Annotated in this window: 57 protein-coding genes and 2 pseudogenes (1 of these 59 only partly in view); 26 read left to right on the top strand and 33 right to left on the bottom strand. The window is 64.5% G+C overall.

Annotated elements, in window-relative coordinates; translation table 11 throughout:
• Window positions 1–145: 145 nt before the first annotated feature.
• Genes PI86_RS10915 through PI86_RS10940 form a run of 6 tightly spaced genes read right to left on the bottom strand, consistent with a single transcriptional unit; the run spans window position 146 to window position 5,928 of the window.
• Window positions 146–970, bottom strand: coding sequence for a phosphodiesterase (locus PI86_RS10915; protein WP_039321927.1), 825 nt, complete (start codon window positions 968–970; stop codon window positions 146–148).
• Window positions 971–1,008: 38 nt separating this feature from the next.
• The gene (locus PI86_RS10920; protein WP_014897527.1) at window positions 1,009–2,040 is read right to left on the bottom strand and encodes an ABC transporter ATP-binding protein; all 1,032 of its coding nucleotides are present in this window, start codon (window positions 2,038–2,040) and stop codon (window positions 1,009–1,011) included.
• A gap of 25 nt (window positions 2,041–2,065) precedes the next feature.
• Window positions 2,066–2,962, bottom strand: coding sequence for an ABC transporter permease (locus PI86_RS10925; RefSeq protein WP_014897526.1), 897 nt, complete (start codon window positions 2,960–2,962; stop codon window positions 2,066–2,068).
• Between the two features lie 10 nt (window positions 2,963–2,972).
• A complete protein-coding gene (locus tag PI86_RS10930) occupies window positions 2,973–3,797 on the bottom strand; it encodes an ABC transporter permease (RefSeq protein WP_039321930.1) in 825 nt (274 codons plus the stop codon).
• A gap of 17 nt (window positions 3,798–3,814) precedes the next feature.
• Window positions 3,815–4,843: an ABC transporter substrate-binding protein gene (locus PI86_RS10935; RefSeq protein WP_039321933.1), complete on the bottom strand. Its 1,029-nt coding sequence runs from the start codon at window positions 4,841–4,843 to the stop codon at window positions 3,815–3,817.
• A gap of 59 nt (window positions 4,844–4,902) precedes the next feature.
• Window positions 4,903–5,928 (bottom strand): LacI family DNA-binding transcriptional regulator, encoded by a 1,026-nt coding sequence (locus PI86_RS10940; protein WP_039321936.1) that lies wholly within the window; start codon window positions 5,926–5,928, stop codon window positions 4,903–4,905.
• Window positions 5,929–6,778: 850 nt separating this feature from the next.
• On the opposite strand from PI86_RS10940, the gene PI86_RS10945 reads away from it, so the two are divergent.
• From PI86_RS10945 to PI86_RS10960, 6 genes are all read left to right on the top strand, one after another.
• Window positions 6,779–8,002: a tyrosine-type recombinase/integrase gene (locus PI86_RS10945; protein ID WP_039321940.1), complete on the top strand. Its 1,224-nt coding sequence runs from the start codon at window positions 6,779–6,781 to the stop codon at window positions 8,000–8,002.
• 12 nt (window positions 8,003–8,014) lie between these two features.
• Complete coding sequence (locus PI86_RS10950) at window positions 8,015–8,536, top strand: excisionase (protein ID WP_039321943.1); 522 nt, start codon at window positions 8,015–8,017, stop codon at window positions 8,534–8,536.
• A complete protein-coding gene (locus tag PI86_RS10955) occupies window positions 8,526–8,789 on the top strand; it encodes a helix-turn-helix transcriptional regulator (RefSeq protein ID WP_235362735.1) in 264 nt (87 codons plus the stop codon). The genes PI86_RS10950 and PI86_RS10955 overlap by 11 nt, the downstream gene beginning before the upstream one ends.
• A 35-nt stretch (window positions 8,790–8,824) precedes the next feature.
• Window positions 8,825–9,130 (top strand): DUF4224 domain-containing protein, encoded by a 306-nt coding sequence (locus PI86_RS16425; protein ID WP_082012212.1) that lies wholly within the window; start codon window positions 8,825–8,827, stop codon window positions 9,128–9,130.
• Between the two features lie 2 nt (window positions 9,131–9,132).
• On the top strand, window positions 9,133–9,345 hold the full coding sequence (locus tag PI86_RS17955) for an AlpA family phage regulatory protein (protein WP_442854575.1): 213 nt from the start codon (window positions 9,133–9,135) through the stop codon (window positions 9,343–9,345).
• Between the two features lie 134 nt (window positions 9,346–9,479).
• Window positions 9,480–9,719 (top strand): hypothetical protein, encoded by a 240-nt coding sequence (locus tag PI86_RS10960; RefSeq protein WP_039321946.1) that lies wholly within the window; start codon window positions 9,480–9,482, stop codon window positions 9,717–9,719.
• A 414-nt stretch (window positions 9,720–10,133) separates the two neighbouring features.
• Here PI86_RS10960 and PI86_RS17085 read toward each other — a convergent pair whose 3' ends face one another.
• The 19 genes from PI86_RS17085 to PI86_RS11045 all read right to left on the bottom strand — a co-directional run bounded on the left by PI86_RS17085 (window position 10,134) and on the right by PI86_RS11045 (window position 24,083).
• Entirely contained in the window at window positions 10,134–10,670 is a 537-nt protein-coding gene (locus tag PI86_RS17085; protein WP_152608092.1) for a hypothetical protein, read from the bottom strand.
• Between the two features lie 67 nt (window positions 10,671–10,737).
• On the bottom strand, window positions 10,738–11,391 hold the full coding sequence (locus PI86_RS15690; RefSeq protein WP_052319428.1) for a hypothetical protein: 654 nt from the start codon (window positions 11,389–11,391) through the stop codon (window positions 10,738–10,740).
• Window positions 11,392–11,552: 161 nt separating this feature from the next.
• Entirely contained in the window at window positions 11,553–12,716 is a 1,164-nt protein-coding gene (locus tag PI86_RS10975) for a phage baseplate assembly protein (protein ID WP_152608093.1), read from the bottom strand.
• Between the two features lie 109 nt (window positions 12,717–12,825).
• Window positions 12,826–14,886, bottom strand: coding sequence for a hypothetical protein (locus tag PI86_RS10980; protein WP_039321953.1), 2,061 nt, complete (start codon window positions 14,884–14,886; stop codon window positions 12,826–12,828).
• A gap of 128 nt (window positions 14,887–15,014) precedes the next feature.
• Window positions 15,015–15,218: a hypothetical protein gene (locus PI86_RS10985; protein WP_039321956.1), complete on the bottom strand. Its 204-nt coding sequence runs from the start codon at window positions 15,216–15,218 to the stop codon at window positions 15,015–15,017.
• Window positions 15,211–16,299: a hypothetical protein gene (locus tag PI86_RS10990; protein WP_039321959.1), complete on the bottom strand. Its 1,089-nt coding sequence runs from the start codon at window positions 16,297–16,299 to the stop codon at window positions 15,211–15,213. Before PI86_RS10990 ends, PI86_RS10985 begins: the two co-directional genes overlap by 8 nt.
• 26 nt (window positions 16,300–16,325) lie before the next feature.
• Window positions 16,326–16,598: a hypothetical protein gene (locus tag PI86_RS10995; RefSeq protein WP_152608094.1), complete on the bottom strand. Its 273-nt coding sequence runs from the start codon at window positions 16,596–16,598 to the stop codon at window positions 16,326–16,328.
• Window positions 16,599–16,619: 21 nt separating this feature from the next.
• Window positions 16,620–16,841 carry a helix-turn-helix transcriptional regulator gene (locus tag PI86_RS16435; RefSeq protein WP_235362736.1) on the bottom strand — a complete coding sequence of 74 codons (222 nt, stop codon included), beginning with the start codon at window positions 16,839–16,841 and terminating at the stop codon, window positions 16,620–16,622.
• Window positions 16,842–16,963: 122 nt separating this feature from the next.
• Window positions 16,964–17,527, bottom strand: a complete 564-nt coding sequence (locus PI86_RS17090) for a hypothetical protein (protein WP_152608095.1) — start codon at window positions 17,525–17,527, stop codon at window positions 16,964–16,966.
• A gap of 138 nt (window positions 17,528–17,665) precedes the next feature.
• On the bottom strand, window positions 17,666–18,043 hold the full coding sequence (locus tag PI86_RS11005) for a single-stranded DNA-binding protein (protein ID WP_039321968.1): 378 nt from the start codon (window positions 18,041–18,043) through the stop codon (window positions 17,666–17,668).
• A 223-nt stretch (window positions 18,044–18,266) separates the two neighbouring features.
• On the bottom strand, window positions 18,267–18,662 hold the full coding sequence (locus PI86_RS11010) for a hypothetical protein (RefSeq protein ID WP_052319429.1): 396 nt from the start codon (window positions 18,660–18,662) through the stop codon (window positions 18,267–18,269).
• Window positions 18,663–18,969: 307 nt separating this feature from the next.
• Complete coding sequence (locus tag PI86_RS11015; protein WP_052319430.1) at window positions 18,970–21,693, bottom strand: DUF927 domain-containing protein; 2,724 nt, start codon at window positions 21,691–21,693, stop codon at window positions 18,970–18,972.
• 69 nt (window positions 21,694–21,762) lie between these two features.
• Window positions 21,763–22,086, bottom strand: coding sequence for a hypothetical protein (locus PI86_RS11020; RefSeq protein ID WP_039321971.1), 324 nt, complete (start codon window positions 22,084–22,086; stop codon window positions 21,763–21,765).
• Window positions 22,079–22,312, bottom strand: a complete 234-nt coding sequence (locus PI86_RS17095; RefSeq protein WP_152608096.1) for a hypothetical protein — start codon at window positions 22,310–22,312, stop codon at window positions 22,079–22,081. The genes PI86_RS11020 and PI86_RS17095 overlap by 8 nt, the downstream gene beginning before the upstream one ends.
• On the bottom strand, window positions 22,305–22,505 hold the full coding sequence (locus PI86_RS11025) for a hypothetical protein (RefSeq protein WP_039321974.1): 201 nt from the start codon (window positions 22,503–22,505) through the stop codon (window positions 22,305–22,307). Before PI86_RS11025 ends, PI86_RS17095 begins: the two co-directional genes overlap by 8 nt.
• Window positions 22,498–22,992, bottom strand: coding sequence for a hypothetical protein (locus tag PI86_RS17960; RefSeq protein WP_442854573.1), 495 nt, complete (start codon window positions 22,990–22,992; stop codon window positions 22,498–22,500). Before PI86_RS17960 ends, PI86_RS11025 begins: the two co-directional genes overlap by 8 nt.
• Window positions 22,992–23,162 (bottom strand): hypothetical protein, encoded by a 171-nt coding sequence (locus tag PI86_RS17470; RefSeq protein WP_162835537.1) that lies wholly within the window; start codon window positions 23,160–23,162, stop codon window positions 22,992–22,994. The genes PI86_RS17960 and PI86_RS17470 overlap by 1 nt, the downstream gene beginning before the upstream one ends.
• Window positions 23,159–23,374: a helix-turn-helix transcriptional regulator gene (locus tag PI86_RS11040; protein ID WP_039321978.1), complete on the bottom strand. Its 216-nt coding sequence runs from the start codon at window positions 23,372–23,374 to the stop codon at window positions 23,159–23,161. Before PI86_RS11040 ends, PI86_RS17470 begins: the two co-directional genes overlap by 4 nt.
• 151 nt (window positions 23,375–23,525) lie before the next feature.
• Entirely contained in the window at window positions 23,526–24,083 is a 558-nt protein-coding gene (locus tag PI86_RS11045; RefSeq protein WP_039321981.1) for a hypothetical protein, read from the bottom strand.
• 674 nt (window positions 24,084–24,757) lie between these two features.
• Between PI86_RS11045 and PI86_RS11050 the strand changes: the two genes are divergently transcribed.
• A complete protein-coding gene (locus PI86_RS11050; RefSeq protein WP_082012214.1) occupies window positions 24,758–25,867 on the top strand; it encodes an acyltransferase family protein in 1,110 nt (369 codons plus the stop codon).
• Window positions 25,868–25,921: 54 nt separating this feature from the next.
• Here the strand turns inward: PI86_RS11050 and PI86_RS17100 are convergent, their stop codons facing one another.
• The 3 genes from PI86_RS17100 to PI86_RS11065 are packed head-to-tail and all read right to left on the bottom strand — an operon-like array spanning window position 25,922 to window position 29,037.
• Window positions 25,922–26,857, bottom strand: a complete 936-nt coding sequence (locus PI86_RS17100) for a hypothetical protein (RefSeq protein ID WP_152608097.1) — start codon at window positions 26,855–26,857, stop codon at window positions 25,922–25,924.
• Window positions 26,778–27,935 (bottom strand): alkane 1-monooxygenase, encoded by a 1,158-nt coding sequence (locus PI86_RS11060; protein WP_039321987.1) that lies wholly within the window; start codon window positions 27,933–27,935, stop codon window positions 26,778–26,780. Before PI86_RS11060 ends, PI86_RS17100 begins: the two co-directional genes overlap by 80 nt.
• A gap of 34 nt (window positions 27,936–27,969) precedes the next feature.
• A complete protein-coding gene (locus PI86_RS11065; protein ID WP_442854574.1) occupies window positions 27,970–29,037 on the bottom strand; it encodes a 2Fe-2S iron-sulfur cluster-binding protein in 1,068 nt (355 codons plus the stop codon).
• A gap of 96 nt (window positions 29,038–29,133) precedes the next feature.
• On the opposite strand from PI86_RS11065, the gene PI86_RS11070 reads away from it, so the two are divergent.
• Together PI86_RS11070 and PI86_RS17385 are read left to right on the top strand one after the other, a co-directional pair.
• Window positions 29,134–30,147, top strand: coding sequence for an AraC family transcriptional regulator (locus tag PI86_RS11070; RefSeq protein ID WP_039321992.1), 1,014 nt, complete (start codon window positions 29,134–29,136; stop codon window positions 30,145–30,147).
• Window positions 30,148–30,218: 71 nt separating this feature from the next.
• Window positions 30,219–30,659 (top strand): hypothetical protein, encoded by a 441-nt coding sequence (locus PI86_RS17385; RefSeq protein WP_152608098.1) that lies wholly within the window; start codon window positions 30,219–30,221, stop codon window positions 30,657–30,659.
• Window positions 30,660–30,707: 48 nt separating this feature from the next.
• Here PI86_RS17385 and PI86_RS11080 read toward each other — a convergent pair whose 3' ends face one another.
• Window positions 30,708–31,247, bottom strand: a complete 540-nt coding sequence (locus PI86_RS11080) for a nuclear transport factor 2 family protein (protein WP_235362738.1) — start codon at window positions 31,245–31,247, stop codon at window positions 30,708–30,710.
• Window positions 31,248–31,531: 284 nt separating this feature from the next.
• Between PI86_RS11080 and PI86_RS11085 the strand changes: the two genes are divergently transcribed.
• From PI86_RS11085 to PI86_RS11100, 4 genes are all read left to right on the top strand, one after another.
• Complete coding sequence (locus PI86_RS11085; RefSeq protein WP_235362739.1) at window positions 31,532–34,267, top strand: LuxR C-terminal-related transcriptional regulator; 2,736 nt, start codon at window positions 31,532–31,534, stop codon at window positions 34,265–34,267.
• Between the two features lie 460 nt (window positions 34,268–34,727).
• Window positions 34,728–35,666 carry a LysR family transcriptional regulator gene (locus PI86_RS11090; protein ID WP_014897509.1) on the top strand — a complete coding sequence of 313 codons (939 nt, stop codon included), beginning with the start codon at window positions 34,728–34,730 and terminating at the stop codon, window positions 35,664–35,666.
• Between the two features lie 115 nt (window positions 35,667–35,781).
• Window positions 35,782–36,153: a BON domain-containing protein gene (locus PI86_RS11095; protein WP_039322005.1), complete on the top strand. Its 372-nt coding sequence runs from the start codon at window positions 35,782–35,784 to the stop codon at window positions 36,151–36,153.
• Window positions 36,154–36,754: 601 nt separating this feature from the next.
• Complete coding sequence (locus PI86_RS11100) at window positions 36,755–37,735, top strand: NADPH:quinone oxidoreductase family protein (RefSeq protein WP_039322008.1); 981 nt, start codon at window positions 36,755–36,757, stop codon at window positions 37,733–37,735.
• Between the two features lie 89 nt (window positions 37,736–37,824).
• On the opposite strand, the pseudogene PI86_RS11105 reads toward PI86_RS11100, so the two are convergent.
• Window positions 37,825–38,418: pseudogene (locus PI86_RS11105) on the bottom strand (porin); the annotation flags it as partial.
• On the opposite strand from PI86_RS11105, the pseudogene PI86_RS16450 reads away from it, so the two are divergent.
• The 6 genes and pseudogenes from PI86_RS16450 to lpdA form a co-directional block, all read left to right on the top strand.
• A pseudogene (locus PI86_RS16450) lies at window positions 38,411–38,812 on the top strand (substrate-binding domain-containing protein); the annotation flags it as partial. The pseudogenes PI86_RS11105 and PI86_RS16450 sit on opposite strands and share 8 nt — an antisense overlap.
• A gap of 256 nt (window positions 38,813–39,068) precedes the next feature.
• Complete coding sequence (locus PI86_RS11110) at window positions 39,069–39,695, top strand: flavin reductase family protein (protein ID WP_039322011.1); 627 nt, start codon at window positions 39,069–39,071, stop codon at window positions 39,693–39,695.
• A 393-nt stretch (window positions 39,696–40,088) separates the two neighbouring features.
• Entirely contained in the window at window positions 40,089–41,321 is a 1,233-nt protein-coding gene (locus PI86_RS11115) for a 3-methyl-2-oxobutanoate dehydrogenase (2-methylpropanoyl-transferring) subunit alpha (protein ID WP_014897485.1), read from the top strand.
• A gap of 2 nt (window positions 41,322–41,323) precedes the next feature.
• Complete coding sequence (locus PI86_RS11120) at window positions 41,324–42,367, top strand: alpha-ketoacid dehydrogenase subunit beta (protein ID WP_014897484.1); 1,044 nt, start codon at window positions 41,324–41,326, stop codon at window positions 42,365–42,367.
• Between the two features lies 1 nt (window position 42,368).
• Window positions 42,369–43,706, top strand: coding sequence for a dihydrolipoamide acetyltransferase family protein (locus tag PI86_RS11125; protein ID WP_039322013.1), 1,338 nt, complete (start codon window positions 42,369–42,371; stop codon window positions 43,704–43,706).
• Between the two features lie 5 nt (window positions 43,707–43,711).
• The gene (lpdA, locus tag PI86_RS11130) at window positions 43,712–45,103 is read left to right on the top strand and encodes a dihydrolipoyl dehydrogenase (RefSeq protein WP_039322018.1); all 1,392 of its coding nucleotides are present in this window, start codon (window positions 43,712–43,714) and stop codon (window positions 45,101–45,103) included.
• 275 nt (window positions 45,104–45,378) lie between these two features.
• On the opposite strand, the gene PI86_RS11135 is transcribed toward lpdA, so the two are convergent.
• A complete protein-coding gene (locus PI86_RS11135; protein WP_039322020.1) occupies window positions 45,379–46,353 on the bottom strand; it encodes an alpha/beta hydrolase in 975 nt (324 codons plus the stop codon).
• Window positions 46,354–46,488: 135 nt separating this feature from the next.
• Between PI86_RS11135 and PI86_RS11140 the strand changes: the two genes are divergently transcribed.
• Both PI86_RS11140 and PI86_RS11145 read left to right on the top strand, forming a co-directional pair.
• On the top strand, window positions 46,489–47,505 hold the full coding sequence (locus tag PI86_RS11140; RefSeq protein WP_039322023.1) for an AraC family transcriptional regulator: 1,017 nt from the start codon (window positions 46,489–46,491) through the stop codon (window positions 47,503–47,505).
• 180 nt (window positions 47,506–47,685) lie between these two features.
• A complete protein-coding gene (locus PI86_RS11145; RefSeq protein WP_039322026.1) occupies window positions 47,686–48,315 on the top strand; it encodes an NAD(P)H-binding protein in 630 nt (209 codons plus the stop codon).
• A 69-nt stretch (window positions 48,316–48,384) separates the two neighbouring features.
• Here PI86_RS11145 and PI86_RS11150 read toward each other — a convergent pair whose 3' ends face one another.
• On the bottom strand, window positions 48,385–49,302 hold the full coding sequence (locus PI86_RS11150) for a LysR family transcriptional regulator (protein ID WP_039322029.1): 918 nt from the start codon (window positions 49,300–49,302) through the stop codon (window positions 48,385–48,387).
• A gap of 129 nt (window positions 49,303–49,431) precedes the next feature.
• On the opposite strand from PI86_RS11150, the gene speB reads away from it, so the two are divergent.
• The 4 genes from speB to PI86_RS11170 all read left to right on the top strand — a co-directional run bounded on the left by speB (window position 49,432) and on the right by PI86_RS11170 (window position 54,166).
• Entirely contained in the window at window positions 49,432–50,382 is a 951-nt protein-coding gene (gene speB / locus PI86_RS11155; protein ID WP_039322030.1) for an agmatinase, read from the top strand.
• A 141-nt stretch (window positions 50,383–50,523) separates the two neighbouring features.
• Complete coding sequence (locus PI86_RS11160) at window positions 50,524–51,201, top strand: SOS response-associated peptidase family protein (protein WP_039322113.1); 678 nt, start codon at window positions 50,524–50,526, stop codon at window positions 51,199–51,201.
• A gap of 303 nt (window positions 51,202–51,504) precedes the next feature.
• Window positions 51,505–52,935 carry a purine-cytosine permease family protein gene (locus PI86_RS11165; RefSeq protein WP_014897474.1) on the top strand — a complete coding sequence of 477 codons (1,431 nt, stop codon included), beginning with the start codon at window positions 51,505–51,507 and terminating at the stop codon, window positions 52,933–52,935.
• Window positions 52,936–53,095: 160 nt separating this feature from the next.
• Entirely contained in the window at window positions 53,096–54,166 is a 1,071-nt protein-coding gene (locus tag PI86_RS11170) for a porin (RefSeq protein WP_039322033.1), read from the top strand.
• A 61-nt stretch (window positions 54,167–54,227) separates the two neighbouring features.
• Here PI86_RS11170 and PI86_RS11175 read toward each other — a convergent pair whose 3' ends face one another.
• Window positions 54,228–55,184: a LysR family transcriptional regulator gene (locus tag PI86_RS11175; protein WP_039322035.1), complete on the bottom strand. Its 957-nt coding sequence runs from the start codon at window positions 55,182–55,184 to the stop codon at window positions 54,228–54,230.
• 193 nt (window positions 55,185–55,377) lie between these two features.
• Between PI86_RS11175 and PI86_RS11180 the strand changes: the two genes are divergently transcribed.
• Window positions 55,378–55,668, top strand: partial view of an MFS transporter gene (locus tag PI86_RS11180; RefSeq protein ID WP_039322039.1) — the 5' end (the start) only. 1,020 nt of this gene lie beyond the right edge of the window; 291 of the gene's 1,311 nt are visible here — the first part of the coding sequence; the start codon lies at window positions 55,378–55,380; the stop codon falls past the right edge of the window.

The following is a 55,668-nucleotide window of genomic DNA, read 5'->3' on the forward strand; positions in this document are numbered from 1 at the left end:
AGGCAATCAGGCAATCAGGCAATCAGGCGGCCGGCCGCCGCACTCGTGGCATGACGGGCCGCGAGCGACCGCTATCGGCCGCGATCAGCGCGCAACGCGCGCCGACTGGCCTCGGTCGCCCGTCATGCGCACACGATTCACGCCGTCAGTCGACCAGTTCCCCGCTCGGTTCGTAGAACGGATAAGGCCCGTCGCCTTCGTCCACGTACACGTGATGGGAGGTCATCCCCGCTTCCGGTGTATGGAAGTGCACCGCGAACGCGGGCGGCTCGAGCCGGAACGCGGACGGAGCGTCCGCGCGCAGGTCGAACGCGACCTGGTGCGCGGGTGCCGGCACGGCGGATGCGAGCGTGCCGCCGAAGCGCGTGAACATCGTGCGGTGCACGTGGCCGCACAGCACGCGTTCGACGTTCGGATGGCCGCGCAGCAGCGCGTCGAGTTTCGCGGCGGCGGCGGGCGCGAGGCGCAAGGCATCCATGTGCCCGATGCCTGACGCAAACGGCGGGTGGTGCAGCGCGACGATCACGGGCCGATCGCGCGCGGCGTCGAGCTGCGTGGCGAGCCACGCCAGCCGCGCGTCGCACAGGTCGCCGTGGCTCGCGCCTGGCACCTGCGAGTCGAGCGCGAGCACGCGCACCGCGCCGACATCGAACGCGTACTGCACGAATTCGCCGTCCTGCCATTCGGGGCGATCGGCGAACGCGCGGCGCAGCCCCGCGCGGTCGTCGTGATTGCCGACCATCAGGTAATACGGAATCTCGAGCGGCGCGAGCAGGTCGCGCAGATGGCGGTATTCGTCGTCGTGGCCGAAGTCGGTCAGGTCGCCCGTGACGAGCACCGCGTCAGGCCGCGGCACGAGCGCGTTCAGCTTCGCGATGCAGCGCGCGAGCGCGGCGGCCGTGTCGACGCGCCGGTACGCGAGCTGGCCCGGACGCTTGATGTGGAGATCGCTGATTTGAGCAAGCAGCATCGTCGTTCCTCGGAATGTCTGGTTATCGTGGGGCGGCATCACGCGGCGAGCGCGATCAGGCCTTCCGCCGCGATCGCGATGCCGACGGCCGTGCCGCGCGCGAGTTCGATGCGGCCCGGTACGTCGATCACGAGCGGGTCGGGCGCCGCATGCTCGATCGTGAGCCGCGTGCGCTCGCCGAGGAACGCGCACGCGCCGATCGCGCCGCGCAGCGGCGCATGCGCGGGATCGGCGAGCTGCGCGTCCTCCGGGCGGAAGAACCACTCGTCGGCGGCGTGCGGCGTCACGATCGACCCGCCCGTCGTCACGAGCGCGCCGTTGCGCCATTGTCCCGCAAGCCGGTTCAGCGTGCCGATGAACTGCGCGACCGTGCGGTTCGCCGGCCGGTAGTAGATGTCGCGCGGCGTGCCGATCTGCTCGATGCGGCCTGCCCCCATCACGACGATCCGGTCGCCGAGCTCCATCGCTTCGGCCTGGTCGTGCGTCACGTACACGGTCGTCACGCCGAGATCGCGCAGCAGCGCATTCATCTCGCGGCGCAGCACGTCGCGCAGCTTCGCGTCGAGCGCGGTCAGCGGCTCGTCGAGCAGCAGCACGCGCGGGCGCACCGCGAGCGCACGCGCCAGCGCGACGCGCTGCCGCTGGCCGCCCGACAACTGATCGACCGGTTTGTCCGCATGCGCGTCGAGACGCATCATCGCGAGCAGCTCGTCGACGCGTTCGCGCAGCGCGCGCGGCTCGGTCTTGCGGATCTTCAGCCCGTAGCCGACGTTGCCGCGCACCGTCAGGTTCGGGAACAGCGCGTAGTTCTGGAACACCATGCCGACCTGCCTGCGCTCGATCGGCAGCGCGGTCACGTCGTCGCCGCCGAACGCGATCGTGCCGCCGGCGTCCGGCGTGTCGAGGCCGGCGATCAGCCGCAGCGTGGTCGTCTTGCCGCAGCCCGACGGCCCGAGCAGCACGAGCGTCTCGCCCGCGCCGATCGACAGGTCGAGCGGTTCGAGCACGCGCGTGCCGCGGAACGTTTTCGCGCAGCGGGTCAGGGTGATGGGGGTGGAATCGAGTTTCATGGGAACGGTGAAGTCTGCGCGGGGTTCAGCGCGGGCGGCGCTTCAGTGGGCGCGTGCCGGACGGATCGACGCCGAGCCACTGCATCGCGACGAGGAGCGGCAGCGTCATCAGCAGGAACACGATCGTATAGGCGCTGCCGACTTCGAGACGCAGCGACGCGTAGGTGTCGGCGAGCCCGACGGGCAGCGTCTTCGTGTCGGGTGTATGCAGCATCCAGGTGAGATTGAATTCGCCGATCGACAGCGTGAGCACCGCGAGTGCGCCCGCGACGATGCCGGGGCGCAGGTTCGGCAGCACGATCGTCACGAAGCGCGTGACGAACGACGCGCCGAGGCTCGCGGCGCCTTCTTCGAGCGTGCGCAAGCCGGCACCCGCCGCAACGGCCGCGACCGCCCGCACCATGAACGGCAGCGTGAACACGACGTGGCCGACGACGATGAACCACAGGCTCATCCGGAACGCGGTGAAGCCGCCGTAGACGACCAGCAGCGCGAGCGCCGACGCGAGGCCCGGCAGCGCGACCGGCAGCACGAGCGCTTCCTCGATCACACGGGCCGTGCGGCTCTGGCTGCGCGCGAGCGCATAGCCGGCCGGCACGCCGACGACGAGCACGATCGCGAGCGTCGCGAACGCAACGCCGAGCGACAGCGCGACCGAGCCTTGATACTGCTGCCACACCTGTTCGAGCCAGCGCAGCGTGAGGCCGCTCGACAGCCCGCGGAAATAGTTGACGGTGAGGCCCGCGAGCACCGACATCACGACGGGCACGATCAGGAACGCGCACAGCAGCAGCGTGACGCCCCATTGCAGCGCGGCGATCGCGCGCGCGCCCGACACACGCGGCGCCCGTCGGGCGGCGCCGTTCGCATGCGACGGAGCGGGCGCCGGCGACGGCGCGGACGAACCGGAAAGCGATTGCATGAAGGAATCCTCAGGCCGCGGCGGCGGCGGTGTGGCCGGTGAACCGGCGCGCGAGCGCGAGCACGGCCCACGTGACGATGCCGAGCACGATCGACAGGCCGGCCGCCGTCGCGATGTTCGCGTTCAGCGTGAACTCGGTGTAGATCGTCATCGGCAGCACGTTCAGGTCGGTGGCGAGCGTGAACGCGGTGCCGAACGCGCCCATCGCGGTCGCGAAGCAGATCGCGCCGGCCGCGATCAGGCCCGGCGCGAGCGCCGGCAGCACGATGTCGATGAAGATGCGCCACGGCGATGCGCCGAGCGAGCGCGCGGCTTCCTCGAGCGACGCGTCGAGCTTCGACGCGGCCGCGATCACGGTCACGATCACGCGCGGAATCGAGAAGTACAGGTAGCCGACGAACAGCCCGGCAACCGAATACGCGAACACCCACTTGTCGCCGGTCAGCTTCGCGGACAGCATCCCGATCAACCCCTGGCGCCCGGCGAGCATGATCACCATGAAGCCGACCACGACACCCGGGAACGCGAGCGGAAAGGTGAGCAGCGCGAGCAGCACGCGCTTGCCCGCGAACGCGCGGCGTGCGAGCAGCAGGCCCGAGATCGTCGACAGCACCAGCGTCGCGAGCGTGACGCCCGCGGATAACGCCACCGTTTCGCCAAGGCTCTTCATGTAGCGCGCATTGCCGAGCAGCGCCGCGTACTGCGTGAAGAGCGCACCGTCGGCGGACACCTGCACGAGCGAAACCATCGGCAGCAGCCAGAACGCGGCGAACACCGCGAGCGCGGGCGCGACGAGTGCGACGCGCCAGCGCAGCGGGAAAGTCAGGTCGAGCATGGGTTGGGTCCGGCCGCTTACTGCATCACCTGCAGGTATTGCAGGCCGAACGCTTGCTGGCCGGCCGCCATCTTGCCGAAGTCGACCGACTTCGCTCGTGCGTATTCGCTCGCCGGCAGGAACTTCGCGGCGACGTCGGCGCCGAGCGTCTGCGCGCGCACCGGGCGCAGGTACGCGTTGGCCCACAGCTTCTGGCCTTCGTCGGACAGCACGAAGTCGAGCACCTTCCTGCCGTTCGCGTCGTGCGGCGCGCCCTTCACGAGGCTCATCACGTACGGCACCGCGATCGTGCCTTCGTGCGGAATCACGAACTCGACGTTCGCGTGATCCTTGTACTTCGCGCGATACGCGTCGAAGTCGTAGTCGAGCAGGATCGGAATCTCGCCGGACAGCACACGCGCATACGCGGTCTGTTTCGGCACGATCGGCGCATTCGCCTTCAGCTTGCGGAACCAGTCGAGCGCCGGCTTGAAGTTGTCGAGGCTGCCGCCGAGCGCCTGGTTGACGGCGACCGCGCCCGCATAGCCGACGAACGCGCTCGACGGATCGAGGTAGCCGACCATGCCCTTGTATTCAGGCTTCAGCAGATCGGCCCACGAGCGCGGCACCGGCTTGCCGTCGAGCGCGTCCTTGTTCACGAAGAAGCCGAGCGTGCCCGAGTGGATCGCGAACCAGTAGCCTTGCGGATCCTTCAGGTTCGCGGGAATGTCGTTCCAGTGCGCGGGCTTGTACGGCGCAATCACGCCCTTGTCCTTCGCCTGGAAGGCCGACGACACGCCGAGATAGACGACGTCGGCGACCGGGCTCTTCTGCTCGGCGATCAGCTGCGCGATCGCCTGGCCCGAGTTCTTGTTGTCGAACGGCACGCGGATGCCGGTCTTCTGCTTGATCGCGGCGATCTGTGCGGCCCAGTCGGCCCATTCAGGCGGGCAGTTGTAGCAGATCGCGGTGTCGTCGGCATGGGCTGCGGGTGCGAGCGCGACGAGCGCGGCGCAGGCGAGCGGTGCGGCGAGCGTGCGCAGCAGCGAGGTCAGGCGAAGGGACACGGTGGGTCTCCGGGCGGGGTGAGGGTAGGGCGCCGCGCGCGGTGGCGTGGCGCGCGCGTTCAGGCGTGGCGCAATTGCAGGTCGGCGGCCGGCGGTGCGACCGTCGCGCCGTCGCGCACCGTGTGCGGCAGGATCAGCGAAGCGCGCTCGATCGTCGCGCCGCCAATGCATTCGACGAGGCGCCGCCAGGCATGGCGGCCGATGTCCTGGTTCGGCGTCGCGACGCTCGCGAGCGGCGGCGCGAGCAGCTCGCCGATCGCGATCCCGTCGAAGCCGAGCACCGACAGGTCGTCGGGAATCGAGAAGCCGGCGCGGCGCAGGCCGCGCATCACGACCATCGCGAGCAAGTCGTTGCTGCAGAAGAGGGCGGTCGGGCGCGTGGCTTGCGCGGTGAGATGCGCGAGCACCGCGTCGGGCAGCTCGGCCGCGTTGAAGTCGACCTCGACCGGCGGCAGCGTCGCGACGCCGCATTCCTCGAGTGCCTGCGCGTAGCCGAGATGACGCTGGCGCGCGCGATCCGACGCGGCGAGCGAGCCGGCCAGCATCAGCACGCGGCGATGGCCGCGCTGGGTCAGCAGACGCACGCCGTCATAGGCGGCGCGGCGGTTGTCGACCGACACCGACGGGCGGCGTTGCGTGTCGTTGTGCATCAGCACATAGTGCTGGCCGTCGCGGTCGAGCATGTCGAGCAGCGGATGCGTGTCCGCATCGGCGACGGTCAGGATCAGCCCTTCGACGCGCTGCTCGCGCAGCGTCTCGATCGCGTGACGCTCGCGCGCCGCGTCGTATTCGGTCGTCATCAGGATCAGCTTGAAGCCGGCCGCGGTCGCGAGTTCGTCGATGCCCTGCAGGCAGTCGGCGAACACCGGGTTCGACAGCGTCGGCACGACGACGCCGACGAGCCGGGTGCGCTCGCCGCGCAACTGCCGGCCGAGCGGGCTCGGGCGGAACTGCAGCGTGTCGATGGCGGTGCGGATCGTCGCCAGCGTGGCGGGGCTCACGGTATGCGGCGCGTTGATCGCGCGCGAGACGGTGGCGATCGAGAAGCCGGCGAGCGCGGCGACATCCTTGATGGTCGGGGTCATGAAGTTACGCGATGTAAACGTTTTCGGCGGGGAAATTATCGAAAACGTTTGTGACTTCGCGATGACGCGCATGACGTCTGTTTCGCAACAAGCACGACACAAACATCTGACGTTTGGCGCCCGGCGAGCGGGGCGGACTCGATTGTATCGGCGGATGCTGCGGCGCGGGACGAAATCGGTGGCGGTGTCGCGTCGATGTCGATTGCGGCGTATGAATTCGGCCGCGCACGAGGCAGGCAGACATGCCGCGTCGCGACGTACTGCGCGCGAATCAGCTAACGCACGTGCAAGCAATGGTAGAATCGCGTCCGCCCTTTTGCCGGGGTGATGAAATTGGTAAACATAGCGGACTTAAACGATTGAGTGCCCGGCCGGAAACGGTCGGTGCAGAACCCTTCAAATTCGGTGAAACCCCTGATGCACGCATCGAGGCAACGCCGAGCCAAGCCTCGCGGTCACGCGAGGAAGGTGTAGAGACTAGACGGGGGGCGCCTAAGGCGCACGGGCGGCGATCACGCCCGCGCGCGACGGCGAAGGCATAGTCCAGCGCACGAACGGCATCGTTCCGACGACGCCGACTTCGAAAGAAGCAGTGTGACGAAAATCCGCCGCCTTAATTGGCTTGCCGGTTCGAGTCCGGTCCCCGGCACCAAACATGGAGTTCCGGGTTGTTCCGAAGAAGATCAGAGACGTCCCGAAAACTCACTGAAAACCCGCGACAGCTAACGGCTTCGCGGGTTTTTTTGTGTCCTGACAAGGTCAGATTGGAGCATAGACAGCCGGATGTATTGGGTGGTATTTTTTGTGGTATCGGATCGCATACCACCTTGTCTCGCTTCGAGATACCACCATGCCGCTCACCGACACGCAGGTCAGGAACGCCCGCTACAACGCAGAAGGCACCGGCAATCGCCTGTCTGACGGCGGCCGCATGTATCTCCAGCTCGACAAGTCCGGTGCGAAGTACTGGCGCATGAATTACCGCTTCGCTGGCAAGGACAAAACGCTGGCGCTCGGCATCTACCCAGACGTGTCATTGGCGTCCGCCCGAAAGAAGCGCGACGAGGCCCGCGAGAAGCTGGCTACAGGTATCGACCCAGGCGAGGCCAAAAAGGCCGAGAAGCGTGCGGTGCGCATTGCTGCTGCCAATTCGTTTGAAGTCGTCGCTACAGGCTGGATGGAGGAGCGCAAGACGGTCGTGGAGATCGGGCAGTACGAAAAGACGCTGGCTCGCTTCAAGAATGACGTCTTCCCTTGGCTAGCCAAGCGGCCGATCGCGGAGATCGACGCCCCGGAGATTCTTGCCGTCCTGAAGCGCATTGATGCCCGCGGCGCACGCTTCACGGCTCATCGTGTGCGTAGCGAAATCAGCCGCGTATTCCGATACGGCATCAAAGAAGGCTATTGCAAGGCAGATCCGGCCAAGGATCTTATCGGCGCTATCCCGGCCGCCGTCGAGACGCATTTCGCCGCCATTACCGAGCCTGCCAAGGTGGGGGAGATGTTGCGGGCATTCGAAGGGTTCTCCGGCACGTTCCCGGTGCTTTGTGCGCTGAAGCTGGCGCCAATGCTGTTCGTCCGCCCTGGAGAGCTGCGACAGGCTGAATGGTCGCAGTTTGATTTGGACAAGGGCGAATGGCGTTACCTTGTCAGCAAGACCAAGACAGAGCACTTGGTGCCGCTTGCCACACAGGCGGTCGCAATCCTTCGTGAATTGCACGCCCTGACGGGGCAGGGGCGGTATGTGTTCCCCGGCGCCCGCTCGAGCCTTCGCCCGATGAGCGAGGCGGCCATCAATGCGGCTCTGCGGCGGCTCGGCTATGACACGCGTACCGAAATTACCGGGCATGGCTTCCGGGCGATGGCGCGCACGATCCTTCATGAGGAGCTGGAGCATAAGCCGGAGGTGATCGAGCATCAGCTCGCGCACGCCGTACCGGATAATCTTGGTTCCGCCTACAACCGCACGAAGTTCATCCGGGAGCGCCGAGCCATGATGCAGGAGTGGGCGGATTATCTGGATCAACTGAAGGCCGGCGGAAAGATTCTGACCTTCGTCGCGTCCGACGCGTGATCTGGAGTGGCGATGACGAAAGGCGATGGCAACTGGCTTCCGCTTGAAGACGCCGCCGCATTCATGAGTCGCAGTTTGTCGCGGATCAAAGGCCAGATACGAAACGGGCGCATTCAACGAGGTCGCCATTTCCGGCGTACTGGAAGTGGCGAGTTCGAGCTCAACGTTACCGAATACCTTCGGTGGCTTGATGAGGAAAAGGAGGCTCGTAAGCTGCCGCTGTTCGAGCGAGTCGCTCGCGACATCGAGAACGGTCGAGGGCGAGTTCAGGCAGCATTAGGCAGTGCTCCGAAGACCCAGCCACCGACGCCGTCGGCAACAAAACATAAGCCGAAGCTGATACCGCTGCATGTCTGGGCCGAACAAACATTCGGTGAGTACGCTCCCCATCGCAACACGCTGTTGAACTGGGTGAAAAATGGCAAGATCCGCCCTTTCCCGAAGAAGGTCGGGCGGCGGTATTTTGTGACTCCGGAAGCCGAGTACGTTGATCCGGTCGCGGACAAGATTCAGAGGATGATCGATGGCCGCTGATACTGCGTCTAAAACGAAGAATGCGAGGCAGGCTATCGTGACGATGAAGCCTTTCTTTCTGAACATTCATCAGGTTTCCGAGGTGATGTCTCTGTCGGAAACCATCATTAAAAAAATGGTCGCAACCAAGGAGTTTCCGGCTCCTCGCGCCATCTCAAAGAAGCGCGTTGGATGGCTCGTTAGAGAGCTGGAGGAGTGGGCTGAGACACGGCCGATCTCGGAAATGTTGCCACCAGATCGAGTCGTGAAATGAACACGGTCCCTTCTACGCTCATCAAATGAGGACATATGGAAACGAAAAGCGATTTGTTCCTGACTGTCGAAGAAGTCGCGGAACTCACTGGCATCCGCAACGGACGGCGCGGCCAGACTCGTGACGAACTACAGGTTGCCTGGTTACGCACTTCGGGGATTGCCTTTTGGGTGAATGCCCGCGGCCGTCCTATCATCGCTCGAGCCAGAATTACGGGGCACCCAACGGAGCCTCCTCCGAAACCAAAGTGGCAACCCGCCGCACTGAACGAGGATGGCACCTTCAAGGAGACACAGCGATGCCCACTGCCGACTCTAAAGGAAAGACGAAAACGGTCGTAACAATGAAGCCGCTCTGCCTCGACCTGGGTGGCGTCGTGCAAGCTGTCGAATTGTCCCGTACAGGGGTTCTGAAACTCATGCGCGAAGGTAAATTCCCTCAGGCAAGACAGTTATCTCCGCGACGATCGTCCAGATCGGTATCGTTGAAAGCGCAGTCGACTCGCGCGTACAGAGGATCAAGTTCGTCACATACGGCTCGGGCGCGCGCAGTTTGATGGCAGACACGGGGAACTCCAGGTCACACGAAGACTAGATCGTCGCACAGCTACGTTCGACGGCGTTCCCGACGCACGCCCCTAGCGTCTACAGGGCGCCTCAAGTTTCTTGCTGCGCTGCCGATACCAGCACCATGACGAGATTCTTTGACAAAGATCTGGCCGATGACGTCGGCTACGGTATCGCTACCCATGTCGCAGCGGTCGCGACTGAACTCCACGCAGACATGGAACGGATGAACGCGATGCGGAAAGCGGAAGGGCGCCCGTCAATCGAGGAGGAAGAGGAGCCGATGTGGGCAGAGTTCGCAGAGCTGCTTGCCGAAGGTTGCGAGCTCGCCCCTGACGTTGTCGCCTGGGTGCGTGGCGAGTGAGTCAGTGTCGGAGGGTGCCCATGAGCACAATCAATCGAAACGAAATTGCTGGCGACGAACTTATACAGGCCTCGGTGCCGATGTTGCTATCGCTAGCTTTAGAGGCTGCGCAAGACCCTCAGACGCCGCCCTTTAGCCGGGTACGGGCTATGGTAGTAGCGAATGCCCTGCTAGGGGTCCCGGAGGCCCGCGGTTTCGCCACAGACGACCCCATACGGGCGAGGCTGCACGTCCACCAGGAGTCGGAACGTGCTATCACCATTGCATATGAAGCCCTCCGAGGCGTACCGACGTCAGAGGTGGTGGACGCGCTGAAGCGTGCGGGAGCCTGCGTCGGTAGGGCGTCAAGTCTAGACGGCAACACGCCTGGGTGGCCAAAAAACTAACGTGGAGGTGTGCCAGATGTCGGCAATATTAGAAGCGGATCTGACTATCGGGGTGTTGCTGAAAGAGTTCCAGGCAGCCAATCTTCGCCCAGAAGTGGTTGAGGTCGCACCTGCAGTACCCGAGTTGAACCTTCCCGCTGACGTGTATGTTGACGTAAGGTGTCAGGGTGACGATCTCGGCGAGACCGACGAGACCGTAAGCGTCTGGATCAATCACAAGAATCGTACGGTCGGAATGAGAGTGATCGTTTTCAAACGTCAGGAGTTCAGGGGACTCGGTCTCACTGACACGAATTTGGCGTCTGAGGCCGCGCGATTTAACCAGATGTCCCACTTCGGTATCTTTTGTCTCGCGAATCCCTGGGGCGTTACTGCTGAGTACACTCTTCCCTATCATGGAGGCGTCTTTGCTGAAGCCCTCATCTATGCGGTTAAGAGGCTGGCTGATTGTGCCAGCGACGTGCGCTCTTGTTGCATTGGATGCTAGGCGAAACACTGGTGGCAGGTTGTCGGCCCCCGCCGCCGTCGCAACCGGAGATCCGGAAGGAATGCGATCAGCTTCCATGAGCGTGGCCGACTGCCGGTGATGTTCGAAGCTCGCGCCTCCGCCGGCTGGGCGCGCTAGTTCCCGGCTAATCGGGCTTGCGTTGGTGCTCAGAGAACGGATAAGCGAGCAGGTGCAGCAGGTCCAGTCGGACCAATACCTTGTCGCCGTTGTCGATCGGCTCGAGTTCATCTCGACAGGCATCCAGCACCTGTGAAGAATAAAGCTCGAAACCGTGTCCGGCCGGTATGGCGTCTTCGGCCAACCCGTGCAATTCGATATAGGCCGGGATGCGCAACTGAAAGCCGCCCCAATGCCCATCATCCCTGGCTGCGCTCCGGACGGCCTCCCAGCCGATACACTGCGCAGCTAGGCGTGCGCGCTCGTCTTGGGCTTCAGGCGACCAATCGAATGGACGCGTCCAGTCCAGCGCGGCGAGCCGCTCCACGACGTCGACGCACAGCAGGCGGACCGGCTCGTTGTTAAGCTGCGCGGCGCCGCTGGTTTGCTTGACAGATTTCCCGCTCTGTTTAACAGGTGGCCGCCCGCGCTTAACAGACTTCGGCGCCGGATCGATGTCGGGGAGGCCATCGCGGCGGTAGCGCTTCAGCTTCGCGTCCGTCGCCTCGACGTCCACCTGATCGCCTTGCAGCACAAGGCGTCCAGCCTTTTTCCATTGCGAGACTGCAGCGCGAGATTTGCCGACGCGGCGCGCATATTCGGCGAGAGACAGCAGCGTCATTTGTTAAGCTCCGAAAGTCGTTAAGCAAATTTGAAAGTTCATGGCTAGCCGAAGATCGCAGCGCGCAGAGCCCGTGATGTCCCGATGTCGGGGGAGGACCCGAAGGCTTTGGAAAGGAAACGCGGCGCCCGGCGGGATCGCGTCCCTGAGTCTCTCCGCCATCACTGCGCCCCACCCACGTTGACCGCGTTGATGTCGCCCAGGTTGGGCTGCAGTAGGATCGGCTCAGGCAGGAACGCTTCCGGAGCTACGAGCGTCAGCTCCGCATGCGTGCCCTCAAGGCTGAAGTGGTAGGACACCTCGCTGATCAGGAAGCGCACCGGAATCGTCCCGGCCTGATCGCCCGACACTTTCAATGACGGGACAAGCACATCAACAAGCTTGTTAGGTTCCCAAAGGTTGCCGTCCACGTCGCGCCAGTTGTCGACAGTCAGATGGACAACCTTAGAGCGGCCGGCCCTGCGCGCAACTTCCCACTGTGCGCGCTGTACTCCGATATTCCAGCCCAGGTCGCCAGCCTCAGCGATGATGATGCGTTGACGATGCCGCGGCACGTTAGGGTCAATCGCAACGGACACTGGAGTATCGACGGCGTTCAAATCCCACAGATTGCTAACGGCGCTCATCACCGCCACCACCTCGGAAAACCGATCATGCATCGAGTTATCGACGGTCGCCGATTCGAGATTGATGCCTTCATGCACGCCGCTGGACATGGCTTCCGTGCCGGCGCGCGACAAATAAAGCGAGCCATCCGCCAGTTCGTACGCCATCAAGGCGCTATACCGGCATACGCGCTCGATAATTTCGAAGGCCGTCTCCCCAAGCATGATGTTTTGCTGGGGCAAGATCGGCAGATTGGTAACATCCGGTGCCAGCGCAACCTTGATGCCGTACACGTCCGCAAGCCTCGTTGCGATGTCGAGCGCACTGGTGTTGCTGAATTGACCGTTTGGCCACTGAGCGGAGCAATCGACAAGGTCGGCGCACATTCCACGCCCCGCTACGCGGATGCTGTGGTTGGCGGCGCTAATGCTGGGCGTCACTGTATCCACGTACCCTGTCAGCACAATGCGATCCGATACCTGCACGGTGCACTTATCGCCTGGACGCACAAGCATATGTGCCGCATCCGGCAGAAGTTCCGTCATTTCGAATTCGAAGTCACGCGGTATGCGTTCGACGCCCGCCGTAATGCGAACGCTCGTCCAGCCGGAAAGCTCGAGGCCAGCGTTTGGCTCATAGTGAATCACATTGCTGGTGGGCGATACTGGCACGCCTGTGTATCCGGCCACAGTCAGAATTACTTTTTCTTGGTCTTTCATTCCCATTGCCTTGGTAGAAGGCGCGCCACCGAAGCGGCGCACCTTGCATTCTCCGACGTGCTGCCCGAAGGCGGCTGTAATGGCGATTGCTGGCTGCGAATCAGAGAAATCAATTCCCGGCGATCACAATCCAGTTCGCCCCATCAGACTGCAGCGTCGCCCACTTGCCCGGCCCGGCGGCGAGAATTGCCGTGCCGGCGCTGCCGCCCGCGAGCGGCACAACGTTCGACGATGCACTGTTGACCGCAAATGCCGCAGTGTTTTTGACGTGCAGGATTCGCCCCGGATAGGTAGCAGCCGCAAGCAGGGTTAGCGTCTGCGTCGCAGAGCCATTGAAAATAAGCGTCGAGTCGGACGTCGTCTGCGAATAGGTGGCGCCAGGTTGCGTCGTTGGAGGTTGCAGCGCGATCGGGCCGGACAACGTGGCGGTCATGGCCTTGACGTCCGCCCATCGCGCCACAATGCCGCCCAACACCACGTTGCCGTCGGTGTACGGCTGGAACGTCCCGGAGTAAAACCGATAATTCGTGCTGGCCGTGTCGATCTGCCAATAGTCACCGGCCCAGTTGTAGATCAAGCCGTGCGTCTTGGCGTTCGTCTCCACCCGGAACCCGGCGCCTGCCGTGCCATCCGTGAGCACGGCCAGATATGAATCGCCGGCGCTTTCGTACACCCACTTGTCGGACGAGTTCTGCACGCCGTACCCAGATATCGCGTGCTGCCACCGCCAGCGGCCGGACAGCGAACCCCGATACTCGCCCGTCGCATGGCAATACACCGGGTTACTGTTCGCCCCTGAAATCGTCTGTCCGGAGTTGTCCGCAACCGCATTGAGGATCGTCGTGCGTGCGCCGGGGTGGTTCACTGCGATGACGTTACCCTTGACACCTGATTCAAGGGTCGCCACGCCGCCCGTCATGTGGTACGCGCCGGAAACGTAGTTGTAGCTTGCGCCGGCCAGGATGTGCACAACGTCCGTGAACGTGCCTTGGAACAGGAAATTCGAAAGCGCATTCTGACTCGAACCATCGGAAAGCCGAATGCCTTCCTTGGTAGCCGAATTGGGGAACGGCGTTTGAATGGTAACGACCGCATTCCCCGCAACGTTATAGAACGCCGCGCCGAAGTTAACGCCGCTTGCGCAATCCTTCGCGACGATGGTCGACGCGGCGGTGTACTGTACGGCGGGCGTCTGCGTGTCGCCGAGGCCGTAGCCAATCGCGCAATTATTGGCGATCAGGTCCGACGCAGTCGAATAGGCGGACGCGTTCTTGTACTCAACGCCGAACTGCGAGATGCTGTCGGCGTAGATGCCGCGTTGTTGGCAATACCACCCGCCCGTGATCAGCGTTCCGTTGTTGTTCGATCCTTGAGGCAGGTTGCCCGTGATCTTCAGGTCAAGTAGACGGACGTTCTTTACGCTCGGGTTGCTTTGCGGATAAGCAATGATTGCAGAGCCCACGCCAGCCAAGCCGCCGATCGCAGTGTCGCGAATCGTCGCGTCGTTAACGTCGATCAGCGACACGATCTGCCCGACCGTCGCCGTGACGGCGTTCGGCGTATTGATGCTCAAGCCCTCGATGTGCGTTCCGTTGACGCCCGTATTCGAGATCGTCGACATGCTCGTCACGCTGCTGTTCTGGAGCGTGACGCCATAAGTCGAGGCACCGCGCAAGCGAATGGGCTGCGTCAGCGACTGGAAGAACTCGGCGAACGGATAAACGCCATCACTGATGTTGACGAGCTTGCCTGTCGCCGTCGCCGAATAGAACACGGAACTGTTATCGGTGGACGATGTCGATGCGCCCACATCCGCGGCATTGAACAGATCTCCTAGCTTCGCAGCGACCGTCCTAGCAACACCGCCCGTGATCGCGTAGGTGAAGCCCGCGAACGTCTGTAACACCCACGTCGCGATCCCGTTGAGAGACTTCTGCAGCAACCCCGTGCCGCGGCTCATCGGCACCGTCTCGTTGCCCGTCAACGGCCCCGCATCATTCGCCGAGCCATTCGCAATCGGCGCTTGAACGTACGTCGCCAATTGCGCAGCCGTCGCGGCTTTTTCGATGCCATTGCCCGCGCCGCCTTGCGCGACATAGATCTGATCGGCGTCGGCAATGGGGTTGGCGATGTTGAAGTTTGTGAGCCGTCGGCCCTGCGGCTGATTCATAGAGAACCCTCCTGCCGGGCGACCAGCACATCACGTCGCAGAACGCCCACGTTAGTATTGGCTTTCATATTTTCCTTTTCGCGCCACCGAAGCGGCGCATCACTGAAGTGGGGTGCCGTTCGTTTCGGTTAGGCGATTGTCGCGGACGCCGCCGCGGTGTGGTCGTCGTCATCGCTTGGGCACTCCATCACGAAGCCGCTGCGGATCAAGCCTTCCGCCGTAATCGGGTCGACCTCGAATGCCTCGCCTGCCGAGTAGCGTCGGCCATGTAGGCTGAGAGAGACCCTGCGGCCCGGTTTGACGACAAGCTTGATCAGGTTCGTGTTACTCATAGGCGCGGGTGTCCAGTGCATGGAAGGCCCCGGAATAGGAATCGTGGCGCGATTGCACGAGATCAAATTGCTCAGGAAGGTGAGGGATTCGCGCGCTATCGGACTGCTTCGGGTCGCTGTCAGAAGGCCCCGGTTCGTCGTCTTCACCGACAATCGACACGAAGCCGGTAGAGCGCAGGTGGCGAGCGCTGCTTTCCGCGATTTCGATCTCGCTGCCAGGACCATAGGACTTCGATGTGGAGCTGACGATCTCGCCAGTCGCGGGATGTTTCAGATGCTTGGTGACAGGAATCGTGCCGCGCAGCACCCGCACCGCGACTTGTTTTTCCGGGACGGGGGCCGGCTCCAGTTTGAACTCGACGCACTCGAAACCGGCGCCCCGCACGGCCGACACCAGTTCCTCCGCAGTGGCTTCGCCCAAGCTGCGCGCCGGCTTATCCGCCCACGCAGGCGGGTACCAGAGGTCACGATAATCGGCCGTGTACTCTTCGGCGACCGTCGGGTCGTTCAGCCTCGAGTACTCGACGGGCACGCGTAACCCGTGGGTGAGAACATCCTCGCGTACTTGCGCCCCACGCCCCGGGAACGGCCACTTCGGGTCGTTGCCGAGCATGAGGATCCACGCCTGATGCGCGCCAGCCATTGTTTGCACGCACTCTGCCATCTGGTCGATGATTTCGAGGTAACGCCGCTGAGCGTCGTCGTGCGTTTCCATGATCGCGTCAGCGACGAGCTGTTTCGCTTCTTCCTCCAAATCCGTCAGGGCCGCTCTTGCGAGCTCGATGCCTGCGTCAATCACTGCAGTTGCCTCGATGGAGGTTTGGGCTGCTGCGACTGCATTGACCCGTTGATCCTCCGCATTGACCAGCTGCTGATCCAGACCGGTCGTATCAGCCTGCTTGCCCACTACGAGCGCTTCAGCCTTCACGCTGCGGATATTGGCTTTCAAGTTTTCGACGATACCGGTGTGCGTTTTCACGCGATCAACCGCGTCGCACTCTGCTTCGCGGCTCGACTCCAGTTGGCGAATATTCTCGCGCTGGGTCGTGATCTTCTTGCAAACCGCAGTGAGTTTCTTCATGTCGTTCCGTTTCCTTTGATAGTTGGTTATTTGCCGAAAGCCCGCTTGCCAGCGGCGACGATGCGGCGGGCGATGGCGGACGCGTTGAGCTTCGGAACTTCTTCCTTGGGGCGCTCGACTTCGAAGAATTCGCCGGTCGCTGTGCCGTTGACCACCTCAGGCACGCGCAGCATTTCGGCGTTGCGTTCGTCGCGCGCGGCCCGCTTGAATCCGCCCATCGCGGAAGTGAAGGGCATTGCGGGCTTCTTCGTCGTTGAGGAATCCTTATCGGACGGTTTGCTGATCGGGTTTCCTTTCATGTGGATCCTTGTGTTTTCGAGTTACGCGAGTGCGCGGCGCAATGCGCCGACGTTGAACCGAACCGATCGACCGAATTTCTTGGGCTGGGGCAGGTCGCCGCTCTTCACCCTGCGATCGATGGACGATCGCGAAATGCCGAGGAGCGATTCGACGACCGCCGGCCCAACGTATGCTTCGTCGGTGAGGTCGGAAAAGCGGGGAATGGCTGGCGTTACGCGGGCCGGCGTGAGGGCTTTTGACACGTCAGTTTTCCTGCGAGAATCTGACGCGGGCTGCTTATGTGGGAGGCGTCAGGAGGTCTCGCGAACGTTGAGAGGCAACCTGACGATCATCATATGAAGGGGTGACGACTAGCGCGAATACGTTATCGCGTTGACGTATCGGGACGCTTCGATAATTCAACAAATCCGTCTTCGAGGAGCCAATTCGATACGGTTGCTCGTCCGCGACTCGTCATCGGTCGACCGGTTGAACTCAGAAAGTGAGCCATCACCGGTTCAAGAATTTCGTTTAGAACTCCGGTCTTCGTACGCGCTTTCGACGCATTTGCTAGGTCCAGCGCGTACTTTCTGACAGCCAGAATCTTTTTGTCTCGTGCGCCCACTGCAGTCCGACCGCTTTCCGATTTTGTAGCCTTGATCCCGGCTACGCGCGCAGAGGCAAAGCGGTCTGGCAACTCCGCGAGATACTCGAGAGAGGGCAGCACATGACCTTGAGTTAGGGACGCAGACAGTTCACGAGCGTGGTCAGTTATCTCTGATGCTGGTACGGCACGATCCGCAATGGATTCCTCGCATTTGATGATCGTCGCGTAGCAAGTGACGAACAGTGTCGCAGCCAGGTCCTTGAGTTGATCGGGAGAGAGGTTTCGAGCGTCGAGCATCGACCGATACGACAACCTGAGGCTGTCGATTGGGTTCGGTTTCATTTGCGCCTCTACACGCGCTCTATCAGATGAGATGCCGCGCCGGCGAGAGGATAGAGGAACTCTCGGCTTCGCCCCGTCGGGCTAGGCGCAGCATGATCGATAATGAGCTATTGGAACGGCGTTTACAAGCGCCTCGACTCACAGGGGGTCATCTAGGTGATCGTCTGTGTGGGTGTCTTGAAGCGCTGACTCACCGCTTACCACCTGCCGCTTGCGGCGAACTTGGTACGCCGTCAGGAGGCCATGGGCGACCATGTCGAGCGCCGGCTTCACGAGGCCATTCTTGTCGGTCCAGACCTTCGGCGTCAGAGCGCCGGTTAGTGCCACGCTATCTGCGTCACTGAGGGCCAGCAACGCGGTCTGCACCTCCTCGTCGAATGCGATGACGTTCACGAACAGCGTTTCGCCGTCGCCAGCAGTCGCGCGTACCTTGCATGTCACGTACCGCTTTCCATTCTGTCCTGTCCGGATCTGGGCTTCGCCGTAGAGCCGGCCACTTACCAATCCGTCGATCATCATCTACTCCTCTGGTCATATGTTGCGTCGAGCGGCGCAGTGCCGTACCCGTATATGATCCCATGCCGACAGGATGAAGAAAGTCGCATGACCGTAGTAGGTCGCTGCCATGCTGACGACCCACAGCCCGGCGCCCGCCAGCCGGCCAGCGCCGAGATACAAACCGCCGTGGTAGTCGTGGCTATCGCCAGGACGGCAGCGAACCGGTGACTCTGATTCGCGATCATCGGTCGAACCTCCACACGCGCCGATCGAGTAGGTTCCTCGCTTCCACGCCGGCACGCGCGGTCGTCAGCCGCTCGGCAAAGTGCGCGACGTTCGGTAGCAAGTCAGCCAGCGGCCCGCGTATAGCTCGCGTCAGCACGTCGTCGCGGGTGCCGGATGGCCAGTCTTCCAAGTCAGATAGCTGCTCGATCATGGCGATCAGTTCGCCGCGCATCCGCTCGACCGACTCGGGATCGAGATACGGCCCCCACGGCAGGTACAGCCCGCCGTCAGAAGATTGCAGCGCTCCTATGCAGTCGTCCGGCACCGGCTCGTTGGGGCGATCGTTCGCCGGGGCGCGGCTGTTGACGCGATCAGCATACGGCCCGACGTGCTTCAGGTTGCGGGGGATCATCGAACGCCTCCAGGTACATTTCGAACATCACATTTTTTTGCGGTTACCGCAGTTACAGCGGTTACGCATCCGGTAATCCCTTTCTGGATAAGGGGTTGTGCGTAACCGCGATTCCGTAACCGCTCCGATGCGTAACCGCGCATCCGGTTACGTGACACGTCATTTTTCGGCCAGTCGCGGTTACGGTGCGGCGCGGTTACGTTTCTGCAGTTACGACGAGAGCCTTTATTGATAAGGCTCTCGTGACCGCGTAACCGGCGTAACTGCTGTAACCGTGTTTTTTGATGTGTTGCCAGAAGTGCGTCGCTCATCTCGATGCCTCCCAGATCTTTGCGGTGAAGACATAGACCTTCGTCGGTCCTTTACCCGGCAGTCGTTCGGCGCGCTGCGCCCAACCATTGGCGGCGGGGCGAACCCAACCGGCCTCAATCAGGGCGCGCGCAACAGCCTTTGGATCGAGGCCCGTGCAGATCTCCCGCTTGAATACCTCCGGAAGCACGAGATATTCGACGCCGGTTTCCCCGGTGCGACGGAAACCGGCCCGGTTGATCGTCGGGCGATCGGACGTGTCGTTGAGGTCGGAGAATCGCGATTCCTCATGCGCCTCAAAGAACGCCTTCACGTGCGACAGGATCGTGTCCTTCTCCTGATTGCCAGCGCCGCCGCGGCCATCCAGCCAAACGGAGAAGCACGTTGCGGCAGCGCCGAGCGCATCACCTTCGTTCCATTCGGTAATGCCCGCAGCGGTCGCGCACTCGCCGGCCAGGCCGATCAACGCGAACCGCTGGCAAACGCGATGCGCCTGCCCGCTGGAATCGGCTGGCAGGTTTCCGTCGACGAACCGTCGGATTTCCTCCGTCAGCCATCCACCGATTTCGTCTCGATCCTTGCAAAGCGCTTCGAGGAAGGCAACGGCCGCGGTGCCATAGCACCGAATGGCGGCATCGTTGATCGCAGTGGACAGTTCTGCACCGCCCGTCATGCCGTGCAGCTCCTCAAACAGGCCGAACCCAGCGCCGGCATCCGCCGGGATCTCGACAAGCCGAACCTCCTGACCTGCCTTCGTCTTCTTTCCGACCGATTGAAGGTGCTGGCTCAAGCCGATTTCGCCAGCAGACAGGAACAGCAGCTTCCACGTCTGCCGTGCGCGCGCGGTGCCAGAGCGTCCCGCGCGGGCCTTGCCACTGCCGTTGGCGAGCATGTAGGCAATTTCCCCGGCTTCCCGGGCGTCGACTTGCGCCAGCTCGTCGAGCACGAGCAACGTATCGTTGTGGAGCGATGCTAGCCCCTCCAGACCGTTCGCTGTTGCACGCCAGCGCTGCATGTATTCCTTGCCACCGAAGACGGAGCAGGCCGCACGAAGCGCAGTCGTCTTGCCAGAAGAAGATTCACCGACGAGATTCAGGCCGCCCGATTCCTGCCCGGAGTACTCGAGCATCATCGAAGCGAATGCAGCCGATACGGCGAGCAGAAGGCGCGAATTGCCGACGCAAAACCGCGCAACGCCCGATTTCCATTCGTCGAGCGTGCCGGACTGCGAGTACGTGCGCATGATGCTCTCGGCCTGGAATATCACGCGCTCGCGAGCCTCGCCGATCGTCCGGTCGGGGAAAACGAAAGCGCCGCCATGCCAGCCGGTGCGCGTGACGCAGCGGCCGCGTGCTTTGGGCTTCGCGCACGTGACATATTCGGTTAGCTTGTTACGTGCCTTGTTGCCCGGTGCAATGTCGAGGCCGAGACGCGCCAGCTCGCCTCGCATGTCGGCGCCGTCGGATCGGAGCATCTCCATCGGCATTGCCCACACGTGCGGATGACCGTCGGCGTCGTTCCATTCGAGCAGGCGCCCCCAGTTCTCCGATGCCCGATCGCGGACGAGGGCGCGCACGTGCAGCGGCGAACAGATCCAGTGCGGCGTGCCGTCATCCTCTTCATAGAACACGCCGCGTTCGGTCACGCTGAATCCGGCCGGAACGCATCCGTCGTTCGTCGACTGCGGCCGCTCGATGGGTGTCGCTTGATCGATTGCCCGCATGACGGCCGCGGCTCCGCCGTCCTGATGTAGGTCATTGAAGTCAGTCTGGTCGTCCCGGCGTTTCGGCCCGAAGTCCGGAAGAGCAAGCGCAGCGCCAGTCGCGACAGCTGCCTCACGCGCTTTATGTTCGCCGTTGCCAATGTCGCCACACACGACAATACGAGCGTTCGGATGCTTGGCTTTCAGGGCTTCCGCTACCTTCCGCAGATTGCCGCACGACAAGGCAGCGACGGCGGGTGCGCCAGTGCATTCGTGAACCGACAGCGCGGTCGCCACGCCTTCGCAGACATGGATCAGCGTCGCGTCATCGGGAATCGGCCTGGTCAGCCAATACCCGCCAGCCTTCACGCCGTCTTTAAGGGCGGATTTGCGCCCGTCGCCGTCGATCATCTCGACCGTGGACAACTTGCCGCCGACCTTGACCGGTGCGACCAACACCCGGCCCGTCAGAAGATCGTCGCCTTGCTTCTGCTGATACCCGATCAGCGCGGCCAGCCTGCCTGCTTCAATCTCGCGCAGGGCGTCTACCGGCTGGATGCCCTTGCGCATCAGGTAAGGATGATCGGCCTCGGTAGGCTTCGCCGCCCGCCACACGGTTTCGGCAAGGCCCGCCGCACTGATGGCGCACATTTCTCCCGCGCGGGCCTCCTGCTCGGCTCGCTTCTCGCGCTCGACACGACGTCGATCAAGCTCGGCAGGATCGACAGGTGTGGCCTTGTTCGCTTTCAGGTCGAACCCATGTTCGCGTGCGACGTAGAACAGCGTGCCGATCTTGATGCCAGCATCAGCAGACAGCGAGCGCCACGTACTTCGCGCCGCCGCCGCGTCGTAGTTATCCGCGCTCTTGCTCCAATCGTCGAACAAGTCGAACCCGGCATCACCCATTTCATTCTTGAGCGCCGCACCGATACGCGCCCACTCGTCACGCCGCAAGTCAGCCGGAATACAGGCCAGCGCGTCACGGATGCGGCCAATCTCGTCAATCACTGGTGCATTCATCCGCCGCCTCCTTGTAGGACTCCTCAATTGTGATCATCAGCCCGTGCCCATTGGAGATAATTCGATCAGTCAATCGCGGCCCTCCATCACGCCGTGCTTTTCGGCCCATTGGGCTACGCTCGAGATATCCGAAGCGAGCGCCTGCATGGCGAATATGGCAAGGCCAGTCAGCGCACCGGTTTGATAACCAGACAGCGGCGCATCTTTTTGATCGTCGGTTCCGAGTACATCGTTGGCCTCAATCATTTTGAGAACCGTCTCGACGCCAGCCGCGGCCCTGAAGGCGTCATCCAAATGTCGGATCAGCGGCTCGGCATTCAGCTTGCCAGTCTTAGCGGCGTGGGTGACGCGGTCGGAAAACTGCGAGAAGTTCGGATTCAGAAGGTCACGCATGGTGGACCTCCTTCTTGCGCGCTGCTTCCAGTTGATCCAATTCAGCAATGACTCGAGCCTCGGCGGTTTGCGCGATCTCGCCAGCGATTTGAGCCAAAAGGAATACCTCATCGCCGGCCAGTTCTTCGCCGATAATCTCGAGTTGATTGGCTAACGCACGCAGGTGCTCGAAATCGACCATGGCGCGAGCGAGCACTTCTCGGGTCTGTTCGCAGTATTTACGCATGGCGCACCTCCACGCAGGCAAGCTTGCGCTGCAGGATCTTGCGCACCAGCGCTGCAACCTGGCCGGCATCTTCGGCGCCAATCTCAATGTTCCCGTAGCTCGTCTGGATCGTGAATCCGCGCTCCATATCGGGTACCTGCTTTGCTAAAGCGTAGCCAATGGCTTCGGCTTCGGTTACTCGGCGATCAGTCATGGCGTACCTCCGCACGAGCGAATTCAGCCAGGCGGCGCAGGGCGTCGCCGCACACGTCGAGCGCGTCATAGACGGTCGGCGCCGTCGCGGCATCGCGCAGGGCGTGATTGACGATTTGGGTGAGAGTGTTCGGGAACTGCGTTTGCTCAGGACGAGCGGGGGCTTGGCGCATGGTGCGGCCTCCACAGACGGGTTTAAGAACCCGCTCCCCATCGCCAAATGGGGTGGGCGGGCACTGAACGGGGTTGGCGAACCGGCGTCTGTGGATACCGGCAGACCCGAAGGTCTCCCCGCCCAGGCCCACCCATTGATCGTAGGTGCGCGCGAAGGCAGACGCAAATGTAAAAGCCGCGTGTCGAGTGACGGCGCGGCTTATTTGCGCCACAGAACATGTCAGGTCGCCAAACCCGATCGCTGTTGTTTCAGCGATGAAACCAGAATAGCGCTCCGGGTTTACCAGCGTCAACAGATTTTTTTTGAGACGCATCAGGCGGCCTCCGTCTGCGCGGCATTGAGCATCATCAGCAGCACGGCCGCGAGCTGGTCGCGGCGCACCAGCATCGCCGGCTTGCGCTCCGGCCCCGGGCTTGCGGACGTGCGGAGCCAGACGAACGCCGGATCGTCGGCGGGTTCGAGGTGGGCGAACAAGGCACTCATGCAGCCTCCGGCGCACGGTAGTTCGCCGGATCGGCCAGGAAGGCATCGATGTCGCCGGCACGCCAGCCGACGGAGCGGGGGCCGAGTTGGACGGGGGCAGGGAAGGTGCCAGCACGGGTGCGGGCGTAGATCGTGGATTTGCTGAGGCCGGTCTCGGCCTCGACTTGCTTGCGTCGCAGGATTGCGAGCGCGGTACGAACTTGTGATGCCATGTTTCCTCACTGTCGGTAAGTGAGCGTTCCCGGCCCATCCGGGAACACATGGCGCAAGCTTAAAAACGGGTTTCGAATCGATAAACCACTGCGCGCGGCAGAGTGCGCACTCTGCCGCGCATAGTGCGTATTTCGCGGTGCAGGGTGCGGATTATTCCTCCCCTCGCTCCCATTGACGGCACCAGCGCTCAATCACACTTTGGCTTTGCAGGGGCTCGTATTTATCCATCATGATGCGCGCGAACGATGCCTTATTTTTGTACATGGCCGGGTCACTCTGCCATTGCACCCAGTGCCACCGAACGCTCCTCTTAGCCGTTGCTTTTCCATTCACGTCCTGGCTATGCCCAATGAGTGCAGCACGCCGGGAATTTCTCGTACGCTTGTCTGCCTCTAATTGCTGCGCTTCTCTATCGCCAACCCGTACATAGATTGTCGCTTGAAACTTCAATAACGCAATCAATTCAAGAGCATTGATCGGGTGCCGATCAAGTTCGACTTGCAAGTCATCTAGAAATTTCTGGTCTATGAGCGGGGGGCGCAAGATTTTATTCTCGGCAGCATCGCCGCCCGCGCGAGAGTTGCGACTTTCCTCTAGTCTGTCTCGGCCTTGCGCCGCAACAGCCCATATGTCTATCGCGTTGAGAACGGCGGTCGTTATTTTATCTATGTCGATATCAGGATCGGCGTCACGGCGAACAGCTCTCACGATCCTGTCTTTATCTATCGGAGCGGCGCCATCCCTGACTATTATTCTGAGGTTGCCATCCGTTGCCGCCCGAGGTGCCGGGACAATTGTTTGGTCACTCTGGCTTACCATTCGCGCCCTCACGCAAAGCCCCTCACGAATGGAGGTCGCGCCGGCCGGGTGAGGGACCCCGGTTTGCGACCCGTCGATCGGGCGCGACCGGAATTTATTCTACTGAGGTTTTGTACAGGCCGGGGAGGTCCAGCGCTTGTTTGTAAGTGGGGTAGGAGGGTTTGTGTGGTGGTATTTTTGGTGGTATCTCGACTGCGTAGTGGAGGCAGCTCCGCTCCAGACGGCGAAGAGCGGGGATTTCTCGGTTCCGGTCCCCACCATGGATTCATCCCGCTGAATCTCGTGCGACCGCAGAACCCCGTTCGGAACCCTGTCCCGGCGGGGTTTTTTGTCGCATCCTGCTCGCTATGGCGAGGGCTTCAGCGCTGTCCCTCGGCGTCGACACGGTGTCCGTCGATGCGCCGGAGCCACCGGGACTGCCGATCGACTCGCCGTTGCACCGGCAGGGTGACTCGACCGCCGCCCGCATCTAGTGGCTTTCCCTAGCGGCGTTGAGCGCGCTCCGCTTTTCCCCTATAAACCGGTGAACAACGGGGAAGCACCAGAATCTGTACGGGGAGCGCATGAAAAGGACAATAGCCAGTCTCGAGGGACTGCGCGGGTGCGCGGCGTTGTTCGTCGTCATCTATCACATGCAGTTCGACAGTGCCGGCCGTGGCGTGAGCCGGAACGGGTACCTCGCAGTCGACCTGTTTTTCGTCTTGAGTGGTTTCGTGATCTGCAGCGCATATGGCGCGAGGATGGGCGACACGCGGCAATGGCTCAGCTTCATGGTTCGCCGGTTCGGCCGGATCTGGCCGACGCACATGGTCGCGAGCGTGCTCTTCTATGTCATGCTCAACTGGATGGTCATGCTGGCGGTTTTGGCGGGTAGCCCGAGTGCGCCACCTTTTGTGCCAACCCTCCGCGAAGTCGTCGCGATCGTGACGATGACGCAAGGGTTCCATCTCTTCCAATACGACATAGGCACCGGCGTCAGCTGGAGTACGGCCGACGAGTTCTATGTCTATCTGCTGTTCGGCGCGCTCTGCCTGATGATGCCAGGGCGATGCCGCGTCGTCGTGTTCGCGGCATTGGCGATGACCGGCTATGCGATTGCTGCGTGGGCGTCGATCGTTCCCAAGTCGTGTCTGGCCAAGGGGGATTGCTTCGGAATGACGTTCGACTGGGGATGGGCTCGATGTATGGCCGGCTTCTTTATCGGTGCCGTCATCGCACAGCACCGCGACCACCGTGTGGTGATGCATGCGACCGGATCTGCGCCGCAAATTGCGGTCGTCGCCATCGCGATCGCACTGATCCTGTTTGCGGATCGCGTCCCCGGCTCGGCGCTCGCGGCACCCGCCGTATTTGCGATGCTCATCGCATCGCTGAGTCGCGACGAAGGTCCGATTGCCCGATTGCTGCACTGTCGTGCCCCGCAGTATCTCGGCGGCATATCGTATTCGTTGTATCTGGGGCATGCGGTGTTCCGGCCGGCGCTGCTTCTCTCGGAAAAGGTCGCTACCGGTCCAGTCGCGCTTGCAATTGAATACGTCGTTTTTCTGGCGGCATCGTTCGTACTTGCAAACCGCCTGAATCGATCGGTCGAAACGCCGTTTCGGAAGCGGTTCAACACTTGGGCCGACGTGATGTTTCGACCATCCGCACTCGGCCGTCCAGCCGTCGACTGAGAATCCTCGCGCGCGGCGGCCGGACCGTGCCATCGATACAGCCTCTGTTGCCTGCTATCCGTCGGCATACGGCCGTTGCCACGCAGCGACCGCGACGTGCTGGTCGAGCGAACTGGCGGATCCGGTCGGCACGCGCACGATCGTCGCACCGCTGACCGTGCCTTCCTGATTGCGCAGCGCCTCGCCCAGTTCCCTGGCGAGCGGATGGTCGCCCGCGGAGGAGAACAGCGGGCCATATTGCCGGCTGACGGCTCGTTGCATCGCGTCGAGCATCGAATGACCGTCAAGCATGCTGCTTGCGACACTCAGCAGCGTTTCGTCCTCGTGCGGCCACAGCGCTCTTCCCAGCGTGGGTGTCAGCGTGTTCCGCAGTGTCGCCGCGATCCGGCTCGTGCAATCGACACGATGCAGGTCGTCGATCAGCAAATCGCCGATGCCACGCTCGAGCGTGATCGCAATCCCTTCACGACAGGTCAGATCCCGGTTGTTTGCGATCATGCGCCGCATGCATCGGAACTCGTCGCCGGACTCGCCAGGTTCGATCGTGATCTCTTCGCGCCTGAAATCGCTGGCCGAGCCGGGACGGCCCAGGAGAACGGGCCGAGTCAATCCGGTCATCTTTGGTAATGCGAATAGATCGACCCGGATCGTCGGATCCGTCTCGTCGCGCCAACCACTGATCGACTGTAGCCTGAGTGCATATGATTCGCCGTCGTAGTAGCAACCGGAGGAATCGCGGTGCACGCGAACTTTTCCAGGATGAGCCATGATGGGCAATTCCGTTGACTGGCAACCTGCGCCGCCGCTCGGGCAGGTTGCATGGAGACGCGAGTGTGAGGCCGCCGTGCGGGTGACCTGCCGCGTCGATGAGCCGCGGCAGGTCGCGCGTCGTGTCCGTGCCGTGGTCGATTCACGTCGCGGCCGCAAACGCCGCGACACCACTGCGCGCGTTTGCGTCGGCGGCGAGACGTCTTTCCAGCTCGGTCGCATGGTTGCGATCCCAGGCGAGCACCTTGGGGGTCATCAGCTTGTGCCAAAGCGGCGGGATCATCGCGACGACGATCGTCGTCAGGTAGCCGCCGATCATCATCGGGGCATCGGAAAACGGCTTGAGGTCCTGATAAGGCACTTCGCCCTGGGCGTGATGGTGCGAATGGCGCGTCAGGTTGAACATGGACCACGAACTGATGCGCCGGTTCGTATTCCATGAGTGGCGCGGCTGGACGGGCGTACCGGGATCCCGGACGATACCGTAGTGCTCCATGTAGTTGACGATTTCCAGCAGTGCCTTGCCCCACAGCGCGCAGAGCAGGAAGTATGCGCCCGTTCTGTACCCGCCGATGCTCCATGCGCCTGCGAGCAGGAGCACGCTCATCAGGTGGCCGCGAATCACCGCGTTGAACGGCGTAAGCCGCCCGTGTCCGGCGCGCTTCAAGCGCTTCGCCTCGATCTTCCATGCGCTGACGTTACCTTTGAGCGTCGAGACGAGGATGTGAAAGTAGACGTTGCGGCCGCGCGGGGCCGTGGCCGGATCTTCCGTTGTCGACACGTAGCGATGGTGTCCATAGACGTGCTCGATCGAGAAAATCGTATCGAAGCTGAATGCCAGCAGCCAACGGCCGATGAACATCGACATCCGGTCCCAGGTGCGATGCGTGAGTTCGTGCGCGGGAATGGTGCCGATCATGCCGATCATCAAGCCGGTCAGCACCACGCCGGATACGCGATGCCCCCAGTTCCCCGCGGTGCGTGCGGCCAATGCGTCGTATCCGGTCAACCTTTCGATCAGTGCTCCGAAGCCGAACGGGTCGGACGTGGCAATCGACCAGACCGACGCAAAGACGATCAGCGACAGCAGCGGCAGCGCCATCCACAGTTGAAACGTCAGGACACCGGGATGACGCAGGACGGGGGTCGACGTATCGTCGCCGCAGATCGCGTCGCCGACGATATAGAACGCGAGGATCGCGACGAGATCGATCGTGATCCACGCACCGCCCGCGACGAACGCGATGATCGAAGAGATGCCGATCACGTGGAACAGGAAGTACTTCAGATAGTGATGCATGTGGACGTGTCCTCCTCCAGGTTGGTATTGAAATTCAGGCGACTGCCGGTATGTCGTGTTGCGTGGTGAAGCGATCCGCGTGAATGTGTGCCCGGGAAAGGCCGCGCGCCGTCAGGACTTCGGTGGCCGCGTCGATCATCCGGGGCGGCCCGCACAGGTAGGCATGTGCGTCGGCCGGCAGGTCGTCGGCGATGCCGTCGGTGACGAGCCCGCGCGCACCGCGCCATGACGAATCGATCGGTTCTTCGGAAAGGATGGGCAGGAAATCGAAGCGGTCGTGCCAGCGATCGGCGAGCTCGGCAATCGTGTCGAGCGCGTACAGATCGCGCTGCGCGCGCGCGCCGAACAGCAGCGTGACCGGACGCGCCACGCGTGCCTCCGCGCCGTCTTCCAGCAGCGCGAGAACCGGCGCGAGCCCGCTGCCTCCGGCAATCAGGATCAACGGGGTCGTGGCGGCGCGCATCCAGAAGTCCCCGAGCGGGCCTTCGAGGGTCACCGTCCGGCCGACGAGGTCATGTTCGTGGACATGGCCGGAAAATGCGCCGCCGGGCACCTTGCGCACGAAAAAGACGGCCTGTGCATCCGGCCGTACGCGCGTCGCGAACGAGTAGCTGCGCACCTCGCCGGGCAATGACGCGATCGACAGCAGCGCATACTGCCCGGCCTTGTACGGAAGCGCTTCGTCCAGCTGGACGCGCAGGCGCAGGATGTCGTGCGTCAGCCGGTCCTGGCCGATCACGCGCCCGGCGATCGTCCGTCGCGCGCCGTAACGGCTCATGTCGACGGCGATACTCACGTCCGATCGAGGGATGCTCTGGCAGGCCAGGATGAACCCCTGATCGAGGTCCTCGTCCGGCAGGACGTACTCGGTACGCGTGAGCTCCTTCACGCGCCCGTGGATCAGCTTGCACTTGCACGTCGCACATCCGCCGACCCGACAGCTATGCGGAAAGTCGATACCCTGGCGCAATGCCGCCTGCAAGAGCGTTTCCCGCGGTTGAACCGTGATGGCGCGATCGTTGATGACGGCCGTAACAGTCTTGGATTTTGTTAGGAACCTGAACATATTGCCTTCCGGTCGGTACGGTTGAGGTACGTTCATCGTAGGGAACCGGTGGCCGTTACGGGAGTGCTCGAATTGACATCGATGGCGCATTTGACGTCAATTGAGGTCCGTCACCCAGCGAGGATGTCCGATATGTCCGAGACGGACTTTTTTCTTCAACTGCACTACGCGCTCCAGATCTCGGATCAGGTCGTCCGGATGGGGGCGCGTCTGCCCGACTGGTTCGTGCAATTGCAGCGCCCCGGCGCGAACGGCGAGCTGACCCTCCAGGATTTTTCCTTCGACGCCTTCAAGCGGCTGGTGAGCGATGCGATCGATGCGACCGGCGAGCCGGCGCTCGGGCTGCTCGTAGGGGAGCGCTTGCGTATCGGCAGTCACGGGCTACTGGGTTACGCGATGACCAACAGCGTGACGCCGCGACAGGCGCTCGAACTCATCGAGCGTTTCGTGCAGGTGCGCACCTCGCTCGTTTCCGCGAAGCTCGAGATCGTGGGCGAGCATGCACGGCTCGCGTTCGTCGAGCGTCATCCGCTCGGCGACATCCGGCAGCCGGTGATGGAAGCGATCGTGTTGACGATCAAGAATCTGCTCGACTACATCGCGAGGGGCGCGAGTCCGGCATCGTTCGTGGCGCTGCCGTTCGACGTGCCCGACTATGCGAATCTGGCCAGGGACTTGTTCGGCTGCGACGTCCGCTATGGTCTGAACTGGACGGGCCTGGCGTTCCAGGTCGGCGATCTGGATCGGCCGCTCGTCAGCAGCAACGCGCGCGCGTTGACGGAGGCGGTGCGTCTCTGCCAGATCGAGCTCGCCAACCTGAATCGGCAGCATGCGCTTCCCTCCAGGGTCCGACGGCTGATGTTCGAGAAGGTGGGCGCGTTTCCGTCGCAACAAGCGGTCGCCCAACTGCTGAACATGACGCCGCGCACATTGCATCGGCGCTTGGCCGACGAGGGCACGTCGTATCGAGACATACTGGAAAGCGTGCGCCATACGCTGGCGGTCGAGAGCGTGAGGTCGGGCAAGCTCAGCCTGCAGGAAATCGCGTTTCTGCTTGGCTACGACAGTCTCGGCAATTTCCGGCGTGCATTCATCCGCTGGGAGGGCAAGTCGCCGTCGGAATTTCGTCGGGCCGCCACCAGTTAGGGACAGGGTTCGAGTGCCCCCCGATCAGGTGGGTGCGCACACGATGACGACGGTCTGAACCGGCGAGTGCGATGGTGCGCCGGATCGCCGGCGCGCTGCAACGCCGTGGCGTGTCCCCCCGAAAGTGGGGTGTCTGGCGCTTGCACGTGCTGTATCGTGAATGTCATCGTGGCCGACGCAAACGCGAGTCGAAAACGGCCCGCACGGTTGCCCGTGATCGGCGTCGCGTCATGTCGGCTGTTCACGGAGGCCTTCATGAACCCGTCGTATTCGCGCCCTCGGGACGAGCCGTCGCCGTCCGCCTACACGTATCCGCTGCTGGTCAAGCAATTGCTGCATATGCCGCTGGCGACACGGCGGAACTGCTGGCGCACGTCAAGCAGGTCGCCGATCGCGGATTGATCTCTCGATACGCGGTGCCGGAACGGCTGCTCATCGTCGATGCGATCGAAAAGACCAGCGTCGGGAAAATCAACAAACGCGCATTGCGCGAGCGCTATCAGGCAGCCTGACCGGCGTTGAAGGCGGCCGCGCGGCGGGCGGCCGTCATCGACGTTGCGTTATCCGAGCGTCGTCTTGCCGAGGTCTTCGAAGAGTTTGACGTTGTCCCAATAGGCAGTGAGCCGCGTGATGCGTACGTCGGCATCGAACTCGAACACAAATGCGTGCCGGAGCGAAAACGACTTGCCGCGATGCCGGATGCCGAGGCAATCCTGTGCCTGCGTCCCGCGAATCGTGACCTCGACAGTCGCATGACGTCCGGCACCGTCCGCATGGATCGCGTCGATCTCATTGGACAAATCCGGAAAAGCGTCGGTAAGCGCGGTCCAGATCGCCGCGCCTTGGACGGCGGCGGCGCCGGTTGCGGCGATCGGCACGTAGTCGATGGTGGCGTCCGGCGCAAAGAGGGCGAGCATGCCTTCGATGTCGTGCTGTCGATAGCGATCGAAAAATGCTTGCGCGATGTCTCGGCAATTCATGACGGCTCCTGGGCGGTAAGGGCGGTTCAACGGGTGTCGGCGACCGGCTGCCCGCTGGTCGCGTCCGCGGCCGGACACGGTGGCGGGTGGCATCGAGCGGCGGCACTGCCGAGTCAGCATGGAACGAGTTTCCCGATCGAGGTAGCCCCCCGAACGGGGGGAGGTGGATCGGGCACGACAGGAATTCGTCGGATTCGATCGGGATGGGTTGCAATTCTGGTGCTTGGCCAGTCGGGACATCACCTACTGTTGATGCTCGAGGTCGCGTGGCTATGCTGTATGAGTCGCGCGTCGAACCTTGACACCATGTCGGGCAGGTGGCCCGCGGGCCTTTTACCCGCGCGGGCAGACAGTACCGGGAGAAGCGGAGAGCGATGACGTCCACGGACAGCGGAGCGTCGGCTATGCCTGCGGACGCCGACGGGATCGAAGTACTGGTGCGTGCCAAGCTGATGCCGGCGTCGGCACGCGAGATCGTGCCGCGCCTGGCCAGGATCGGCCGGCTCGCCCGTGCGCTGGACCGCCGGGTCACGCTCGTGTGCGCACCGGCCGGCTACGGCAAGACGACGCTGCTTTCGGAGTGGCGCAAGGAACTCGTGGCGACGGATGCCAAGGTCGCGTGGGTGAGCCTCGACCCGGACGACGACAACGCGTCGATCTTTTCGTCATATGTTGTCGCGGCCGTCGTCGAGGCGACGGGCGGCATTGGCAGCCATGCCCGGCAATTGCTGCGCGACCGTGCGCTGATTCCGCTGAAGATCGTCTTCGACGAGTTGCTCAACGAACTCGAAACCTCGGGCGTCGAATTATTCCTGATGCTCGACGATTTCGATCGTCTCGCTTCGCCGGTCATTCACGACGCGATGTTCGAGCTGCTGCGCTACGCGCCGTCGAACCTGCACGTCGTCCTGGCATGCCGATCCACACCGGCACTGCCGTTCAGCTATTTCGAGTCGCGTGACGAACTGGTGCGGCTGGACGCGGATGATCTCTGTTTCGACGAGACGGAAACGCGATCGTTCTTCGACCGGGTCGCGGGCAAGCAACTCAATGCCGAGAGCATCGAGCGCCTGCGTGCCGCGACCGAGGGCTGGGTGTCGGGTTTGCAACTGGCCGCGCTTGCGCTGCGCGACGACAGCAACGCGGCGCATGTGGCCGAGCAGGTGAGCCGTGCGCGGGCCGGGATCGCCACCTATCTCAACGAAAATGTGATGTCGCGCGTGCCGGAAGCCGTTCACCACTTCCTGCTGTGCACGGCGGTGCTGGAGCAACTGACCCCCTCGTTGTGCAACGCACTGACGAGTCGCGACGATGCGGCCGACTGCCTCGAATGGTTGAGCACCCACAATCTGTTCATCAAGTCGGTCGACGGCGGGCGTCAGAACTATCGCTACCACGCGCTGTTTTCGCAGTATCTTCGCGAGGAACTGGCGTTGCACAAGCCTGGTGCGATCGCCGCGCTGCATCGCCGCGCGAGCGAATGGCATGCGCGCAAGCGCCAGTGGCCGGATGCCGTCCGGCATGCGCTCGCCGCGGGCGATTTCGACACGGCTGCCGGCTGGGTCGAGACCTGCGCGATGCGGCTCATTGCGGCCAGTGACGTGCGGACCGTGCTCGACTGGGTTTCCCGCCTTCCGGAGACGGCGCTGGCGGGACGCTTGCGGTTGCGGATCGCGCATACCTGGGCGCTCGCATTGTCGATGAGCATCCTCGACGCACGTCGCTCGCTGGCATCGATCGAAGCCGACGTGAAAGCGCGCCGTCTCGATCTGGACGGCGTCATGGCAACCGAATTGCTCGCGGTGCGCTCGCTGATAGCGGGCCTGTCGGACCAGAGCGCCGAATCGCTGGACCTGGGCGCGCGCGTGCTGGCCGCGGGCCCGACGCCGGGCTCGTGGATCGAGCAGATCGGGCAAACCACGATGATCTTCGGTCTCGGTTACGCGGGGCGCCTCGACGACGTACTGACGCTCAGGGCCCGCGCCGAAAGTTCGATGTCCGGAGATGAGCCGCTGTATGCGAACGTCTACCGGCAAAACATGTCCGGTCTTGCGGAATTCGTGTCCGGCCGCCTGCACGACGCATCGAAGACGTTCGAGGTTGCGCTGCGGTTCGCCGAGCAATCCGCCGGGCGGCTGTCGGCGGCAACCGCGTTGTCGGCCGGCTATCTGTCGGCCATCTATTACGAATGGAACGACTGGGCGAAGGTCCGCGACGCGCAGCGCGACCGCTTCGAGGTCGCGATGCAGGCATGCTCGCTCGGGCCTTTGCTGCGTTTCATTCAGGCTGCTGCACTGATCGAGTTTCAGTCAGGCCGCGAAGCGCGCGCGCACGAGATCCTCGATGCCGCCGAACAGATCGCCTGCAGCCGGCAATGGCTGCGACTGCGGGTGGCGTGCATGGCGACCAGCATCCGGCTGTGTGTGAGCGTCGGCAAGCTGTCGCAGGCGCACCGTCTCGGCAAGGCACTCGCGGCGCTGGTGCCGGCAGCGTCGCCGGCGGTCGCATCGAGTTACGTCGAGACGTGGCAGATGGCGCAATCCGCGCGAGCGCGACTGTTGCTGGCGGACGGGCATGCGGTCGAGGCCGGGCAGGTGATCGCCATCGTGCATGAAGCGCTGGTCGCGCTCGGCTTCGGCTGGTTCGCGGCGCAGGCCGCCACGTTGCGGGCGGTAGCGCTTGAGCAGGCTGGCCAGGAGGACGCCGCGCTCGCGGTGCTCGGGCAAGCGCTCGAGTACGGTCAGGTCAACGGCCTGGTGCGCACCTTCGTCGATGAAGGCCCGACCGTGGAACGCATGATCGCGCGCGCGTTGAAACGCGTCGGCCGCCTGCCGGCCGTCAACGCGTGGTACTTGCGGGAGCTGGCAGGCGCGTTCGACGTCAAGCGGACCTCGACTGCGACGCCGGGCACGCGGCCCGGCACGCCGGGCAACCTGAGCGCGCGGGAGGCCGAGATCCTCGACTATGTCGCGCAAGGATTGTCGAACAAGGAAATCGCGCGTGCGCTGCGCGTTGCGCCGGAAACGATCAAGTGGCATCTGAAGAATATCTTCGAGAAGCTCAACGTCACGTCGCGCATCCAGGCCGTACGCACCGGGTTGGCGCGCGAGCCGTCGCGCTCGGGGCATGACGACGAATGAGCCGGCGCCTCGGCGCGGATCTTGCAAGCGACTGCCGGAACGAGGATCTCGCCGACATCGCTGGCGGTGACCCAGTCGCGCGCAATTGGCACGTGCCGCACATGAATGAATGGATGGACTCCGGCCGCCAGCTCGGCGAGATCGTGCTTCGCCCACAGTGGCGGCGAGCAACGCGTCGTTGCTCAGGCCGGATTGGCCAACTTGCGGAGCATCTCATGCGAGCGCATGTTTGAGTAGCCCCCCGTGAGGGGGGTGATCGTTTGATGAGGAATATCCGAGAATTCGGATGATTGGGTCGAGCGCGGCGGCGGGTGGAATGGTGCATTCCCCGCTGCGCTGGCGTTGCCCCTTCAGGCCGAAAACTCCAGATGGTGATGTCGGACGTCACTTCTACGGCGTGCAGAAGCAGGCTTCCGGATTGCCCGCGCCGTGCATTCACAGTGATAAACGACGGATCAAAATGGATATGCTCGAAAACATGCGGACATTCGTGCGTGTCGTGCAGGCCGGCAGTTTTACGGCCGTGGCAAAACAGACCGACGTGGCGATTGCACAGGTGTCGCGAGCCGTATCCAGTCTCGAAGAGTATGCACAGACTCGCCTGTTGAATCGAACGACCCGGAGAATTGCGCTGACCGACAACGGACGGCGTTATTTTGAACGCCTGGTGTCGATCCTCGGCGATGTCGACCAGGCGAATGCCGAGGCCAGAAACGCGCTGGTTCGGCCGTACGGGCGGTTGCGCGTCCATACCATGCCCGGACTGGGGCAAAGCCACGTGACCGGGGCGGTCGTGGCATATCAGGCGGCCTTTCCCGAAGTCGCCGTCGAAATCACCTATTCGCAGCGGATGCCGAATCTGGTGGAAGACGGCTATGACATTTCAGTGGTGACGGCATCGAGTTTGCCGGATTCGGGATATATCGCGCACACCTACGGAAGATGCTATAGCGTGCTGGTCGCATCGAAAGCGTATCTCGATCAGCATGGCATTCCGCTGAATCCGGCCGAACTCGCCAGCCATACGTGTCTGCGCCTCGATACGCCAGCCGATGCGAGCGATGAATGGTTGCTGCATGGCGCGTGCGGCGACGTGGTATCGCACGCGGTTCTCGCGGCGCCGTTTCAGGCCAACGCACCGGAGGCGCTCGCGATTGCGTTGCGGGCCGGAATGGGTATCGGGTCGCTGGCCATCTATTCGGTCATCGATGATCTGCGCAGCGGGAAACTCGTCAGGGTGTTGCCGGACTATCGCCTGACGATGCTCGATGTCTATGCGATGTACATCTCCAGGCAATTCATGGACGCGAAGATCCGAACCTTTCTCGACCATCTGCGCATGACGCTTTCGCCCGCACTGGAAGCCGACGAAAATGCACTGAATTCGATTGCCGCATAAGATCGTCGCACGCTGCAACCGGGCATGCGAACGCACTGCAGGTGCAATACCGGGTGCCCGATTCCGGCGTCCGCCAATCCGTCGTTGATCGTGGGTTCTTGCTGAGGAGAGGATGATGAAATCACGTCTTATGATCATTGTTGCCGGCATCGTCGCATTGTCGTCCGTCACGTGCTACGCGCAATCCGCAACCCCCGACACGCCAGCGGCCAAGCCGGCGGCGGCGTCGCCTCGCGCGGCCAAGAAGGCCGAGCGCCAGGAAAACCGCGCGTTTGCGAAGAAGGTCCGTCAGGCGATCGTGAAGGCGCCCGGTATCGGCAATGCCCAGGTCACCGTGTTTGCCAAGGCGAAGACCGGTGAAGTCACGCTGGCCGGATTGATTACCGACCAGTCGCAGGATAAGGCGGCAGTGGACGCGGCTCGCCAGGTGCCCGGCGTCACGTCGGTGACGAGCAAGCTCGAATTGCGCCTGGAAGGCGGGCAGTGATGTGCGGCGTTGAACGCTGCTGAGCGATGCCGGCCCTCCGGATGCAGGCGTCCGGAGGGATTCGCGGCGTGAATGATCTGGCATTCATCAAATAAATTTCAAACATGCCGGCCCGGTCGATATGCTGGGCCGTCGGCATCACGCTGGCGGACCTTCGACGGTGGAACCCTGTCTCGGCCGCGGCGGCAGCCAGCGCGTGCTCGCGGTGAATTCCGCCGGCCCGGGCGAGGTTCGCCCGCAGGCGCTTGCGCGGAACGAGATTCAGGACGCCGCGCGGTTCGACCGCACCGAGCCGTCCCTGACGCGGCCGCCGCGATCCTGATCGTCGTCTCCGCTGCTGGCGGCGAATGCGGGCTGCAGCGAACGTGATGCGACCGATCGACGGCAACATCGTCGGGTGTCGATGCATGGCGGCCGGCGCACCGGCTGCCGTTGCGTATTCGCGTCGCGAACCTGATATTGAGTCGTTTGGACAGAGGCAATCGCACCGCGTCGCACGATGTGCGGCGCGCCGCTGTTTGTTAGCCAGCGTCAATCCGGCCAGCGGCAGGCTGCGGGAACAGGAAGCGGCCGGCCCTGCCGTACAAGGAGAAATGAACGCATGAAAGCCGTGCTGTGTACCGCCTTCGGTCCGATCGATCGACTGCAGATCGAGGAAGTCGCGATTCCCGAACCCGCCGCAGGCCAGGTGCGGATCCGGGTGAAGGCGGCGTCGCTCAATTTCCCCGATGCGCTGATCGTCCAGGGGTTGTACCAGGTGAAGCCGGCGCTGCCGTTCTCGCCGGGCGCGGAGTTCGCCGGCGTGATCGACGCGGTTGGCGAAGGTGTCACCACGTGGCGGCCCGGCGACGCCGTGGTCGCGTTTACCGGGCACGGTGGATTCGCGGAACAGTGTGTGGCCGACGTGCACCAGATCGCCGCGATGCCGCCGGGGATGACGTTCGAGCAGGGCGCGGCGCTCGTGCTCGCCTATGGCACGTCGCTGCACGCATTGCAGCAGCGTGCGCGGCTGCAACCGGGCGAAACGTTGCTGGTGTTGGGGGCGGCGGGCGGTGTCGGGCTCGCCGCGATCGAGATCGCGAAGGCGCTGGGTGCGCGCGTGATCGCCGCGGCGTCGAGCGCGGACAAGCTCGCGCTGTGTCGCGACGCGGGCGCCGACGACACGATCGACTATGCGACGGAAGACCTGCGCCGCCGCGTGGACGAATTGACCGGCGGGCGCGGTGCCGACGTCGTCTACGATCCCGTGGGCGGCGCATACAGCGAGGCGGCATTGCGCGCGACCGCGTGGCGCGGCCGGTTCCTCGTGGTTGGCTTCGCGGCCGGCGAGATCCCGAAGATCGCGCTGAACCTGGCGTTGCTGAAGGAGCGCGACATTCTCGGCGTGTTCTGGGGTGATGCGGTGCGCCGCGACCCGGCGCAGCATGTCTCGAACATGCGCCTGCTCGCCGAATGGTTCGCGGCCGGCAAAGTGCGGCCCGCGATCACCGAGCGCGTGTCGCTGGCCGGCGCGGCCGACGCGATCGCGCGCATGGCGAACCGGCAGGTCAAGGGCAAGGTGGTGATCCTGCCGGATGCTTGAGCCGACGCCGCCGCGACATGGCGGGCGATCGGATCGTCGAGATCGACGGGTTCCGATTCGCCCGGCTCGGTGCACGTGCCGCACGGGATCTAGAAGAGATGCCGAATCCCGACGACGGTGCCGAACGTCGATCCGGACACGCCTTCAAGCGCGCCGTTGGTGGACAGGCCCGTGTTCATCTTGCCGTGGTTGTTGACGAACCCGAGCTGGTCGTAAATCAGCGTCGCCTTCGACAGGCTGTAGGTCAGGCCCGTTGCGGCCAGGATGGAATGGTTCGCGGTATCGTTCCCGTCGCTCGTGTACCAGACGCCCGCGTCGGCATGGATCGTCGGCGTGAACCGGTAGCTGAGGCCGCCGCCGTAGACGCGGTTGTCGAACGAGCCCGCGGCCTTGTAATTGACGAATACCGCGTTCACGGTCAGGTCGCTGAACTCGTAGCGCGCACCGATCGTGCGGCCCGAGAACGCGACCGTGCTCGGCAGGGGCGTCGTCGCAGCCGTGCCGCCGGCGTTGCCGCTATACATCGCGGCGCTGACAAGCATCGGGCCATACGTGTAGTTCAGGCTCGCCGAGTGCTGACGGCCCGCCTGGAAATTGCCGGCGACGCCACCCAGCGCGAGCATCGCGTTGCCCTGAAAGCCGGCAATCGTCGGGCTTGCATACGAGATGGCATTCGCGTTGAAACTGGTCACGGTCGCTGCGCCCACGCATCCGCTCGCGCAGCGTCGGGGGCGGATTCCGCTGTCCGAAGCTCGCGCATATACGCAACTCGTTCTGACCGACAGAAGCAGGCTGACCGAAGGGCAGTCATTCGGAATCTATGCGACGCGCACCTGGAAGACCGCCGACCTGGGCGCAAAGCATCGCCTGTTGCTCGAAGGGCTCGGCTGGGGATCCATGCCGATGCATTTGATCGACGAGGATCTTCGACAAGGCCGACTGGCCGTCGTGCGGTTGTCGGATCGTGACGTCATTCGATACGGGGTGTCATTAATCAGGCATGCAGATCGTTCATGCGGGCCGGCGACGCAATGGCTGATCGACTATTTGACCCGTCTCGGCGGGGCAGGTAGATGAAGCGGGATGCTGCTTGCTTCCCCAACCAGGGGCGAGTGCCAGCACCATCGCCCAAGCGTCGTCGGGGTGGCGAGCAACCGGTAGCGCAGGAGGTCGCGTTGCGCTTCGTGCGCCGTCACGCGCCGCCTCGCTGCGACGAACCCGACTCCGTGTGATACTTGCCACGCACGTCGCACTGGACGCCGTTCCAACCATCGGCGCGCGTGACGCTGCCGATGGCATCCAACCCAGTTTGCATTTCGCAAGACCACCCGTCATGACCGACTCGAGCTATCACTATTACGAACCGTCGCAAGGCCACGGGCTGCCGCATGATCCGTTGAACGCGATCGTCGGCCCGCGTCCGATCGGCTGGATTTCATCCCGTGGCCAGGACGGCACGGTCAACCTCGCGCCGTACAGCTTCTTCAACGCGTTCAACTATCGTCCGCCGATCATCGGTTTTTCGAGCACCGCCGCCAAGGACAGCCTGCGCAACGTGCAGGAGACCGGCGAGTTCGTCTGGAACCTCGCGACGCGCGAGCTTGCCGACCGGATGAACCAGACCTGCGCCGCGGTGCCGTACGACGTGAACGAGTTCGATCTCGGCGGTTTGACCGCGATCCCGTCGCGCCTGGTCGACGTGCCGCGCGTCGCGGAAAGCGGCGTCAACTTCGAATGCAAGGTGACCGACGTGATCCGGCTGCGCGATCACCACGGCGTGGAGACGCCGGCGTCGCTGGTACTCGGCGAGGTCGTCGCCGTCCATATCCGGCATGACCTGCTGAAAGACGGCATTTTCGACACCTTCGGCGCGGGCATCATTCTTCGCGCGGGCGGCCCGTCGGCCTACGTGCACGTCAAGCCCGACAGCCGCTTCGACATCTTCCGCCCCGACGCATAAGTCATCGCGCGCCGGCACGCGGGCACGTCAGCGCCCGGACCCACGAGGACCCCGCGGAAATCCAGGATTTCGCGGGGTCTTTTGCTTCATGCCGCGCACCTGAGCGGGGCGCACCGACCCGTCCGGCCCCGGTGCCCGAACGCCGGCGGCCCGATACCGCACTGCCGCAAACGCATCGTTCATCCCCCTCGCCGACAGCACGCATGGCCCGCCGGCACCCGCCATGGCAAATCTGCTCACCGCAATCGAGCGGCTTGGGCATCGACGTCAGGCGCCGCAAGGCATAGATTCCCAAGGTTGGCGTGCTTATCCGTACGCCAGCCCGCGCGTGAGCCGGCAACCGGCCGCGCGTTTTTATCAGCGTGAGACACAATCGAGCGTGGAGACGACACGATGAGCCTGTCAGAGCCATTGCGTCTGCATGTGCCGGAGCCCACCGGGCGTCCGGGCTGCAAGACGGATTTTTCCTATCTGCATCTATCGCCGGCCGGCGCGGTTCGCCGCCCGCCGATCGACGTTGCTCCGGCGGACACCGCCCATCTCGCGCGCAGCCTGGTGCGGGTACTCGACGACCACGGCGAAGCCGTCGGCCCGTGGGCACCGGACCTCGACGATGCGCGCCTGATCGCCGGGATGCGCGCGATGCTGAAAACCCGCATCTTCGACGCGCGCATGATGATCGCGCAGCGTCAGAAGAAAATCTCGTTCTACATGTTGAGCCTCGGCGAAGAGGCGATCGGTGCCGCGCATGCGATGGCGCTGCGCCACGGCGACATGTGCTTCCCGACCTACCGCCAGCAGAGCATCCTGATCGCGCGCGACGTGCCGCTCGAACGGATGATCTGCCAGCTGATGTCGAACGAAGGCGACCCGCTGAAAGGGCGCCAGCTCCCGGTGATGTACTCGGACCGCGAAGCCGGCTTTTTCTCGATTTCCGGCAACCTCGCGACGCAGTTCATCCAGGCGGTCGGCTGGGCGATGGCGTCGGCGATCAAGGGCGACACGAAGATCTCGTCCGCGTGGATCGGCGACGGCGCGACGGCCGAAGCCGACTTTCACACCGCGCTGACGTTCGCGCACGTGTATCGCGCACCGGTCGTGCTGAACGTCGTCAACAACCAGTGGGCGATCTCGACGTTCCAGGCGATCGCGGGCGGGGAGGGGACGACGTTCGCCGGGCGCGGCGTCGGCTGCGGCATCGCTTCGCTGCGCGTCGACGGCAACGACTTCCTCGCGATCTACGCGGCATCGACCTGGGCCGCCGAACGCGCGCGCCGCAATCTCGGCCCGACGCTGATCGAGTGGGTGACCTACCGCGCGGGCGCGCACTCGACCTCGGACGATCCGACGAAATACCGGCCGAGCGACGACTGGGCCCATTTCCCGCTCGGCGATCCGATCGCCCGCTTCAAGCAGCACCTGATCGCCAAAGGCATCTGGTCGGACAGCGCGCACGACGCGCTCACGGCCGAGCTCGAGGCCGAGGTGATCGCCGCGCAGAAGGAAGCGGAGAAGTTCGGGACGCTGGCCGACGACCGGATTCCGTCGCCGGCCTCGATGTTCGACGACGTGTACAAGGAGCTGCCCGCGCATCTGCGCCGTCAGCGCCAGGAACTGGGAGCGTGATCATGGCGCAACAAGAAGCGACGACGGCAAACGCGCAGCCGATGACGATGATCCAGGCGCTGCGCTCGGCAATGGACGTGATGCTCGCGCGCGACGGCGACGTGGTGGTGTTCGGGCAGGACGTCGGCTACTTCGGCGGCGTGTTCCGCTGCACCGAAGGGCTGCAGGCCAAGTACGGCAGGTCGCGCGTGTTCGATGCGCCGATCTCGGAAGGCGGGATCGTCGGCGCGGCGGTCGGGATGGGTGCGTACGGATTGCGGCCGGTGTGCGAGATCCAGTTCGCCGACTACTTCTACCCGGCGTCCGACCAGATCGTGTCGGAAGGCGCGCGGCTGCGCTATCGGTCCGCGGGCCAGTTCACCGCGCCGATGACGATCCGGATGCCGTGCGGCGGCGGTATCTACGGCGGCCAGACGCACAGCCAGAGCCCGGAGGCGATGTTCACGCAGGTCTGCGGTTTGCGCACGGTGATGCCGTCGAATCCGTACGACGCGAAAGGGCTCCTGATCGCATCGATCGAGAACGACGATCCGGTGATCTTCCTCGAGCCGAAACGCCTGTACAACGGGCCGTTCGACGGCCATCACGAGCGTCCGGTCACGTCGTGGCTCAAGCATCCGGGCAGCGCCGTGCCGGAAGGCTATTACACGGTGCCGCTCGATACGGCCGCCGTGGTGCGGCCCGGCAACGACGTGACGGTGCTGACGTACGGCACGACCGTCCACGTGTCGCTCGCCGCGGCCGAGGAGACGGGCATCGACGCGGAAGTGATCGACCTGCGCACGCTGTGGCCGGTCGATCTCGACACGATCGTCGCATCGGTGCGCAAGACCGGCCGCTGCGTGGTGGTGCACGAGGCGACCCGCACCTGCGGCTATGGCGCGGAACTGGTGTCGCTCGTCCAGGAGCATTGCTTCTATCATCTCGAGGCGCCGGTCGAGCGCACGACGGGATGGGACACACCGTATCCGCACGCACAGGAATGGGCGTATTTCCCCGGCCCGGCCCGGGTTGGCGAAGCGTTGCGACGCGTGATGGAGGCCTGAGATGGGGATTCATGTCATCAAGATGCCGGATATCGGCGAAGGGATCGCCGAGGTCGAGCTGGTGGCCTGGCACGTGCAGGTCGGGCAGACGATCGCTGAAGACCAGCCGCTCGCCGATGTGATGACCGACAAGGCGGCGGTGGAGATTCCATCGCCGGTCGCGGGCAAGGTGCTGGCGCTCGGTGGCCGGATCGGCGAGATGATGGCGGTCGGCAGCGAGCTGATCCGTCTCGAAGTCGAAGGCGACGGCAACCTGAAGCCGGGCGCGAAGGCCCGCGATGCCGGTGCGGATGCGCCGCCGCATCCGGCGGCGGTCGACGCGCCTGCCAAGTCGTCCCACGTCACCGACGCAGCCGAAGCGCACGCGTCGTCGAAGGCCACGCGTCACGCCGCTGACCGCGCGCCGGCCGAGCCGCGTCGCGCCGGGCACGCGGTGCCGCCGCGCGCGGCACTCGCGCCGGGCGAGCGGCCGCTCGCGTCGCCGGCGGTGCGCCAGCGCGCATGGGACATGGGCATCGAGTTGCGCTACGTGCGCGGCACCGGCGACGCAGGGCGGATCCTGCATGCGGACCTCGACGCGTACGCCCGCACGGGCGGTGGCGCGGCGCGGGCATCGCAAGCGTACGGCTACGACGAGCGCAACGATGAAACCGAGGTGCCGGTGATCGGCCTGCGGCGTGCGATCGCGCGCAAGATGCAGGAAGCGAAGCGCCGCATTCCGCACTTCAGCTACGTCGAGGAGATCGACGTCACCGAGCTCGAAGCGCTGCGCACGGAGTTGAACCGCCGCTACGGCGACACGCGCGGCCGGCTCACGCCGCTGCCGCTGCTGATCCGCGCGATGGTGATCGCGCTGCGCGACTTCCCGCAGATCAACGCACGCTACGACGACGAAGCTGGTGTCGTCACGCGTTACGGCGCGGTGCACATGGGGGTCGCGACGCAGACGGATGGCGGTCTCACGGTGCCGGTGCTGCGTCATGCGGAAGCGCGCGACGTGTGGTCGATCTCGGCGGAAATCGCGCGGCTCGCCGACGCGGTGCGCGCGAACCGCGCGCAGCGCGACGAGCTGACCGGCTCGACGATCACGATCTCGAGCCTCGGCGCACTCGGCGGCATCGTGTCGACACCGGTCATCAACCATCCCGAAGTCGGCATCGTCGGCGTGAACCGGATCGTCGAGCGGCCGATGATCCGCGACGGCGCGGTCGTCGCACGCAAGATGATGAACCTGTCGTCGTCGTTCGATCATCGCGTCGTCGACGGCGCGGATGCAGCCGAATTCATCCAGGCCGTGCGCGGGGTGCTCGAACGCCCGGCACTGCTGTTCGTGGAGTGAGCCCGATGAAGAATGAACACACCACGTTGCTCGTGATCGGTGGCGGTCCGGGTGGTTACGTCGCCGCGATTCGCGCGGGGCAGCTTGGCATTCCGACGGTGCTCGTCGAGCGCGAACAGCTCGGCGGCACCTGCCTGAACATCGGCTGCATTCCCTCGAAGGCGCTGATCCATGTCGCCGACGCGTTCGAGCAGGCGTGCGGGCAGGCCGGCGAGGGAATGCTCGGCATTCGCGTGCGTGCGCCGGAGATCGACATCGCGAAAAGCGTCGCGTGGAAGGACGGCATCGTCGAGCGGCTCACGCGCGGCGTCGGCGCGCTGCTGAAGAAGCACGGCGTGCGCGTGCTGAATGGCGACGCGCGCGTCGTCGACGGCAAGACGGTCGACGTCGTCGCCGGCGACCACACGACGCGGATCGCGTGCGAGCACCTGTTGCTCGCGACGGGTTCGGAACCGGTCGCGCTGCCGTCGATGCCGTTCGGCGGGCACGTCGTATCGTCGACCGAAGCGCTGTCGCCCACGTCGTTGCCGAAGCGGCTGGTCGTCGTCGGCGCCGGGTACATCGGCCTCGAACTCGGGCTCGTCTATCGCAAGCTCGGCGTCGACGTCAGCATCGTCGAAGCGGCGCAGCGCGTGCTGCCCGCATACGACGCGGAACTCGCGAAGCCGGTCGCCGATTCGCTCGCGCGGCTCGGCGTCGGGTTGTGGCTGGGCCACCAGGTGCTGGGCCTCGCGAACGACGGCGCGGTGCGCGTGCAGGCACCCGACGGCGCGGAGAAGACGCTGCCGGCCGATCGCGTGCTGGTGGCGGTCGGTCGCCGGCCGCGCGTCGACGGCTTCGGGCTCGAGTCGCTGTCGCTCGATCGCAACGGCCGTGCGTTGCGTATCGACGACGAATGCAGGACGTCGATGCGCAACGTGTGGGCGATCGGCGACGTCGCCGGCGAGCCGATGCTCGCGCATCGCGCGATGGCGCAAGGCGAGATGGTGGCCGAGCTGATCGCGGGACGCCGCCGCAAGTTCGTGCCCGCGTCGATCCCTGCCGTGTGCTTCACCGATCCCGAGATCGTCACGTCCGGCTGGTCGCCCGACGAGGCGAAGGCGGCCGGCGTCGACTGCATCAGCGCGTCGTTCCCGTTCGCGGCGAACGGGCGGGCGATGACGCTGCAGGCGACCGACGGTTTCGTGCGCGTGGTCGCGCGCCGCGACACGCACCTGATCGTCGGCTGGCAGGCGGTCGGGCGCGGCGTGTCGGAGCTGGCCGCGGCGTTTTCGCAGTCGCTCGAGATGGGCGCGCGGCTCGAAGACATCGGCGGCACGATCCACGCGCATCCGACGCTCGGCGAAGCGATGCAGGAAGCGGCGTTGCGCGCGCTGGGACATGCGTTGCACGTGTGAACGCGTGCCGGCATGCATGGCCGGACGAAGCCCCGCTACGGCGGGGCTTTTTTGTTTGCGTCGGCAGCAGGCGGCGGCTTTGGCTTTCCCGCACCGGATTCGACATGACGTGTCGCGCCGGCAATATCCGGATTGCAAACGATCGATCAAAGTCGGCGATGCGACAGCAGGCGCGCTGCATTCGCATTCCCCGCGTAACTTTTGATTGCCGATGCGCAAGCAACCCGTTCGACGCTGCGTTGCGATATGCGTTGAAGGGCCCTCGCTGCAGGCGGTCACGAAGGCACGCGCGCTCGAGCGGACTGCGCCGTCACGTCGCGATAGAACGCATCGATCGCATCGACCATCTGCGCAAGCCCCGGTTGTTCGAGCGGATAGTGGCCGGCGTTGTCCAGCATCACGACCTTGACCGGCACGTTGCGGATACGCGCGAGGAACGGCTCGCTCAGGTGTCGCGGCGTCCAGCGGTCCGCCGCCGGCTGCGTGAGCAGGATCGGGCATACACGGAACTGCTCCGGTTCGAGTGCCGGCCGATACGTCATGTACGAATCGAGAAAGGCCATCGTCATCGCGTTGCCGGCCGACGTGCGATCGGACATCCACACCTTGAGCGCGTCGTCGCGGTTCACGAGCGCGTGCATCTTGCTCGCGAGCGACATCGGGATGCGCATCGCGCGTAGCGGCGTCTTCGCGGAGAAGTGCGTCATCGGGCCGCCGACGCGACTCATGAACAGGTTGCGCGCGGTTTCGTCGCGCACTTGTTGCAGGCGCTGATCGAGGAACGTCATGCCGACGATGCCAGCGACCTTGCCGTTCAGCGCGGCCACATGGTACGTCAGCATGCCGCCCGCGCTCAGCCCGTAGAGCACGATCGGGCGATCGTCCTTCGCGCGTTCCGCGTCGATCAGGTCGCTGCCGGCACGTACCCAGTCGTCGTAGCGCACCAGCGCGCCGCGTGCGACTTCGGTCATCCCGTATTCGGGCATGTCGACCGCGATCGTTTCGTAGCCGCGGCGTGCCAGCTGCTCGCCGACGATCATCGACATCTGCCTGCCGTTGGTGCCGACGCCATGGAACAGGATCACCTTCACTTTCGCTTGTGGATTGCGATACGTGTCGAGGTGGAGGCGATGACCGTTCCAGCGCCACCATGCTTCATGCGGCTGGCGGTCGGCCGTCCACTGGAAGTCGGCGGGCAGGAATGCCTGCATGGCGCGCCAGACGGGCTGGTCTGCATAGGTCCTGGACATGGCGGCGGTCTCCGGTCGATTGCACGAAAGGGCGGTTGCGATGGGTCCCATCATGATCCGGCCGTCGGTCGCCAACCATGCTGGCGCGGGCCAACCGCTTTAGAATCTAGGCCAACACACGTCACGAGGCGTCCGATGAACGTCTGGAACTTTGCCCGCAGCCCGGCTTCCGTCCTGCTGATGATCGCGTTCGGACGCGACCGCAAGCTCGCGCCGGCGGCCTTGCTGAAGGGCTCGCAGCTCACGCTGAAGCAGCTGGCCGATCCGGACTTCACGGTGCTGGCCGCGCAGGAACTGACCGTCGCGTCGAACCTGCTTGCGCTGACGGCGAACGAGGCCGGGGTCGGTCTGACGGTCGGCCTGTCGTATCAGTTGTCGGCGTACGGATTGCTCGGGTACGGGCTGCTCAGCAGCGCGACCGGGATGGACGCCGTCGCGCTCGCGGGCCGCTATCTGGCGCTGACCTATACCTTCGTCGGGATGACGTACCGCCGCGCCGGTCGGCACGATGCGATCGCGTTCGACGCGGCGCCGGAACTGTCCGCGCCGCTGCAGCGCTTCTTCGTCGAGCGCGCGATGGGCGCGACCTGCCGCGTGCTGCGCGACGTGATCGGCAGCGCGTTTGATCTCGCGACGTTCGACCTCGCGTATGGCGCGGAACCGGGTGGCCGGCAGGTTCTCGGCACGCGGGTCCGGTACGGTCGGCCGGCCAATGCGATCACGTTCGCGCATGCGCACCTCGAACGGCCGTTGCCGCAGGCGAATGCCGCGACCGCCGCGATGTGCGAGCGCCTGTGCGCGGAGCTGATCGCGCGCAGGCGCACGCGCGTCGACCTCGTATCGTTCCTGAACGAATACCTGGCCACGCGGCCGTTTGACCGGCCGCCGCAGCTGAAGGACATCGCGACGCTGCTCAACACGAGCGAGCGCACGCTGAAGCGCCGGCTGCAGGACGAGGGTGCATGCTTTCGCGACATCTCCAATGCGGTGCGCAAGGCGCGCGCAGAGGCGCTGATTACCGAAGGGCGGCTGTCGATCAAGGAAATCGCGGAGGAACTGGGGTTCAGCGACATGTCGTCGTTCTCGCAGGCCTACAAGCGGTGGACCGGTGTCGCGCCGAGCGTGTCGCGGCAGGCGGGAGCCGGTTCATAGCGGGGCAGGTCGCGGGTCGCGGTTGACCCTCCCGAGCAAACCGTTCATCGTGTCGACTTCCAGTCTGAGTCGTCGGCCGCACACTGGCGAGTCCGCCGTGATGCGGCATGGCGAAGCCCGGCATGCGCGCTGCAGTCGCTGGCGGCGAGCCGGCGCAGGCCTCATAGGGAACTAGCGAACATGAAACTGTTGCTCGTCGGCGCGACCGGACTCGTCGGGCGCCACGTCCTCGAACTCGCGCTCGCCGATGCGCGGGTGGACCAGGTCGTCGTCGTCGCGCGCCGGCCGTTGTCGCCGCATCCGAAGATGCGTGCGCTCGAAGCCGACTTCGGTCACCTGCCGGAGGATGCCGACTGGTGGCAGGCCGACGCGGTGATCTGCGCGCTCGGCACCACCATGCGCACCGCGGGTTCGCAGGCGGCATTCCGGCGTGTCGATCACGACTATCCGCTCGCGGTCGCGCGTCTCGCGCACCGGCACGGCACGCCGACCTACGTGCTGAATTCCGCGCTTGGCGCGGATCCGGCGTCGCGCATCTTCTACAACCGCGTGAAGGGCGAGGTCGAGCAGGCGCTCGCCGGCGTCGGGTTTGCGTCGCTCACGTATGTGCGGCCCGGCGTGATCGGCGGCAGCCGCGACGAATTCAGGTTCGGCGAGCGGCTGCTGGCGCTTGCGCTGGGCGTTGCAGGGCCGCTGTTGCCGCCGAAGTGGCGGGTGAATCCCGCGCCGCGCATTGCCCGCGCGCTGCTCGATGCCGCGATCGATGCCCGCCCGGGCGTGCACCTCGTCGCATCGGACCGGCTCGCCTGAGCCGTCACGGGCGACGCGCGGCCACCGCATCCGGCAGGCCGGGATGGGTGCAAGGATCGCCCGCGCCGGCTAGCCGTGCGCGACGCCGTCGAGCGGGCCGAACTGTTCGGCGAGCGCATCGCGGAACGCGTCCAGCGCTTCGCCGCCGTCGCTGTTGCGCGGCGTCGCGAGCTGGAACGCGACCGCATGGCTCAGCTTGCTCGCGAGCAGCCTGCGCATCTTGCCGGCCGCGACCCACGGCGCCGCGACATGGTCGGGCAGGAAGCCCACGTGCGCACCGGACAGGATGAAGATCACGTCCGCATCGACGTTTTCCGAGAATGCGGTCGGCTGCGCGTTGCGTAGCGCCGAGCCGGCCGATTGGGTCTTGTAGAGCCGCGCGACGTTGCTCGCGCGCGCGACGTCGTTCACCGATACGGTTTTGTTCGCGGCGAGCGGATGCCGGGCGCCGCAATAGAGCGACTGTTGCTCGACGAACAGCGGGGCGTAGTGCAGGCCAGCCTGGTGTCCCGAGAAGTAGCCGACCGCGAGCTGCAGTTCACCTTTCAGCAGCTTGCGCTCCAGCTCGTCAGGCGCCACCGCGAGCATCTCGATCCGCACGTCGGGCGCCTGCTCGCGAAAGCGGCCGACGGCCGTCGCGATCGCTTCGACGATGTCCGGCGCGAGCCGCTCGGACAGCCCGATGCGCAGCTCGCCGAGCAGCGTGCCCGACACGTGCTGCGTATCGCGCGTGAACACCTCCATCGCCTGCAGCAGGCGCCGCGTCGACTGCAGCACGCGTTCGCCTTTCGGCGTCAGCCGGAAACCGCCTTTGCCGCGCTCGCACAGCCGGAAGCCGACGCGCGTCTCGAGCTTGGCCATCTGGGTGCTGATCGTCGACGGCGCCATCCCGAGCGTGCCTTGCGCCGCGCTGAAGCCGCCGCTCTCGACGATCGTGACGAACAGCCGCAGCAACTGCACATCCATGTCTCTCAAGCGGGTCAGCATGGCGATACATCGCGTTTTGTGAAGTCAGCTTATGTTAGTTCATATTTTTCGTCGGATGGGGGCGCGGCAGAATCGGGTCCGAGGTCGCCAGCCGCGCGACCGCTGTTCCCCTCACACAGGAATCCGACGATGAGCCAGAACGATCTCGCGTTCACGCGCGACAGCCTTTACGGCACGCAGGCCGAACCGACGTTCGCCGGTGCGACGAGTTTCATGCGCCGGCGCTTCAGCCGCGATCTCGACGGCGTCGATCTCGCGATCACCGGTGTGCCGTTCGATGCGGCCGCGTCGCACCGGCCCGGCACGCGCTTCGGCCCGCGCGGGCTGCGGATCGCGTCGACCGGCATCGCGTGGGAGCGCCCGTGGCCGTGGGAATTCGATCCGTTCGACGTGCTGGCCGCGGTCGACTACGGCGACTGCGTGTTCGACCTCGGGCAGCCCGAATCGGTGCCGGGCGCAATCGAGCGGCATGCGGATGCGATCCTCGCACGCGGCTGCGCGATGCTGACGCTCGGCGGCGATCACTTCATCACGTATCCGCTGCTGAAGGCGCATGCGAAGGTGCACGGGCCGCTGTCGCTCGTGCATTTCGATGCGCACACCGACACCTGGCCCGACCGCGACGTGAAGCGCATCGATCACGGCACGATGTTCTATCACGCGGCGCGGGAAGGGTGGGTCCTGCCCGAACGGTCGGCGCAGATCGGCATCCGCACGACCAACGACGAGCCGATGGGGTTCGACATCCAGGATGCGCGCAGCGTGCACGCGTCGACGCCGGCGGCGGTCGCCGCGCGGATCCGCGAGCGCGTCGGCGATCATCCGGTGTACCTCACGTTCGACATCGACTGTCTCGATCCGGCGTTTGCGCCGGGCACCGGTACGCCGGTGTCGGGCGGATTGTCGAGCCACCAGGCGTTCGAGATCCTGCGTCACCTCGACGGCATCAACCTGGTCGGCATGGACGTGGTCGAGGTGTCGCCGCCATACGATCATGCGGAAATCACGTCGCTGGCCGGTGCGACGATCGGGCTGGAACTGATCTGCCTGTATGCATCGCGCCGGCGCGGGGCGCGGTGACGGCGCGCGGAAGCGCTGAACGGTGGATGAGCGAGGTTACGCCGCACACGCGCAAGACTGTTTCGTCATACCAGACGATGGCGGGACGTCGCGTGCATGCTGACCTACGATGAAGACATTGCGTCCATCATCTGCCGACCCGTGTGCACCCACTATCGCGCCCCCGACGAAGACCCGGGCATCAGCGAGCTGAAGATCGGCATCGGCGACCTGTTTCGCCGCGATCCCTGGCAGCCCGACGTCTATCCCGACTACGCGGCGCCCATCGCGCATGCCGACGGCGACGGGCTCGCGGTCGTGAGCGCGGTGTTCGGCTTCTGGCCGAAATTCATGCAGCCCGAGCGCCTCGACGAGAACGGTCGCAAGAGAAAGAAACTCGATACGGTGAACGCGCGGGCGGAAACGGTCGGCTCGTCGCGGCTCTACGGCAATGCGTGGCGCAACGGCCAGCGCTGCCTGATTCCGGTGCGCTGGATCTTCGAGCCCTGTTACGAAACCGGCCGCAACGTGTGGCACCGGATCGGCGTCGACGGCTGGCAGCCGTATTGCGTCGCCGGTATCTGGCGCCGCTACGAAGACAGCGACGGGCGCGTATGCATCGGCATGACGATGCTCACGGTGAACGCCGACGATCATTCGCTGTTCGCGCGGATGCATCGGCCGGGCGACGAGAAGCGCGGCGTCGTGATCCTGCGCAGCGACGATTACGACGAATGGCTGCATACGCGCGACATCGAGACTGCACGTAGCATGCTGAATCTGTTCCCCGCCGATGACATGACGGCCGAGCCCGACCAGGCACCGCCGGCCGGCGCGTGACCTTTCATTTTTCCAACGTCTGACTTGCGGCGAAATTGCCCGGCCGTGCGCCGATTATTCGGACGATTTCGAAAATCGATCGATACCGGGTAATCCCCGATATCACCCAAGTTGTATATACAAGATCATCCGCTGGCAATGTCGGCACACGTCGTGCCGCTTGCGCGCCAGCGTGCTGACCATGCGTGCGTGGCGCATGCCGGCGATCCACGGCGCACCGCACCCGAAGAGCCGAAAGGGCGGCTCGCACGTTCCTGTCTCATCCGAACTATTTGTGATCCTCAGTATCTTGGAGATTTTCCCGTGTCAACGAATTCCAGTGGAAAAGCCGGCGGTCTGATCGAGGTACGCTCGATCGATTTCATTCCCGACGCCGAACGCCACGGCGGGCTGCTGAGCCAGTTCACGCTGTGGCTGTCGGCGAACATGCAGATCACGGCCATCGTCACAGGGGCGCTTGCGGTCGTGCTCGGCGGCGACGTGTTCTGGTCGCTGGTCGCGCTGTTGCTCGGCCAGCTCGTCGGCGGCGCGGTGATGGCGCTGCACGGTGCGCAAGGGCCGCAGCTCGGCTTGCCGCAGATGATCTCGAGCCGCGTGCAGTTCGGCGTGTACGGCGCGATGATCCCGATCGTGCTCGTGTGCCTGATGTACATCGGCTTTTCCGCGAGCGGCTCGGTGCTCGCCGGGCAGGCCGTCGCGCAACTGCTGCACGTCGACGACGCGGCCGGCATCCTGCTGTTCGCGGCCGTGATCGTCGTGCTCACGGTGTTCGGCTATCGCGCGATCCACTTCGTCGGGCGGATCGCGAGCGTGGTCGGCATCGTCGCGTTCATCTACATGTTTACGCAGCTGTTCGCGAACCACGACGTCGGCGCGCTGCTTGCGAACAAGCATTTCTCGCTCGCAAGCTTCCTGCTATCGATGTCGCTGTCCGCGTCGTGGCAGATCGCGTTCGGCCCGTACGTCGCCGATTATTCGCGCTACCTGCCGCGCTCGACGTCGTCGGTCGCCACGTTTCTCGCGGTCGGCCTCGGCTCGGTGCTCGGCGCGCAGGCGGCGATGGTATTCGGCGTGTTCGCCGCCGCGCTCGCCGGCAGCCAGTTCGCGCACCACGAGGTGTCGTACATCGTCGGCCTCGGCTCGACCGGCGCCGTGGCCGCGCTGCTGTACTTCAGCATCGCGTTCGGCAAGGTGACGGTGACGGCGCTCAACGCGTACGGCAGCTTCATGTCGATGGCGACGATCGTCAGCGGCTTCCGCGGCAAGGGCGCGGTGTCGTCGCGCAGCCGTCTCGTCTACATCTTCGGGATGATCTGCGTGTCGACGCTGATCGCGCTCGCCGGCCGCCATTCGTTCCTGAAGGAATTCACTGCGTTCATCCTGTTCCTGCTTGCGTTCTTCACGCCGTGGAGCGCGATCAACCTGGTCGACTACTACTGCTTCACGCGCTCGCGCTACGACGTGCCGGCGCTGTCCGATCCGGACGGCCGCTATGGCCGCTGGAACGTGATGGCGATCACGATCTACGTGGTCGGCATCCTGGTGCAGCTTCCGTTCATGTCGACGCACATCTACACGGGCCCGCTCGTCGATGCGCTCGGCGGCACCGACATCTCGTGGATTCTCGGTCTCGTCGTGCCGGCGCTGCTGTATTACGTCGGCGCGCGCGCGTCGCGACGCAGCATCCCCGAGCGCCTGATCCTGCCGCTCGAACGCGGCGAGGCTCGTCACTGACGCGTCGCATTGACTGTCGGGCCGGCCTGCCGCCGGCCTGAGTGGCCCGCCGCGCGTCGCGCGGCCGGCAGCCGCGCTGCACACCTCTTCGTTATCCACGATGCCGGCACGGCAAGACCACCGTGCCCGGCATCGTTCCATTCTCTTTCCATTGAATAGTATGACTAAACAAATCAACGCACGGAGCAATCGTTCCCGGGTGCGGCCGGTGCATGCCGGCGTTCGGATGGCGGTCGCGGCTGCATGCGTCGCCGGTTCGGGCGCCGCGCTCGCGCAGGACGGCGTCACGCTGTACGGCGTGATCGACGAGTTCGCGCAGTACGTGAATACCGGCAACGGCTATACGGCGGCGATCGGCTCAGGCGGCCAGTGGGGCAGCCGGTTCGGGTTGAAGGGCGGCGAGGACATCGGCGGCGGGCAGAAGATCGAGTTCGCGCTCGAAAACGGCTTCAACCCGAACGACGGCTCGCTCGCGAGCTCGGGCAGCATGTTCAACCGGCAGGCGTGGGTCGGCGTCGCGGGGCAGTGGGGCAAGGTGCGTGCGGGCCGCCAGAACTCGCCGCTGTTCAACGACCAGGGCGGGCAGGATGCGTTCGGCGGCGTCACGCAGGCGTCCGGCATGGACAACCTCACCGTGTTCGCGTTCCGCACGAGCAATACGCTGTCGTACCAGAGCCCGGAGATCGCCGGTTTCCAGGCAGGGTTGTACTTCGGGTTCGGCGACGCGGGCGGCGTGCGCTCGGCAGGCTCCAGCCAGCAGGTCGACGTGACCTACGAGCACGGGCCGTTCGCGGCGTTCGTCGCGGGTCAGTGGCTGAAGAACCGGACGGCGAGCACGACCGATCGCACCATCATGGCCGGCGCATCGTACGAGATCGGCAAGGCGACCGTGTACGGCGGCTTCTCCGCGGTGAAGTGGGCCGACCTGGGGATCGACTCGCGCGTGTACGGTCTGTCGGTCAAATACCAGCTCAACCCGGCGAACTACGTCGCGCTCGGCTATGCGTACCTGCACGACCAGGCGTCGCAGGGCGACAATGCGGACCAGTTCGGTCTGATGTACGAGTACGACCTGTCGAAGCGCACGAGCTTCTATGGCGCGCTGTCGTACCTGCGCAACCGCAACCAGGCCGGCTACACGCTCGCCGGCGCGGCGAACCCGGGCCTGCCGCTCGCGTACCCGGGCGCGAACGCGCGCGGCGTGCAGCTCGGCATCGTGCATCGCTTCTGACGATGCACCGGGCGCCGGGCCAGGTGTGCCGGCGCCTGCTTTCCGGCGCGCATTCGCGCGCCTACATCCCCAGCCGCTCGGCGAGCGAATGGCGCTGCATGCAGCGCTCCATCGCGTCGAGAAACGCCTGCTCGGCCGCGTTCATCTTGCGGTCGCGATGCCACAGCAGGAACACGTCGACATCGACGAGGCCGTCGTCGGGCGGCAGCCGCCATAGCCGCTGCTGCGCGATGTCGTCGCGCACGATGTGTTCGGGCAGGCAGCCGATCCCGTAACCCGCGAAGATCAGCCGCCGCACTTCCTCGAGGCTCGGCGACGACGCGACGATGCGTCCGGTGAAGCCCTTCTGGTCGCGGAACACGGTGAGCGGCGACAGGCTGTCGCCGATCTGGTCGCTCGTGAACGACACGAAGTTCTCCGCGAGCAGATCGTCCATCCGCAATTGCGTCTGCCCGAACAGCCGGTGGTGGCGGCCGCAGTAGATCGCATAGCGCTGGCGCAGGAAGCAGCGCATTTCCAGCTTGTCGTGCGGCGTGCGGCACAGGCCGAGCCCGGCCGTGGCCGTCTTCTGCAGCAGCGACGACAGGATGTCCGACGAACGCATCACTTCGATCTGCAGGTCGATGCGCGGATACGCGCGATGGAAGTCGGCGAGGAACGCGTCGTAGACGGGCGATTCGATGCGGCTCACCGTCAAGAGCCGGATCGAGCCGGTGAGGTCGGCCGTGCTGTCGTCCAGTTCCGTTTCGAGACGCGACACGCCGCCGTAGATGTCGCTCGCGATCCGGTACACGGCTTCGCCGGCCGGGGTCGGGGCGAAGTGCGCGCCGCGGCGCTCGATCAGCCGTCGCTCGAGCGCGTCCTCGAGCCGCCGCAGCGCCTGGCTCACGGCCGGCTGCGTCACGTGCAGGCGCGCGGCCGCGCGGCTCACGCTGCGCTCCTGCATGATCACCAGGTAGGTGCGCAGCAGGTTCCAGTCGAGGCGGTCGTTCAGGAAGGGGGCGAGGTCGGCGCGCATCGGGTCTCCGGGCGAGGCATCGGATCAGTCATTAGCTGGATTTATACGGCGAATAATAACTTGAAATTTGACTAATGATTTGCGGTCGCCGATAAAGGAGGGGCGCCGTACCGTGCGGCGCGAGGCCGCGACAGACGGCCGGCCATCACGATAGTGCGCGTCGCCCGCAGCGCGGCGCGCGTCAGGAGCCAGCATGACCCAGTCCCTTCCTTCCACCCGCCAGCCGGCGCGCGCCGCGATGGCCGCGTTCATCGGCACGATGATCGAGTGGTACGACTTCTACATCTACGCGACCGCCGCCGCGCTCGTGTTCGGCGAACTCTATTTCCCGTCGCATGACCGCTTCGTCAGCACGATGGCGTCGTTCGCGACGTTCGCGGTCGGCTTCTTCGCGCGTCCGCTCGGCGGCATCGTGTTCGGCCACCTCGGCGACCGCATCGGCCGCAAGAAGGCGCTGATGACGACGCTGATGATGATGGGCGTC

The organism is Burkholderia sp. A9 (genome assembly GCF_000801975.1).

What these genes read in the sequence shown, in the direction of transcription:
- PI86_RS10915 (WP_039321927.1), bottom strand. Translation starts at nt 970, where the DNA reads ATGCTGCTTGCTCAAATCAGCGATCTCCACATCAAGCGTCCGGGCCAG.
- PI86_RS10920 (WP_014897527.1), bottom strand. Translation starts at nt 2,040, where the DNA reads ATGAAACTCGATTCCACCCCCATCACCCTGACCCGCTGCGCGAAAACG.
- PI86_RS10925 (WP_014897526.1), bottom strand. Translation starts at nt 2,962, where the DNA reads ATGCAATCGCTTTCCGGTTCGTCCGCGCCGTCGCCGGCGCCCGCTCCG.
- PI86_RS10930 (WP_039321930.1), bottom strand. Translation starts at nt 3,797, where the DNA reads ATGCTCGACCTGACTTTCCCGCTGCGCTGGCGCGTCGCACTCGTCGCG.
- PI86_RS10940 (WP_039321936.1), bottom strand. Translation starts at nt 5,928, where the DNA reads ATGACCCCGACCATCAAGGATGTCGCCGCGCTCGCCGGCTTCTCGATC.
- PI86_RS10945 (WP_039321940.1), top strand. Translation starts at nt 6,779, where the DNA reads ATGCCGCTCACCGACACGCAGGTCAGGAACGCCCGCTACAACGCAGAA.
- PI86_RS10950 (WP_039321943.1), top strand. Translation starts at nt 8,015, where the DNA reads ATGACGAAAGGCGATGGCAACTGGCTTCCGCTTGAAGACGCCGCCGCA.
- PI86_RS10955 (WP_235362735.1), top strand. Translation starts at nt 8,526, where the DNA reads ATGGCCGCTGATACTGCGTCTAAAACGAAGAATGCGAGGCAGGCTATC.
- PI86_RS16425 (WP_082012212.1), top strand. Translation starts at nt 8,825, where the DNA reads ATGGAAACGAAAAGCGATTTGTTCCTGACTGTCGAAGAAGTCGCGGAA.
- PI86_RS17955 (WP_442854575.1), top strand. Translation starts at nt 9,133, where the DNA reads ATGAAGCCGCTCTGCCTCGACCTGGGTGGCGTCGTGCAAGCTGTCGAA.
- PI86_RS10960 (WP_039321946.1), top strand. Translation starts at nt 9,480, where the DNA reads ATGACGAGATTCTTTGACAAAGATCTGGCCGATGACGTCGGCTACGGT.
- PI86_RS17085 (WP_152608092.1), bottom strand. Translation starts at nt 10,670, where the DNA reads ATGGAAGCTGATCGCATTCCTTCCGGATCTCCGGTTGCGACGGCGGCG.
- PI86_RS15690 (WP_052319428.1), bottom strand. Translation starts at nt 11,391, where the DNA reads ATGACGCTGCTGTCTCTCGCCGAATATGCGCGCCGCGTCGGCAAATCT.
- PI86_RS10975 (WP_152608093.1), bottom strand. Translation starts at nt 12,716, where the DNA reads ATGAAAGACCAAGAAAAAGTAATTCTGACTGTGGCCGGATACACAGGC.
- PI86_RS10980 (WP_039321953.1), bottom strand. Translation starts at nt 14,886, where the DNA reads ATGAATCAGCCGCAGGGCCGACGGCTCACAAACTTCAACATCGCCAAC.
- PI86_RS10985 (WP_039321956.1), bottom strand. Translation starts at nt 15,218, where the DNA reads ATGAGTAACACGAACCTGATCAAGCTTGTCGTCAAACCGGGCCGCAGG.
- PI86_RS10990 (WP_039321959.1), bottom strand. Translation starts at nt 16,299, where the DNA reads ATGAAGAAACTCACTGCGGTTTGCAAGAAGATCACGACCCAGCGCGAG.
- PI86_RS10995 (WP_152608094.1), bottom strand. Translation starts at nt 16,598, where the DNA reads ATGAAAGGAAACCCGATCAGCAAACCGTCCGATAAGGATTCCTCAACG.
- PI86_RS17090 (WP_152608095.1), bottom strand. Translation starts at nt 17,527, where the DNA reads ATGAAACCGAACCCAATCGACAGCCTCAGGTTGTCGTATCGGTCGATG.
- PI86_RS11005 (WP_039321968.1), bottom strand. Translation starts at nt 18,043, where the DNA reads ATGATCGACGGATTGGTAAGTGGCCGGCTCTACGGCGAAGCCCAGATC.
- PI86_RS11010 (WP_052319429.1), bottom strand. Translation starts at nt 18,662, where the DNA reads ATGATCCCCCGCAACCTGAAGCACGTCGGGCCGTATGCTGATCGCGTC.
- PI86_RS11015 (WP_052319430.1), bottom strand. Translation starts at nt 21,693, where the DNA reads ATGAATGCACCAGTGATTGACGAGATTGGCCGCATCCGTGACGCGCTG.
- PI86_RS11020 (WP_039321971.1), bottom strand. Translation starts at nt 22,086, where the DNA reads ATGCGTGACCTTCTGAATCCGAACTTCTCGCAGTTTTCCGACCGCGTC.
- PI86_RS17095 (WP_152608096.1), bottom strand. Translation starts at nt 22,312, where the DNA reads ATGCGTAAATACTGCGAACAGACCCGAGAAGTGCTCGCTCGCGCCATG.
- PI86_RS11025 (WP_039321974.1), bottom strand. Translation starts at nt 22,505, where the DNA reads ATGACTGATCGCCGAGTAACCGAAGCCGAAGCCATTGGCTACGCTTTA.
- PI86_RS17960 (WP_442854573.1), bottom strand. Translation starts at nt 22,992, where the DNA reads ATGCGTCTCAAAAAAAATCTGTTGACGCTGGTAAACCCGGAGCGCTAT.
- PI86_RS17470 (WP_162835537.1), bottom strand. Translation starts at nt 23,162, where the DNA reads ATGAGTGCCTTGTTCGCCCACCTCGAACCCGCCGACGATCCGGCGTTC.
- PI86_RS11040 (WP_039321978.1), bottom strand. Translation starts at nt 23,374, where the DNA reads ATGGCATCACAAGTTCGTACCGCGCTCGCAATCCTGCGACGCAAGCAA.
- PI86_RS11050 (WP_082012214.1), top strand. Translation starts at nt 24,758, where the DNA reads ATGAAAAGGACAATAGCCAGTCTCGAGGGACTGCGCGGGTGCGCGGCG.
- PI86_RS17100 (WP_152608097.1), bottom strand. Translation starts at nt 26,857, where the DNA reads ATGCGACCGAGCTGGAAAGACGTCTCGCCGCCGACGCAAACGCGCGCA.
- PI86_RS11060 (WP_039321987.1), bottom strand. Translation starts at nt 27,935, where the DNA reads ATGCATCACTATCTGAAGTACTTCCTGTTCCACGTGATCGGCATCTCT.
- PI86_RS11065 (WP_442854574.1), bottom strand. Translation starts at nt 29,037, where the DNA reads ATGAACGTACCTCAACCGTACCGACCGGAAGGCAATATGTTCAGGTTC.
- PI86_RS11070 (WP_039321992.1), top strand. Translation starts at nt 29,134, where the DNA reads ATGTCCGAGACGGACTTTTTTCTTCAACTGCACTACGCGCTCCAGATC.
- PI86_RS17385 (WP_152608098.1), top strand. Translation starts at nt 30,219, where the DNA reads ATGGTGCGCCGGATCGCCGGCGCGCTGCAACGCCGTGGCGTGTCCCCC.
- PI86_RS11080 (WP_235362738.1), bottom strand. Translation starts at nt 31,247, where the DNA reads ATGCTGACTCGGCAGTGCCGCCGCTCGATGCCACCCGCCACCGTGTCC.
- PI86_RS11085 (WP_235362739.1), top strand. Translation starts at nt 31,532, where the DNA reads ATGCCTGCGGACGCCGACGGGATCGAAGTACTGGTGCGTGCCAAGCTG.
- PI86_RS11090 (WP_014897509.1), top strand. Translation starts at nt 34,728, where the DNA reads ATGGATATGCTCGAAAACATGCGGACATTCGTGCGTGTCGTGCAGGCC.
- PI86_RS11095 (WP_039322005.1), top strand. Translation starts at nt 35,782, where the DNA reads ATGAAATCACGTCTTATGATCATTGTTGCCGGCATCGTCGCATTGTCG.
- PI86_RS11100 (WP_039322008.1), top strand. Translation starts at nt 36,755, where the DNA reads ATGAAAGCCGTGCTGTGTACCGCCTTCGGTCCGATCGATCGACTGCAG.
- PI86_RS11110 (WP_039322011.1), top strand. Translation starts at nt 39,069, where the DNA reads ATGACCGACTCGAGCTATCACTATTACGAACCGTCGCAAGGCCACGGG.
- PI86_RS11115 (WP_014897485.1), top strand. Translation starts at nt 40,089, where the DNA reads ATGAGCCTGTCAGAGCCATTGCGTCTGCATGTGCCGGAGCCCACCGGG.
- PI86_RS11120 (WP_014897484.1), top strand. Translation starts at nt 41,324, where the DNA reads ATGGCGCAACAAGAAGCGACGACGGCAAACGCGCAGCCGATGACGATG.
- PI86_RS11125 (WP_039322013.1), top strand. Translation starts at nt 42,369, where the DNA reads ATGGGGATTCATGTCATCAAGATGCCGGATATCGGCGAAGGGATCGCC.
- lpdA (WP_039322018.1), top strand. Translation starts at nt 43,712, where the DNA reads ATGAAGAATGAACACACCACGTTGCTCGTGATCGGTGGCGGTCCGGGT.
- PI86_RS11135 (WP_039322020.1), bottom strand. Translation starts at nt 46,353, where the DNA reads ATGTCCAGGACCTATGCAGACCAGCCCGTCTGGCGCGCCATGCAGGCA.
- PI86_RS11140 (WP_039322023.1), top strand. Translation starts at nt 46,489, where the DNA reads ATGAACGTCTGGAACTTTGCCCGCAGCCCGGCTTCCGTCCTGCTGATG.
- PI86_RS11145 (WP_039322026.1), top strand. Translation starts at nt 47,686, where the DNA reads ATGAAACTGTTGCTCGTCGGCGCGACCGGACTCGTCGGGCGCCACGTC.
- PI86_RS11150 (WP_039322029.1), bottom strand. Translation starts at nt 49,302, where the DNA reads ATGCTGACCCGCTTGAGAGACATGGATGTGCAGTTGCTGCGGCTGTTC.
- speB (WP_039322030.1), top strand. Translation starts at nt 49,432, where the DNA reads ATGAGCCAGAACGATCTCGCGTTCACGCGCGACAGCCTTTACGGCACG.
- PI86_RS11170 (WP_039322033.1), top strand. Translation starts at nt 53,096, where the DNA reads ATGACTAAACAAATCAACGCACGGAGCAATCGTTCCCGGGTGCGGCCG.
- PI86_RS11175 (WP_039322035.1), bottom strand. Translation starts at nt 55,184, where the DNA reads ATGCGCGCCGACCTCGCCCCCTTCCTGAACGACCGCCTCGACTGGAAC.